Genomic DNA, 57671 nt, shown 5'->3' on the forward strand with positions numbered 1-57671 from the left:
TCTTTGTCGCCGGTTCCATCACCATCACCAACCTGTCCACCGAACAATTGGTGGGCATGAATGGCAATCAGATGGCCTTGCTGGCCTGGTGGGAACTGGCCGCCGTTGTTGGTCTGGCTATCCTGGCTCTTGTGTTCCTACCGATTTATTATCGGTATAACTGCACGACCACGACCGAACTTCTGGAGAAGAAGTATGGTGCAAAGTCGATCCGCAGCCTGATCGGCGGCCTGTTTACGGTCGCCAATGTTCTTATTGCGATGCCTATCATGCTCTACAGCAGTGCGCTGTTCCTGAAGAGTATGTTCGGGCTGCAGGTGCCGCTGCTGCTGATTGCCATTATCCTGGCCCTGGCGGGTTCCTTGTTCGCCATTCTCGGCGGGCTTCGCGCCGTGGCGGTGGCGGACACCTATTCAGGCGTATTGTTGCTGACCATGGGCACGGCCATCGTTTTCCTGTCGATGGCCGCCATCAACTGGGATTTCAGTGGCATTCCGCCCGAACGCCTGACCATGATCGGCGATAATGACAGCCCCATACCGTGGCACACGCTGTTGACGGGCATGATCTTCATCCAGATCTTCTACTGGTCGACCAACCAGACCATTACCCAGCGCGCCATGGCAGCCCCGACCCTGCGCGAGGCCCAAAAGGGCGTGCTGGCGGCCGCCACTGTCCGACTGCTGATCATCCCGCCCATGGTGGTGGTGCCCGGCATCGTGTCGTACAAGCTTTATGGCGACCTCAATGACGCCGCCTATGGCACCATTGCCGGTGCCGTGCTGCCGGAGTTCCTGACCGGTATCTTTGCGGCCGCCCTGGTCACGGCGGTGTTGGCGCATTTCGCCAGTGTACTGAACAGCACTGCCACGCTGTATGTGTGCGACATCCACGAGAAATACATCAACCCCAACCCGAATGTGCCATTGCTGGGTGGTATTTCCAGCGCCATTTTTGTGCTGATCGCCATCCTTCTCGTGCCGGTCTATTCCGATGCCGAGAGCATTATCAACCTGGTACAGCAGTTGAACGGCTTGACGTCCATGCCGATCCTGTCGGCCTTTATCGTCGGCCTCCTGTTCCGGAATGTCGATGCGCGGGCCGCCATTCTGGGCGTGCTGTTCGGGGTGGGGCTCTATGCCATCTTCACCTTCGTCTGGACGCCGCTGCATTACATCCACCTGATGTTCATCACCCTGTGGCTGACGGTCGGTTTCGCGCTGACGGTCAACCGTGTGGTCTTCGGCCGCAAGGCGAAGTTCATCCTGTCGCGTTGAGGCGGTGCGGTATCGGTGTAAAGGGGGGGCCGAAAGGCCCCCCCTTTGTCGTTCTGGCGCGATGGCTGGAATACCGGGTAAGGCGAGGGCGTCGGCGCCCAACCTGCCCTCACCCCACCCTCACACCCTCACCACCGGCAAGGCTCGACCTGGCACCTCTACCCGGAAGCTGAACAAACCGCCGGCCAGGGGTTGGGCCAGCAGTTCTGCCGCACTTAACCCGGCGCGCGCGGTAGTGACATAGGCGGTGCGCAGGTCAGGGCCGCCGAATGCCAGTTTGGTAACATTGGCACAGGGCAGGCGCACTTCCGTCACCAAGGAGCCGTCCGGAGCGAAGCGGCGGGCGCAGCCGCCGGCCCAGAAGCCAACCCAAAGATGGTCCTGGGCGTCCACCACCACCCCGTCGGGCAAGCCTTCATCTCCGCTGAATGTGCGGAACGGGACGCCGCCAAACAGAGAGACCGCCCCGCCCCTGAGGTCGTATCGCCAGATGGTCCTGCCCAGACTGTCGACATGATAAAGGACAGTGCCATCACCGCTGATGGCGGGACCGTTTGTGACGATGGCAGCCCCGCCGGCTTCATGGATGGATGTCCCATCGAACACCCGTACCCGACCGGTGGCCGTCTGTTCCAGATCATCCATGGTGCCGAACCACAGCCGCCCGTCGGCATCGACAGTGGCGTCGTTGGTGCGATCCGTGGTGACCATGCCGGGAATGTGGGCAAGCTCGGTGACCTGCCCGCGCCGCCAGTGCAGCAGGCGATCACGATTGCCAATGACCAACCCACCCTGATCCGACGGCAGGGCGAAGCTGGGATTGCCGCCAATCTCAAAACTCTCCCGTGCGCCGGTCTCCGGTGTCAGGGCATGGAGCCGTCCACCCTTGATATCCACGAACCAAAGCCGCCGTTCGCGCGCGTCCCAGACGGGACCTTCGCCAAGCGTGGCCGCAATGGGCCAGATACAATCAATCATGCAAAGCCTCCCAGGATGAGGACAAAAAAAGAGGGAGGCGGAATATCCGCCTCCCAGAGAGGGCTTGAGGAATGAGGGAGAAAAATCCTCAGAACTCGCTACGCACACCAATCGCGTAACGAGCGCCCGAATCGATATAGTTGAGGATCTGATTATCGAAGCGACCGGTGGTGATGTTCTCGTTGCCCAGGATGTTGGTGCCTTCGGCGAACACCTGGACATTTTCCAGAACATCATAAGACACGCGGGCATCGACCTGGTCATAGGTCCGACGATAAACCGGATCGGAACCCGCATTGGGATTGACCAGCGATTCCAGGAACCGTTCGCGGCGGTTATAGGCCACGCGCGCTGACAGACCATCCATTTCGTAGAACACGGTCAGGTTCTGGCTGTCGCCCAACCCTTCCAGGGCAAACGAGGTATTGGTGGAGGCCAGATCGAAGGTCGCATTGCTGTCCACGAAGGTGGCATTGGCCTGGAGACCAAAACCAGCCAGCAGACCCGGCAGATAGTCCATGGTGTGGTTCACGTTCAACTCGAACCCATGGACATTGGCGCTCTCGGCGTTACGCGGACGACGCACATTGAACGTCGCCTCGTTCGGACCGGTGATACCGCCGGAACCGGAACGCAGACCACCGGCATTGGCGATACGGAACGCTTCGGCCGACCGGGTCTGAACCACGAAATTGTTGACACGCTTGTAGAAAGCCGCTGCCGACAGGCTGGTGGTCCGGGTCGGATACCATTCAAACGACAGGTCGAAATTGTCCGAGGTATAAGGCTTCAGAGCGGGGTTGCCGCCGCTGGCGTCCAAACCCGCCGGACGGATCGTGTCGAAATTGGTGCGCGGTGCAAGATCGCTGATCTGCGGACGGGTCAGCGTACGCGAGGCACTGAACCGGGCGATGACATCTTCCGAAACATCGACGCGAACATTCAGGCTGGGCAGCAGATAATCGTAGCTGGCGTTCTGCTTGGTTTCTACCGGCACGCCATTATTGGCGAAAACAGCGGTGTAGATGGTGGGATCACCCGCCACCGGCAGCAGGTCGGTCAGGGCAAGCTGACGGCCAAAGGCCTTGACCTCTGTATGGACATAACGGACGCCGACATTGACGAACCAGGGCATTTCGCCCAGGTCACCCCGGAAGTCCGCATCGAAATAGCCCGCATACACATTCTCTTCGATGGAGAAGGAGTTGGGCTGTTCGGTGGCCGCGAAACCATTGGTGCCACGCAGACGTGCCGCCGTGGTGCCGGCGGGCAGGTTCTGCGCACGATCAAGGGCGGCAGCCGAATTGGCGCTTTCCAGGAAGCGGAAATAGGCTTCGGCGTCATAGGTCATGAAATTGACCGGCACCGTTCCCTTGTTGCCCAGGAAACTGCCCAGGCTGAACGGCTTCAGCAGGGAGGGATCGACCAGGGTCGGATAACCGCAATAGAGGCAGAGCGTGTTCGGATCGGTCCGAACCTGCGTGCTGTTCTTTTCGCGGTTGGTGTTGACCAGACCGAAACGCACGGCGTCCAGCGCACCGCCATCAGACTTCCATTCCGTGTCCAGCTTATATTCGAAGACTTCTTCTTCTTCGTCATTGCCTTCGCGGATGGCGATATGGGTGCGACCCAGCGCCGGATTGACCAGCGAGGACGTGTAGTTGACGATTGACGGGAAACCACCGCCTTCGGCCTGACGGAAGCCGTAGGAGGACGGAATACCGATCACCGTGAAGACGTTCTTGCCGCCGGCATCGTTCTTGGCGTTGGACCAGGAGGCATCGGCCTTGATGGTCAAGGCGTCATTGGCGTTCCATTCGGCATTCAGGCCAGCAGCCTGTGTCGTCACGAAACGGTTCGTGGAACTGACGATCAGGTCGCCATTGCCATTGGTCGTCAGCGAAGTGACGGTGCGGTTGGAGTCAATCTGTGCAGCGGTGTAGCTGGACGGCTCGAACCAGCTACCCAACGACGTGGTGTGGCTGTTGACGTCGAACTTGTTGTACAGGCCGTCGAAGGTGAACAGCAGGTCATCATTGGCCTGCAACTGCGTCGTCAGATTGACGCCGATACGTTCACGATCCTGCGCTTCCTGGCCCACATCCTGGTTACGCGGGGCATAGACATTGGTGAACAGCGGGCGGTCAACAGGGCCGACGGTGGAACCGGGGATATAGCCGCGGTTGGCCGTGAACGGGGTCAGGGTGTCGCGCTTCTGATAGGACACGGCCAGCAGGGCGCCGATCTTGTCCTCATTGAAGGTGCCCGACAGCAACGCGAAGCCCTGGGGAGAGACCTTCTCGTTATTGTCCTCATACATGCCCTTCACGGACGCAATGGCCTTGAAGCCCTTGATGTCGAACGGACGGGCCGTCTTGACATTGATGGTGGCACCGATGCCGCCATCCTGAACCTTGGCCTGGCTGGACTTGTAGATGTCCGCGCCGTTGATCAGTTCTGCGGCCAGCAGATCGAAGGAGAATTCACGGCCCTGGTTGTCCGACGCAAAGGAACGGCCATTGACCAGAACGGTGTTGAATTCCGGGCCGAAGCCGCGGACGGTCACAAACTGACCTTCACCGCCGTTACGATCAATCGACACGCCGGGGATGCGCTGCAGGCTTTCCGCGACATTGCTGTCCGGGAACTTGCCCAGATCTTCGCTGGCGATGCTGTCCAGAATGACGCTGGAATTGCGCTTGATTTCGGCAGAGGCCAGCAGCGATTGGCGGATGCCCGTCACCACAATTTCTTCCAGCGCGTCGGCACCGGCCGCCGGGGCCTGCTGCGCCGTGGCTGGCATGGCCGACAGGGCGGCACACAAAACCGCTAGGCTGACGCCGGTCTTGCCCGTGAACACACGCCGGGCCTTGTTGTCGTGAAACATTTTTTTTAGTCCTCCCGCTTTCTTTTCATGCTTCCCTGAAACCCCGGTCGGGAAAGGGATGCGACCAGGGTTTCTGATTTTTGAAACCCACCACCGGCGGCACAGAATCTTATGGTCGATTCATGTTGCCGCAGGGTCGACCTCATTAATATATGAATTATCAGACAAATATAAGGTTTGTTTCCGAACGATCGGCCTTTTCGGTCGGGAAGCCAGCCAGTGTGATATTCCCGCATCAGATTTTCCCGAAATTTTGGAATGTGCGCCAACCATCGAACGCCAATTATGCATTCTATATCAATATCATAGCGAATGTTTTCTGAAGAGTTGTCATACAAGTGCTTGAAAATATTTTATCATATAAATATGGAAAACACTCGACAAGCCGGCTACCTCTCCCTTAACGTGGTTCGTTGGCCGTCCCTGGGAACAAGCTGCAAAAGCAGCAACCGGGACCGGTGCGGGCCCTGAGGGAACCCCGTGACCACGGCCGCCGAAAATGCCTAAGGGAGGATATTTTGGACAAGCCGGTCAAAACCGTCGTCATCGCCGGGGGCGGCAGTGCAGGTTGGATCACCGCTGGACGTATTGCAGCGCGTAACGCGCAAGGGCCGGATGCGGTCCGCGTCATTCTGATCGAATCATCGGCTATCGGCACCATTGGCGTGGGGGAAGGTACCTGGCCGACCATGCGCAACACCCTGCGCAAGATCGGGATCAAGGAAACCGACTTCATCCGCCACTGTGACGCCGCCTTCAAGCAGGGGGCGAAGTTTGTACGCTGGACCGACGGCACCGATGCCGATGGCTATTATCACCCCCTGAACCCACCACAGGCCGCGACTCACATCAATTTGTCGGGCCATTGGCAGCGTCGGTCACGCACCGGTGGGCCCGATTTCGCCACCGCCGTGGATTTCCAGGCCAGCCTGTGCGAGGCAGGGCTGGCGCCCAAATCCATTACCAGCCCCGAATATGCGGGCATCGCCAATTACGCCTATCATCTGGATGCCGGAAAGTTTGCTGACCTGCTGCGCGACCATGCTGTGGGCCGGCTGGGCGTCATTCATATGGTGGATGACATTACCCAGGTGCATCAGGATGAAGATGGCGACATTACTGGGCTGACGCTGCGCGCCGCAGGTCTGGTCCAGGGCGATTTTTTCATTGATTGCACTGGCTTTGCCTCCCTGCTGCTGGGCCGCACCTATGGTGTGGGGTTCAAGGATTGCACCGACATATTGTTTTGTGACCGCGCCCTGGCCTTGCAGGTGCCCTATGAGCGTGACGACGCGCCCGTGGCCACGCACACCATCTCCACGGCCCAGGACGCGGGCTGGATCTGGGACATCGGCCTGCCCACGCGGCGCGGTGTCGGCCATGTCTATTCCAGCCGGCACACCACCGATGATCAGGCCGAAGCGGCGCTGCGCCGCTATGCCGGACCGATGGCCAGTGGTTTGACCGCCCGCATGATCAAAATCCGCGCCGGACACCGGGAAACCTTCTGGACCCATAATTGCGTGGCCGTGGGCCTGTCGGCGGGGTTCCTGGAGCCGCTGGAGGCTTCGGCCCTGATGCTGATCGAAACGGCGGTGGATTTTATTGCCGACCGCCTGCCGGCCAACCGGTCGGTGATGGATGTGCTGTCGCGGCAGTTCAACCGTGCCTTTTTGCACCATTGGGAGCGGATTATTGAGTTCCTGAAGCTGCATTACATCCTGACCAAACGCACCGATACCGCCTTCTGGCGGGACAATTGCGATCCAGCCAGCATTCCTGAGGGTCTGCGCGAACGCCTTGAACTCTGGCGGCATCATCCGCCCGGCCCCGGCGATTTCCCGCACCAGCCGGAGGTGTTTTCCTGGCCCTCTTATCAGTACATCCTGCACGGGATGGGGTTTGAAACCGCCTATGATGGCTTGCCGCCGCTGGCCGCAGAGGCGGCAGGAGCACAACGTGCCTTTGCCATGGCCGAGCGCGCCCGCGAACAGGCCTTGCGCGACCTGCCCCGCCATCGCCAGTTGCTCGACGCCATCCGCGAGCACGGTTTGCAGGCGGTTTGACAAACCCGCCTTCCCTCCCGTCTGCGAAGGACCATACCCATGCCCGTGTTCACGTTGAACGCCATCCGCCATGCCAAGGTCCGGCTGCGGCCACAGGCCGACATGGCCCATGCCGAACGGCAGAACCATGCCCGCCTGGGCTTGTCGGAAGTGGACTTGGCCGCCACCGATTATCCGCTGTTCCTGATGAAACATGCCCAGTCGGGCCGGTTCACGCTCTGCGCCCTGTTCGCGCTGGAGGGGGAGCGGAGCTGGTATATGCTGGGCGGCGGCTGGCAGGCGACCTACCTGCCAGAGGCTTTGCTGCGCTATCCCTTCTTCCTCGCCCCGGCAGAGGATAGGGACGCTGTGCTGGGTCTGGCGGTGGAGGAGAGCTCCCCCCGCCTGCATGACCGTGAGGGTGCCGCCCTGTTCGGGCCCGATGGCACCCCCAGCACCGCCGCGACCCGCGTTGCGGACCAGTTAGCGCGCCACCGCCTCGATCTCGATGCCGCCGCCGGATTTGCGGCAGCCCTGGCAGCAGAAGGCATCGTGCGTCCGCTGTCCCTTCGCCTGCGCTTTGCCGATGGGCGGGAAAATCAGGTCGAGGGGCTTTATGGCATTGGGGCCGAGGCGCTGGCCGGCCTGTCGGATACCGCCATCCTGCGCCTGCACCACGCCGGCCACTTGCGCGCGGCCCATGTCATGATGGCGTCGGCCAATCAACTTTACCGCTTGCAACAGCTACACAATGCCGGCGCCACCACGGCACTGACAGAGCTGGCGTTCACTGTGCGCGATTAAGCGCCACCGATCCTCCCTCCCCCCCAACCGGGAAGCCCCCCCATGCATCGCTCCCTGCTGGCGGCTTGTGCCGTCATCGCCCTGCTCTCCGCCCCGGCCCTGGCCGCTGCCCCGGTCCCGATGCGGGCGGAATGGGAAAGGCCAGAGGTGCTGGCCATTGGGCGGGAACCGGCCCGCGCCACCTTTGACGGGTTTGACAGCATCCCCGCGGCGCTGGCCCGCGATCCCGCCGGCCAACGCTGGCACTTGTCGCTCGATGGGCAATGGTCGTTGCGCCTGTCGCCCAACCCCAACGTGAGACCCGTGGATTTCTACCGGCCCGAGTATGACGTATCCGGCTGGGACCGGATGGTGGTCCCCGGCACCTTGCAGGCCCATGGCTTCGGTAAGCCCCTGTTCAACAATATCCTCTACCCTTTCCCCGCCAATCAGCCCTTCATCCCGCATGAGATGAATGAGGTTGCCTCCTATCGCCGGGACATCGACATTCCGGCGGATTGGCAGGGGCGACGGGTCTTCCTGAAATTCGGGGCGGCGGGTGCTGCCTATTATGTCTGGGTGAACGGACAGCGCGTCGGCTATGCCGAAGATAGCAAACTGCCGTCGGAATTCGACATCAGCGCCCATCTGCGCCCCGGTCAGCGCAATGTGGTGGCGGTGGAACTGTACCGGTTTGCCGATGCCTCCTACTTGGAGGATCAGGATTTCTGGCGCGTGAACGGGATGCACCGGTCCGTCACGCTCTATGCCGCCCCGCCCACGCATCTGCGTGATTTTGAAGTGAAGGCTGGCCTGACGCCCGATGCCAAGACCGGTACCTTCGCCCTGGATGTCGATGTTGCCGGGCCGGACCGGGGCGTGCGGGTGCGCGCCACTGTTCTGGATGGCACGCGTGAGGTGCTGAAACGCGAGGCGGGCGTCAAGAAGGCGGGCGCGCCCGTCACCCTGTCGGGCCGCATCGCCGATATCCGCCCCTGGTCGGCGGAAGCGCCCAACCTTTACACGCTGCTGATCGAGCTGCTGGACAAGGATGGCAAGCTGGTGGAGGCGACCAGCCGGCGCATCGGTTTCCGCACCGTCACCCTTGTCGATGGCGAGGTCAGGGTCAATGGCCGCCGCGTCACCATCCGCGGCGTCAACCGGCATGAACATGACCCGGTGGAATTCCAGACCATCAGCCGTGAGAGCATGCGTCGCGATGTGGAACTGATGAAGCAGGCCAATGTCAACGCACTGCGGCTGTCACACTATCCCAATGACCCGTATCTCTATGATCTGGCAGATGAATATGGCCTGTACCTGATGGACGAGGCCAATCTGGAAAGCCATGAATATATGGAAATGGGCAACAAGACCGGTGACCGCGCCGCCCATCAGCTTGGCTATAAGCCGGAATGGAAGGAAGCGCATGTCGACCGCGTGCGCCGCATGGTGGAGCGGGACAAGAACCACCCCTCCATCATCTTCTGGTCGTTGGGCAATGAGGCCGGGATCGGCCCGAATTTTGAGGCGATGGCGCAATGGGTGCGCCAGCGTGACCCGTCTCGCCTGATCTCCTATCTGGGCTGGGGCACGCTGATGCAGGAGCATCGGCCCAATGACTATGTCGATATCTATGCGCCCATGTATGACGATATTGACAAGATCGTGGACTATGCCACCGACCCGCAATGGAAACAGCCCCTGATCCAGACGGAATACGCCCATGCCATGGGCAATTCCCTGGGCAATCTGGAGGATTATTGGCGGGCCATCCGCGCACACCGCAAGCTGCAGGGCGGGTTCGTCTGGGATTGGGTCGATCAGGCCGTCCTGAAAAACGATGAAAAGGGGCGGCCCTTCTGGGCGTCCGGCTTTGATTTCGGGCCCAATCCGCGCGGCGACAAAAGTATCGTCACTGACGGTCTGATCCAGGCCGACCGCACGCCCAACCCGCACTTCTATGAGCTGGCGAAAGTTTATGCCCCCATCGCCTTTGACGAATTCAATGCGTCGGCGGGTACCGTCCGGCTGTTGAACCGCCATGACATGATCGACCTGTCCGGCTTTGACCTGGATTGGTCGGTCATGGCCGACGGTGAGAGGCTGGCGTCCGGGCGGTTAGACATGCCGGCTGTACCCGCCGGCGGCACGGCCACCCTGACCCTGCCGTCCCTGCCCCGCCCGATGGCGGATGATGGACGCCACCATGTCCTGACCCTGCGCGCGACGGCGAAGGATGGGACCATCAAGGCTGTGCCGGCGGGCCATGTCGTGGCCTGGGAACAGTTTGCCCTGAACGAACCGCTTGCCCTGCCCCCGCTGAAACCAGCGGCCAGAGTGATGGATCGCGGTGGCACCATCACCCTGTCGGCGGGCGGGGCAGAACTGATCCTGGACCGGGCTTCGGGTCTGCTGCGCCGCTATGCCCGCAATGGTCAGGAACTGCTGGCGGGCGGTGCGCCCCACTTCTTCCGCGCGCTGACCGATAATGATATCGGGGCTGACGTGGATAGAACCCATGATGTCTGGCGCGAACTGTCGGAATGGCGGCATGTACGGGCCATCAATGTTGATCCGTCAGGCAGTGTCAGCGTGAGCCATGCCCTGGGGGCCGGCGGTGGCTGGTTTGAAACCACCTATGTCATGGACGCCACAGGCACGGTGGAGGTCACAGGCCGCTTCACACCTGTCAAGGATGACCTGCCCGATCCGCTGCGCGTCGGTCTGGCCTTCAGCATGCCGACCAAACTGACGGATCTGTCCTGGTACGGGCGGGGGCCGCATGAAAATTATGTGGACCGCAAGACAGGGGCCGGCTTCGGTCTGTGGCAGGGGCGGCTGGATCAGCAGCATCATGATTATGCCCGCCCGCAGGAGACAGGCAATAAAACCGATGTCCGTTTCCTCACCCTGTCAGGCAAGGGCATGCCCAGTCTGCGCATTACTGGCGCCACGCCGCTGTCGGTGAACGCACTTGCCTTCCCCTATGCCGATTTGCACGTCCGCCCGTTGGGCACCTGGCATAGCAGCGATATTCAGCCGGGCCCGGTGGGCAGCCTGCTGATCGACGCCGCCCAGGTGGGGGTTGGCGGCGATACGGGGTGGAGCATCGATGCCCGCGCCCTGCCCCGCTACCGCATTCCGGTGGGGCCGGTGACATTGCGGTTCCGGGTGGGATAGGACGGGAGGTCAGGTCGGGGCTTTCGCCCCGACCTACGCCTGATACACGCCCGCCAGGGCCGTGAACTCCGCAACCTGCTTGTCGATCCATGCGGCGTCGCGGCCCAGTTCGGCGGCCAGGACCTGGGCGACGGCAGGGGCGGCGGCGACGGCGGCTTGAGCGTTCAGCAGCAGGGCGCGGGTGCGCCGCGACAAGACATCTTCCACCGTGCGGGCCATGAGATGGCGGGCGGCATAGGCGGCTTCACCCAGCGCATAGGGCAGGTCGGGATGCATCGGGGCATCCCAGCCCGGCTGTTCGGCCAGCACGGCCCGCACCTTGGGCGTATCAGCGCCATAGGCGGCCAGCGGGTCGGCGCTGTCGATGCGCTCACGCGGGGTCCAGCCATGCAGGCGCAACTCTTTGGTCGGGCTGGGCGTCGGCGTAAAGCCGCCCACACGCAGGGCCGCATCGACCGTCTGTTCGGCCATCTCCCGATACGTGGTCCATTTGCCGCCCGTGATGGTGACAAGGCCACTGTCCGATACCAGCAGCACATGGTCGCGCGGTACGGCCGACGTGCCCGACGCACCCTTGACCTTCACCAGCGGCCGGATGCCGGTAAAGACCGACAGCACATCCGATCGGGCTGGCGCGCGGGTCAGGTAATGGGCGGCATGGTCCAGCAAAAACTGGATTTCGGCTTCCAGGGCGTGCGGCTCCATACTGGCCGTCGGGATCGGCGTGTCGGTGGTGCCGATCACGGTACGGCCCAGCCAAGGCAGCACGAACAGCACGCGGCCATCATCGGTCTTGGGGATCAGGATGGCGTCGTCACTGGCCAGGAAACCGGGGTCCAACACCAGATGGATACCCTGGCTCAGCGACAGACCCTCGGCCAGATCGGGCCGGTCCATATGCCGGATCTCATCCATGAAAATCCCGGCAGCATTGACAACCGCTTTCGCCGGGATGCGGTAATCGGTGCCTGTCTCCATGTCACGGGCCGTGACACCCGCGATACGACCATCTTCTTTCAACAGACCCGTGACGCGGACATAGTTCAACAGGGTCGCGCCATGGTCGGCGGCACTGGCCGCGATGGTGATGGCCAGACGGCTGTCATCGAACTGCCCGTCATAATAATGGATGCCGCCCACCAGACCATCTGTCTTGACCGTCGGCAACCGCTGCATCACCTCTGCCCGCGACAACAGCCGCGACCGGCCCAGCCCCAGCTTGCCCGCCAAGAGGTCATAGGCGAACAGACCTGCGCCATAGAACAGGACGTCCCACCAGCGGTAGCAAGGCACAACAAAGCCCTGGCGGCGCGTTACCTGCGGCGCATTGGCCAGCAGCCGGCCGCGTTCATGCAGGGCGTGGTGGACCAGGGGGATGTTGCCCTGCGCCAGATAGCGCACCCCGCCATGCACCAGCTTTGTGGCGCGCGAGGATGTACCCTTGGCGAAATCATGCCCTTCCAGCAAAAGTGTGCGATATCCACGGGCGGCGGCGTCCAGCGCGGTGCCCAGGCCCGTGGCCCCGCCACCGATGATCACCAGATCCCAGGGCGTATCACCTGCCAGGGCCGCGATGCCGCCTGCACGGTCCAATCCGTTTGTCATGCCGCCCATCCGCGGGATTTCTCCACGGCCTTTGTCCAGTGTGTGTAAAGCCGCTCACGTTCGGCAATGCTCATCCCCGGTTCAAACCGGCTGGCCAGTTTCCAGGTGGCGCGGATTTCCTCCCGGTCCTGCCACATGCCGGTGGCCAGACCCGCCAGATAGGCCGCCCCCAGTGCCGTTGTCTCCGACACACGCGGCACCTCGACCGGTACGCCCAGAAGATCGGCCTGGAACTGCATCAGGAAACTGTTGCCCACGGCACCGCCATCGGCGCGCAGTTCGGTCAGCGCGATGCCCGTCTGCGCCTCAATGGCGCGGGTGACGTCGCGGGTCTGATAGGCCATGGCCTCCAAGGCGGCGCGCGCCAGATGCGCCCGGCCCGTTCCCCGCGTGAGGCCGGCAATCAAACCGCGTGCGTACGGGTCCCAGTGCGGGGCGCCCAAGCCCGTCAATGCGGGCACAAAATAAACCCCATCATTGGATGGGATAGAGCGGGCCAGGGCTTCGGTCTCTGCCGCTGCCGCAATCAGGCCCAATCCGTCGCGCAGCCATTGCACCGCGGCCCCGGTAACGAAAATCGCCCCTTCCAGCGCATATTCCAGCGGCTGATCCCCAATGCGCCACGCCACCGTGGACAGCAGCGGACCCGGATCGCGCAGCGTGCTGGACCCCGTATGCATCAACAGGAAGGACCCGGTGCCATAGGTATTCTTGGCCAGCCCCGGCCCATGGCAGGCCTGCCCGAACAGGGCCGCCTGCTGATCCCCCGCCACACCGGCGATGGCAATGCCACCGGCCCCCAGAAACCCGTCCGCCGTCGTATGGCCCAGCACGGCCGACGATGACCGCACCTCCGGCAGGCCCCGCGCCGGCACCTCCATCAAAGACAACAGCTCGCTGTCCCAATCACCCCGATGAATATCGTAAAGCTGCGTGCGCGCCGCGTTGGAAGGGTCGGTAACATGGGCGGCCCCACCCGTCAGGTTCCAGATCAGCCAGCTATCGATGGTCCCGAACAGGATGTCGCCCGCCTCCGCCCCTGCCCGCAGGCCTGGCACATTCTCCAGCAACCAGCGCAGCTTAGTGCCGGAGAAATACGGATCAATGACCAAACCCGTCTTGGCGCGGATCATTTCGGTGACACCGGTGCGCGACCGCAGATCATCACAGAAAGCGGCGGTGCGCCGGTCCTGCCAGACAATGGCCCGATGTGCCGGTTCGCCTGTATGCCGGTTCCAGGCCAGCACCGTCTCGCGCTGGTTGGTAATGCCGATGGCGCGCAAATCCCGCGCCGACAGGCCGGCAGAGGCCAGCGCCCGGCCCGCTGTCTCCAGCGTCACACGCCAGATCTCCGCCGCGTCATGCTCAACCCAACCCGCTCGCGGATAGAACTGCGTAAACTCCGCATAGGCTCGCCCGACAATCTGTGTGTCGCGGTCAAAAATCAGGACGGTCGTGCCCGTCGTGCCCTGGTCAATGGCCAGGATATGATTGGTCATGTGGCTTCCCTCCACCGGCGGCTTCTTCTGCCTGTCCGCCATTATACGATGCCGTCGGGGTCCTGTCCGAAAGGTCAGACAATATCGCTATCCAAAGCCCCCGCTAACTGGCATATTTATCAGATAAATTAGCCAATCACGACCGTCAAGCTGGGATCGCGCTATTTAACATATTTATATGAAGAAATTTGACGCCACCGCCCCCGCACGCTATGATGCTGACCATTGCAGGTCGCTTTTGCCCCGATCTGGGGCCATCCCCACGAGACAAAGATGAAAATCGCCAGGATTGAACTGTTCCAGGTGCCGCCCCGCTGGGTGTTTGTGCGCGTCGAAACCGATGGCGGTCTTGTCGGCTGGGGCGAATGCAGCCTTGAAGGCCATGCAGAAGCGGTCATTGGCGCTTTTGAAAGCCTGAAGGACCGGTTCCTGGGGACCGATCCCGCGCGGATCGAAGATATATGGCAGATATCTTACCGGCTGGGTTTCTACCGGGGCGGGCCTGTCCTGATGTCGGCCCTGTCGGGGTTGGATCAGGCATTGTGGGATATCAAGGGCAAGGCATTGGGCGTGCCTGTTTGGCAGTTGCTGGGTGGCGCTGTGCGCGACCGTATCGAATGCTATGCCTGGATCGGCGGCGACCGCCCGGATGAGGTGGCAGAAGCTGCCCGCCTGCGCCGGGAGCAGGGATTCCGCGCCGTTAAGATGAATGCAACCGCCGAAATGGCCTGGGTTGGCACGGGCAAGGATATTGATGGCGTTGTCGAACGTGCCCAGGCGGTGAAGGATCAGGGGCTGGAAGTCGGGTTGGACTTCCACGGCCGTATCCATAAACCGTTGGCCAAACAGGTGGCCGTCGCCCTGGAACCCTTGCGCCCGCTGTTCATCGAAGAACCGCTGCTGTCGGAGAATATTGAGGGTATCGCTCAGTTATCGCACTTGACCACCCTGCCCATCGCGCTGGGTGAGCGGCTTTACACCCGTTGGGACTTTAAGCCCTTCCTGAACCAGGGCATTGTCGACATCATCCAGCCTGACTTGTCGCATGCTGGCGGCATTTCCGAGGTCAAACGTATTGCCGCCATGGCTGAAGCCTATGATGTGGCGTTGGCCCCGCACTGCCCGCTGGGCCCGATCGCTTTTGCAGCCTGTCTGGCCGTCGGATTCAGCACACCGAATTTCTTCATCGAGGAAATGTCGCTGGGTATCCACTATAACACCGACGGCTATGACCTGCTGACCTACCTGACCGACCCGTCGGTCTTCGCTCTGACCAATGGCCATGTCAGCATCCCCACGGCCCCGGGTCTGGGGATTGAGGTCAACGAGGCGTTGGTGCGCGACCTGTCGGCGTCACCGCATCGCTGGCGCAATCCTGCTTGGCGCATCGCAGATGGCAGCGTGGCGGAATGGTGATGTCGCATCGCGGGCGGCCATGCCGCCGCGTGTCTGCACGGTAGCGCTGCGAAAATCGGCCCCGGACCTATGGTGTGACCGGGGCCGATGATCTTTACAGGCTCAACGCTTGCGCCATGGTCTGTGCGAACGGTTTTGTGGGACGGCCGAGCAGCCTCGATAATGCCTGGCCCGTGTCAAACAGCGCATCCTGGGCGGCAGCCACATCTGAATCCGCGATGAATGCGGCCAACTGGGGCGGCAGGCCGGCTCCGACCAGGGCACTGCAATAGTCGGCTTCCGGCAGGTTGACATAGGGCACCTGTCGCCCCGTCTGCCGGGACAGTTCGGCGGCAAACTCAGGCAGCGTGTAGGCCGTATCGCCCGCTAGTTCATGCACGACACGGTCGCCCGCGCCATCATCCATCAAGGCGATAGCCGCCGCTGCGGCGTAATCGGCACGGGCAGCACTGCTGATCCGCCCCTGGCCAGCGCTGCCGATCAGAGCGCCATGGTGCAAGGCTGCCGGAATGGAGGCGGTGTAATTCTCATGGTACCAGCCATTGCGCAGCAGCGTGTAGGGCACGCCACTGGCGGCAATCAGGGCTTCGGTCTGGCGATGGTCTTCGGCCAGGCGCATTGGCGAGGTGTCGGCATGCAGCACACTGGTATAGGCCAGGCGTGAGACCTTGGCCTGCGTCGCGGCCTCGATGACATGGCGATGCTGCTCCACCCGGTTGCCGATGGCGTTGGAAGAGATCAACAGCAACCGCTCCGCCCCGTGCAAGGCGGTGGCCAGTGTTTCCGGTTGGTCATAATCCCCGGTGCGCAGGGTCACGCCGGCCGGAAACAGATTGGCGGCACGGACGGGGTCACGCACGATGGCGGTGACCTGTTCCGGCCCCGCAAGGCGGGCCAGTTCAGCCACCACCAACTGGCCGAGTTGACCGGCGGCACCGGTGATGAAGAATCGGGAAGGGGTGGACATGGACATGCTCCGGTCTCTATGGGATAGTAGGTATACACTAGAGACCATTGGATCGGTCCGGAAGACGGCACTTTGCCGTCACCAGGTTACAGCGAGGATACCAGGATGGAGGATGCCTGCACGGCGATGGGTGCCAAAGTGGCGGAATGGAAGGCTTTGAGTCCGGACCCGCTGCAATGTCCGGTACGGGACCTGCTGGACCGGATCGGCGACCGTTGGTCGATTCTGCTGCTGTCCATGTTGGCGGCCGGGCCCATGCGCTTCAACGCCCTGGCCCGTGCCGTCCCCGACATTTCAAAGCGGATGTTGTCGCAGACCCTGCGCACGCTGGAAACCGACGGGCTGATCGACCGCATGGTTGAACCCACGGTGCCGCCCAGGGTCACCTATTCTCTGACCGGGTTGGGCAGAAGTCTGATGGCACCCATGCTGGCCTTGATCATCTGGGCGGAAACCAATCATGCCGCGGTCGCGGCGGCGCGGCGGCGCATGGCGGAACGGTTGGCCACCGCCGGTGAGCACGGGTAAGACATTGCTGCCTTGCACGCCAGGGCCAGGCGCTGTCAGGCGCAGTCCTGGCCTTCCGGATCTGCGCAATAAACCTGGTACAGGGTCAGGATCACCCTCTCGGCCTCGGCGCTGGCCAGGGAATACCAGATGGTCTGGCCTTCGCGGCGGGCACGGACCAGACCATCCTTGCGCAGCAGGGCCAGTTGCTGTGACACGGCAGTATCGCGCATGCCGATGCGCTGGGCCAGATCGCCTACCGACCGTTCCCCCTGCAACAACTGGCACAGGATCATCAGTCGGCTGCGGTTGCCCAGCGACTTCAGCAATTCAACCGCCCTGTCGGCGTTGGCCTGCATGTCTTCTATTCTCATCCCCTCCGGATAAAAGGGATTGTGGGCGACGTCAATCATGCAACACCATCTGCATCCCGCAGCACGACATAGATCGCCGGGATGACCAGCACCGTCAGCAGCGTGGATGATGCCAGCCCGAACAGCAGCGACACGGCCAACCCCTGAAAGATCGGATCGGTCAGGATGGTGGCCGCCCCGATCATGGCCGACAGGGCCGTCAGCAGGATGGGCTTGAACCGGACGGCACCGGCCTCCAGCAGCACATCGCGCAGGCTCATGCCACGGCCCCGGCCATGGCGGATAAAATCAACCAGCAGAATGGAATTGCGCACGATGATGCCCGCCAGCGCGATGAAGCCAATCATGGAGGTGGCCGTAAAGGCCGCACCCATCACCCAATGGCCCAGCATGATGCCTAACAGGGTCAATGGGATGGGCGTCAGGATGACCAGCGGCAGTTTGAAGCTGCGGAACTGCGCCACCACCAACACATAGATGCCCAGGATCGCTACGCCGAACGCCGCTCCCATGTCGCGGAACGTGACATAGGTGACTTCCCATTCCCCGTCCCACAGCAGGGTGGGGCGGCTTTCATCGGCCGGTTGGCCAGCCAGCCGCACCACCGGCTTGGGCAGGTTACCCCAGTCATGCGCCTCGATGGCATCGGCGACGGCTCCCATGCCGTAGATCGGAGCCTCAAACCGGCCGGCCAATTCGGCCGTCACCATGTCGGCGAAATACCCGTCACGGCGGAACAGGACTGGCGATCCTTCCTCCCGTGTCACTTTGACCAGTTCGCCCAGTTCCACCACCCGGTTCGATCCGGGCAGGGCGTTGGCCGGCACAGGCGTGGCCGACAGCCGGGCAGTCCAGGCCCGATCCTCGTGGGGAAGGGCAATGGAGATATCCACCGGATAGCGCTCTTCTCCGCGATGGGAGTAACCGACCGGGTTTGTGCCCAGGATCGACCGCAGCGCGTCATAAACCGCTGCCTGTTCTACCCCGTGAAATTCCAGTCGCTCCTGGTCAATGGCGATGCGCAGCCGTGGCTGGCTTGTGCCGATACTGTCATCAATATCAGTGATGAAGGGCACGGTGGCAAACAGCTTGCGCACCTCTGCCGCGACCGCCCGCCGCGTGGCGGCATCGGGGCCGTAAATCTCTGCCAGCAGGGTGGCCATCACCGGAGGACCGGGCGGCACCTCCACCACCTTCAGGCTGGTCCCTTCTGGCAGGCTTAACCCCGCCAGAAGCCTTGCCCGCAGGTCCAGGGCAATATCATGGCTGGCGCGGTCACGGTCACTCTTGGGCGCCAGATTGATCTGCAGCTCGCCCAGGTCGGGGCTGTTCCGCAGGAAACTGTGCCGCACCAGTCCGTTGAAATTGAACGGCGCCGCCGTCCCTGCATAGATCTGCACCGACCGCAGTTCCGGCAGCGTTGCGGCAATCTCCGCCGCCTGGAACAACAGACGCTCGGTATCCTGCAAGGCCGTACCGCGCGGCAGGTTTACCTGCACTGACAGTTCCGACTTATTGTCAAAGGGCAGCAACTTGACCGTCACGCTTTTACTGGCAAACAGACCCAGCGATGCGACGGTCGCCACCCCGACCAGGGCCAGGAACCGGCCCGCATTGCGCCGGCTGGCCAGCAACGGTGCTGCCACCCGCCGGTAAAGCTGACCCAGAATCCCGCCATCATGGGCCGCCTCATGCCCCTGCCCGGCATCACCACCCATGCCGGACAATTTCAGCATCAACCACGGCGCCAGCACCATGGCTGCAAAAAAGCTGAACAGCATGGCCGCCGATGCGTTGACCGGTATCGGCGCCATGTAGGGGCCCATCATGCCTGATACGAACAGCATGGGCAGCAGGGCTGCGATCACGGTCAGGGTGGCGACGATGGTGGGATTACCCACCTCTGCCACGGCCTCAATAGCGGCATTCAACCGGTCACGCCCATCCTTCATGGCCCAGTGGCGGGCAATATTCTCCACCACAACAATGGCATCATCGACCAGGATACCGATGGCAAAGATCAGGGCGAACAGGCTGACACGGTTGATCGTGTAACCCATCAGGTGGGCGGCAAACAGGGTCATGAGGATGGTGACCGGGATGACCACCAGCGTGACCAGCGCCTCCCGGCGGCCGATGGCCCACCAGATCAGCGCCACGATGGACAGGGTTGCCAGACCCAGATGGAACAGCAGCTCATCGGCCTTTTCCGATGCGCTCTCCCCATAATTGCGGGTCACCTCTACCCGCACACCGTCGGGGATCAGCCGCCCGCGCAGGCCCTCGACCCGTTCTAGGATAGCATCGGCCACGACCACGGCATTGGCGCCAGCGCGCTTGGCCAGTGCCACCGTCACCGCCGGGCTGCGCACCCAGGCTCCTTTCTCATCCTTGACCATTGTCCAGGCCGCCTGATCCAGCGGTGCGCTGTCCAGCACCACGGTGGCGACATCACGGACATAGACGGGTCGGTTGTCGCGGCTGGTCAGCAGCAGCAGGCCGATATCGGGCACACCCGACAGGGTCTGCCCCGCCGCAACCGTCAGGCTTTTACCCCCGTCCAGCAGCCGGCCGGCCACAAAGGACCGGTTGGCGCCGGCAATCTTGGCTGTCAACTGCTCCAGCGTGATCCCGTACAGCGCCAGCTTTTCCGGATCGGGCTCAACCCGCACCTGCTCTGTCACCCGGCCTGACAGGTAGCTGCCACCAATATCCGGCACCTTGATCAGTTCGGTGCGCAGCTTTTCAGCCAGTGTACCAAGATCGCGGTCAGGCCAGCGATCCGCCACGGCGGGTTCCGCCGACAGGGTCAGGGTAACGATGGCGACATCATTGATACCGCGGCCGATGATAGCGGGCTCGGGAATGCCGAGGGGAATTTCCGAGAGATGCGCGCGGATCTTGGCGTGGACACGGACGATCGCGTCATCCTCATTGGTGCCCACCTTGAACCGCGCCGTCACCATGACCCGGTCATCTTCCGTCTGGCTGTAAACATGATCGACGCCGTTGATGCCCTTGACGATGGCTTCCAACGGCTTGGTGACCAGTTCCGCCGCATCCGGGGCCTTCAACCCGTCGGCCGATACCATGATATCGACCATGGGTACGCTGATTTGGGGCTCTTCCTCACGCGGGATCACCGACAGCGCGATCAGGCCGGCGATCAGACTGGCCAGCAGGAAAAGCGGCGTCAGGGGAGAACGGATGGTTGCCTGGGTCAATAGGCCTGAAATACCGAGTTTCATGGCCGCACCATGATATCGCCTTGGGCAAGACCAGACAGGATTTCCACCCCATCCGGCACCTCAGGCAGCGGGTGTTCCTGCCCTCGCTGAACCGGAACCAGCATGATTTTGCCATCACCGGTGCGCAGATGCGCATAATCAAGACCAAATCGGCGGGTCAGGTAGCTGGACGGGACCACGATGGTGGGGCGCACCCCGGCCGGAACCAGCACGCGCACACGCTGACCGACATAATAGTCGCCCAGACCGGTGACCTTGGCATCGGCCTGCACACGCCCGTCGCGGATCTGGGGATAGACCAGGGTGACGGCGCCAGTGCCCTCCATGGCTGCTGGCCCCGCCTCTTCACCCTCCAGACGGACCGGATCACCATTTTTCAGGCTGGCGGCGTGGCGTTCGGGAATGGACAGGCGCAGAACATAATCACGCTCCGCGATCATGGCCACCGCCTCCCCCGCCATCACCACTGTTCCCGGTGTCACCGGCACGCTCAGCACACGGCCGCTGGTGGGAGCCAGGACCTGACCTTCATTCATCTGCTGACCGATGACCGCACGTTCGGCGCTGCGCGCCTTCAGATTATTGGCCGCGACATTGGCGGCGGTACGCAGTTCGTCCAGGCGCTGCTTGGTGACAAATCCATTCTTCGATAATTCTTCCGCGCGTTGCAGATCTGTCTTTGCCTGCTCAAGCTGTGCGCGTGCAGCCGCGATCTGTGCGTCCGATGCCCCTTGTTGCAGCGCCAGCTTCTGGTCACCAATGGTGGCGATCACCTGGCCCGCGACGACCGCATCCCCTTCCCTGACCGACAGGCCGGTGATGGTACCGCCGGTGCGCACCCGTGCTGGCACAGTGTTTACGCTTTCGACCGTCGCGAACACAGATTTCTGGTCGGGCAGGTTCAGCCGCACAACCGTGAACTCCCCCCCGGCAGCCCACGCCGGGCCCGCCAGAAGCGTGGAAAGCAGCAAAGACGACATCAGGCCGGCACGCATGGTTCCCTCCCCTTCATTGCATCAACGGCGATCGATCACGCCGCCGCTGGTCGGGTCCAGCGTCACGGTAGGCAGCCGCTCGGCCGTCCAGGCCTGAATGCCGCCAGCCATATGTTCACAATGACTTAATCCCGCCTGCTGGCAGCGCATCACTGCCACAGACGACCTTTTGCCCGACCCGCAATGGAAGACAATCCGCACCTTGTCCGCCGCGGGCAGAGCCAGCGGATCGAAACTGGACAGCGGAAACAGCATCGCGCCATGGATACGCGCGGTGGCGAACTCCTGCGGCTCACGCACATCAACCAGCAGAATTTCATGGTCATTCAACAGGCGATGGATGTCGGCGGGCGACAGTTCGTTGATCATGGCGGTATCCTTGGGAGCTTTTATATTCAGAGGTACGAAGATACGTATCTTGTTGGGTACGGTCAAGCGAGCAAGCCATGTGCGGACGTCATACTTGAGGCGGCATTTTCCGCGTTTCTCTATACCTATGAAGATATTACTCTTTAACCATCCACAGATCACCAGGTACGGAGCATCGTTATGAATGTCGACAAGGCCGTCCTTTCCTTCGCCGGTATCATGGTCCTGATTTCTGTCGGCCTCGCTTGGTTCGTGAGCCAGGCTTGGCTGCTGCTGACCGTGTTTGTCGGGCTGAACATGCTGCAGGCCGGCATCACCGGTTTCTGCCCCGCCGCGATCATCTTTCGCAAACTGGGCCTGCAACGCGGTTGTGCCTTCAACTGATACCTGTATCCTGCGCTGCCGCCAGGATGGCGAACGGCCTCCTGTCTGCACGCCATGCTATGACCCGGCACCACACTGTGGGCATAGGCGGAGCGGGCGGGTAACTGATGGCGGATGATCGGACGGCAGCAATGGATACGGTGACGCTGGGCTTGGAAACAGCACGGCACTTAGCGGTGACGGCGCTGAACCGTGCCGGCGTGACGCTGGCCAATGCCAATCCCACCGCAGATGCTCTTCTGGCCGCCGAGATGGATGGACAGGCTGGACATGGGCTGTCCCGGGTCCCTTCCTATTGCCTGCATGCGCGGGTGGGAAAGGTCGATGGCGCCGCGATGCCCACGGCCAGCCCGGCGGGAAAGGCTGGCATTCATATCGATGCCGGTCATGGGTTTGCCTACCCGGCCATTGACCTTGCCATCAATCATCTGCTGCCCCTGGCAGCGGAAATGGGGGTCGCCGCAGCGGCCATCCGGCGATCCCACCATTTTGGACAGGCGGGGCGTCATGTCGAACGGTTGGCCGATCAGGGGCTGGTAGCACTGGCATTCGCCAATACGCCCGCTGCCCTGCCGCTGCCGGGCGGACGACGGTCCTTGATGGGCACCAACCCCATTGCCTTTGCCGCCCCGCTGTCTGGCCGTCCGCCCTTGGTCGTCGACATGGCCTTGTCGGTGGCGGCGCGGGGCAAAATCATGGCCGCCTCCAAGGCCGGACGGCCCATCCCGGAAGGTTGGGCCGTGGACGCCGCCGGCCATCCGACCACCGATGCCGACGCAGCCCTGGGCGGTTCCCTGCTGCCCATGGGCGGCGCCAAGGGGGCTGCCCTGGCCTTAATGGTGGAGGTCATCTGCGCCGCCCTTGCCGGCGGCAGCTTTGGATGGCATGCCAGTGGTCTGTTTGATGGCCAGGGCGGCCCGCCTGACCTGGGCCAATTGCTGATTGTGCTGAACCCGGCTTGTTTTGGCGGAGATCATTTTGCCGACCGGATGGCAGCGCTGCTGCTGGCCGTCGCGCAGGACGCGCCAGCCCGCTTGCCGGGTGACCGGCGGCTGGCCATGCGGCAGACGGCGGCACGCGAAGGGGTGACCATACCCATGGCCTTGCACCGGGAAATTCTCGATCTCACCCGTCCCTAAATTGCTAACCGCAGGGGGCCCCTGTTCAGGTCGCAGAATGCCGTCGCCATGCGGTCCCAATGGTGGGGCAGATCGCGCCATTGCCGGCTATGGCTGACCGTTGGAACCCGGACCGGTACGCCCTTAAAACGTCCCCAAGGCCGCGCCGTCAGACGGCCTTGGGGTGAAACCGCAGGACTGGATCAGCCTCTCGGTTGCCCGTACTAAGGGGCTGCACGAAGGCGGCGTGGCACCTCGGCCTCGCCACATACGTATTCACGGATGATGCGCCCCGCCGTGCCCTTTATGACAAACACGGGGATAGCGGCATGATTGCCTTCAACGGTGCCCCGATTGCCTTGCCGCCGCCCCTTTTGGCAGGATAAAGCGACGCTCTTGTAATCGGTAAGGTAGAAACAAAGGACATCATTGCTGCCCATAAGAACAAATTATCACCATTAATAACAACTCAAGGGGGTAATTGCCGGGGCGCCTTTTGTGGGGCATGAAGGAAGGGCCGGATAACGGCCCATAAGCCCAGAAGGCTCAACAGGAGGAAACATGCCCCGCTCCCCTCGTGCGCTGCTGACCTTTGCAGCCTTGTCGCTTCTGGGCGCTGGTGCCGGCCACACGGCGGAGAGCCAGACCTATGCCCCCTATGCGGCCGAACCAGGCGGCACGCCGGCCACGGTCAGCGTGTCGGCCTCCGGCACACCGGGCACCCGTGTTTTTCACCTGCACAGTACGGCACCGCAGCGGGATAACACCCCCTCCACCCGTATCATCACCGAAAATGGCCCGTTCACCCGCACCGGCGATTTGATGTTTGATGCGTTGTTCGCGCAGGCGGTTGATGATGCCCGGTTGGCCAGCGTCACGTCGATCAAGGATGAATGGTACAATAACCGACAACCCATTCCCTGCCCCTGTTTTGAAACCGGGGAGAAATGGAACTATGTCTGGACACGGGATCTGTCTTACGCGCTGGATTTGGGTCTGGCCGGGCTGGACCCACAGCGCGCGGTCAACAGTCTGCTGTTCAAGACCGGTACCCTGCGCCCCGGCGTGCCTGTGCCGCCGGAACTGCCGCCCGGATCAACACAGATTGTGCAGGATACCGGTTCTGGCGGGTCCTGGCCGGTCAGCACCGACCGCACCACCTGGGCGCTGGGCGCCGAAGCGGCCCTGGCCAACCTGCACGGGGCCAACCGCACCGATTTTGCCCGCAAGGCCTTCGACGCGCTGCGCGGCACGCTGGAGGCGGACCGTGTCGCCGTCTATGACGCCCGCAGCGGCCTGTACAAGGGCGAGCATAGTTTCCTGGACTGGCGCGAACAAAGCTATGCCCCCTGGGTACGGCAGAACCTGTCGGCCCTGGCCGACAGCAAGGCCCTGTCCACCAATGTTACACAATATCGGGCCCAGCGACTGGCTGCCCGTCTGGCCCGCGAATTCGGGGAAATGGACCTGGCCACCCGTTATGATGGCTGGGCCGATGCCTTGGCACGTGCCATTGATGGGGGTTTCTGGGACGCACGGGCGGGCATGTATGCCACCTACACCAGCGCTGACCTGACCCCCGCCCTTATCGGCAAGTATGATTTGCTGGGCAATGCCCTGGCCGTACTTTCGGGCATCGCCCCCGCCGACCGTGCCCGGTCAATTTTCGACCGTTATCCGTTTGCACCCTTCGGCCCGTCGGTTGTCTGGCCACAGGCGCCGGGTGAATATGTCTATCATAACCGCGCCCAATGGCCCTTTGTCACGGCCTATGCGGTCCGGGCGGCGGCCAAGGTGGGGCATGTCGCCGCCGTTGAACGGGGCTTGGCCGCTCTGGAACGGGCTGCCGCGCTGAATTTGTCTAACATGGAAAATTTGGAATGGCTGACGGGCAAGGCACAGTTTGATGATGGACCTGAAATCAATTCCCGGCGTCAACTCTGGTCGGTCGCGGCCTATTACGGCATGGTCGTGGAAACCATCTTCGGCTGGCATGCCGGGCCCGACGGCATCCGCATCGCTCCCACCTTGACCGGCGCTCTGCGCGACCGGTTCACGGGCACGGATGCCGTCCTGTCCAACCTGGAATATGCCGGCCGCAAACTTGACCTTGCCCTGATCCTGCCGCCTCAATCCGGCCCTGGCGCCTTGTACCCCGTGGCCTCGGTACATCTGAATGGCACCCAAGTCACCGGACTGATCACGGCCGATCAACTGAGTGAGGGCGTGAACCGGATTGATATCCGGTTTGCCCCCAGTCAGACATCGGCCAGCATGGTCACCAATATTCCCCTGATCGACGCGGTCAGCCACGCCGAACCCCGCGCCTTCATGCCCTGGACCCCATCCATCACGGCGGCACAGCGTAACGACGCCGGCATTCGCCTCGATATCGCGCCGGCGCGTGACAAAACACCCGTGCGTTACAATATCCTGCGCGATGGCGTGCCGCTGGCGCAGGATGTGACCGGGCAAAGCTGGACAGACCCTGCCCCACCAGTGCCGTCACACACCGCCTGCTATTCGGTGGTTGCGGTGCATGTTTCCACCCGCATCAGCTCGCAACCGTCTGCGCCCGCCTGCCTTCGCGGCGACATGGCGCAGACCATTGCGGTGGACCGCAAGGCCGCGCTGGGCCAAACCCTGGACCTGGGTGCGGTCACCTTGTCCGCTGCCGGGCGCTATGTCCTTGGTACGCTCTATGATAATCACACTTTCGCACTGAATACCGGTGTCACCAACGCCGTGAAACGACTGGTCCTGCGTGCCGCCGACGGCACAAGGCACAGCGCGATCATCCAGATGCCGCATATTGAACCAGAGGGCGACAAACACCCGATCCGCCCGTCGACCCGCGCTGTCTTTGACCTGCCTGCCGGGACCTATCAGGTCGTCCTGGAAGACTTTTTTAACATGAGCGGCCTATCCACCAACATGACCTACAGCGCGCCCGGTGGCAGCGGTGGACCGGTGAACGAAGCGTTGATCGCAGCGCTGACCATTGACAAGGTCGCTGGTCCATAGCAGTCCGAAGGATAATCATCCACCCGGCACGACGATCCGCGTCCCCGCCATGTGCGGGCCCGCCATGTGTTGGCAAGCCATGCCGACAAACCCGCCCGTGACGTCGCGGGCGCCGGGAACCATGCGACCGCAGCCTTCATGCCTGCGCGGTTTTCCGTCCCCTCGGCCAGACCCAGCAGACCATGCAATCCCATCCGCATGGACCAGTCTGTGGCCAGCCCCTGCGCGATGGTCAGCCGCAGGGAGAGCGCGGCAAAGATGGCAAATCCCATCTTCTGCCCCATCATCCACCAGCGCAGGGTCCGGATTGCCCCGCGCGCCCATGTCCCGGTTCCCTGCGGCTGTTTCAGCGTTGGCGGATGGTCAGGCTTGCCAGCACGGCATTGTCATCCATGCGCCAGACCTTAACGGTGCGCTTCCCGGCCTTGACCCCCTCGAACCGGGCGGTAACCGTATGGCCATTATTCTTGACCGCCTCCATCCACGCCGCCTGCTCCGGCGACGTCACCTCCCCTGGTGTGGGGATCAGATGCGACACCACGGTCTGGACAGGGCCATCATCAATCGACACCCCGATACGGATACCGGCACCGCCGGTTGTGTCCAATGTCGGCGACAGGTTCAGGTCCACCTCGGCGACGCCATCCTTGGCCAGCGTCACCGTGTATTCCAGGCGCATGCCATCTGACGGCGCGGTGGCGCTGCGCCCCTGTGGCAGGGCCAGCACGGCGTCATTGCGCCCCAGATAGGGCACCACCCGCCAGGACAGGCCCTTGGCCCCCACTGCCTTGTCAAAGCTGGAGGCCGGGCGGGTCATCGCCGCAGGGTCCGTCTTGCCCGCGCTGGTGAACTTGATCTGGGCGGCCAGGCGGTCCGGGGGGATGTCGGCGTAAACCCGGCTGATGCTGGGCATGGATTGTTGGGTGGGCGTCTGCCAGATCACATAGCTCATATGGATTTGATTCATCATGCCGGCCCATTTGCCGCCATTGATGCTGTGATACTGGTCTGTCAGGTCGGCATCGCGCTTGAAGGTGCGCTCCACCTCATTTGCGAAATAATCGGCGCGCGGGTCGTTGCGCATCATCAACCGCTTGTTCCAGGCCGCCGCGTAATACATCTCGTACAGGTTGGACAGGGCCAGAACCGGATGTTCGACCAGTTGGAAATAGGCGTCCAACTGATCGGGGCGCAGTCGGGCCTTGATCCCCTCCATCCTTGCCACCAGCGCCCGCCATTCCGCCACCATCTGCCCGAACGGGCCGCCATCCAGCACCGGCCCGATACCGTCGCCCAGGGGGAATGTGTCCTGATCGATCAGTTCCGGCTTGCGACGAGACGCATAGGTCGCATAGGTCTCCATGACCTGCGCAATTTCCGTCCCCAGCGCCTCACCGAACGTCTGCGCCGCCCATTGCGCTGGCCACGCGGCCAGCGCATCGGCCGTCATCCCCGACGGATTCCAGGCCATGTCCAGGAAGAAATCCAACGGATATTCCATCGGCTTGATATCACCGACATTGACAATCCAGATGGTCCGCGCGCCGCTTTCATAAGCCAGATCCATTTGCTGCCAGACCTTGGCGATCTGGTTGGTATTCAGCCATTTATAGTTCCGGGGTGCCCCGACATAATCGAAATGGTAATAAACGCCATAGCCGCCGGCCCGGTCGATCGGGTCCCGCCCTGCCACTGGCAGGCGGCGGATCTGCCCCCAATTATCATCCGCGAACAGCAGGGTGACATCCTCGGGCACCCGCATGCCATGGTCATAATAATCCTGCACCTCCTTATAAAGGGCCCAAAGCTGCGGTGTCTGCTGGGGTGGTTTGCCTGTCACGTCGGCGATAATCTGGCGCTGGTCGGCGACAATGGTTTCCAGCAGGCGGGTGGCTGTCTCCTCCGACATGGGTTCGTCCCCGTCGCCACGCATGCCGACCGTGATCAGGCTTTCATAGCCCTGACCGTCGCCCTTGGACATCATGCGTTCGATGCCGCCGCGCCAGAAAGCGCGCAGATTGTCGGCATTGGCGGTGTAATCCCACCGACCACCGGTGATCCCCTTGTCCTTGTTGCGGTGCCATTCATGTTGGGCGCGGGTCATCGGCTCATGGTGGGAGGTGCCCATGACGATGCCCATTTCATCGGCCAGCACCATGTTGCGCGGATCATCATCATTAAAGGCCTTGGGCGCCCACATGGCGGGCCACAGGTAATTGCCCTTTAACCGCAGCAGCAGTTCAAACACATGGCCATAGAGCTTGGCATTGATGCCGCCAAACTTGGCCTTGGCCCAGCCGCTGAAGGCCGGGTCTTCGTCATTGATGAACATGCCGCGGTAACGCACGCCCGGCCGGTCCGCGCGCAGGCCGGCCGTCAGATACAGGTCATCCCGCCGGGTCACCGGCACATCCGCCCACCAGACCCAGGGCGACACCCCGATCCGCTCCGAGAGATCATAGGTGCCATAGACCGCTCCGCGCCGGTCCGATCCGACAATGACCAAGGCACGGGGGATGCCGGGCGCTGGCCGGTCGACCACCACCTGTCGGAAACCTTCCCACTCTCCGGCCAACCCGTCGACATTCAGCTTACCGTCGCGGACCAGCCTGTCGATGGTCGGGCTGGCACCCAGCACCCCGATCATGACCACCGGTCCCTTCACATCGGCCAGGGACAGCGGGGCCGCTGCTGCGGTACCGCCCACACGGCCCAGATCGGCGCGCAGGCTGTTAGCAGCATGCTTGAGAGCCGGGTCAGCGCCGCTATCGACATAGACGGGCACCGCCTGCCCCGCCCGAATCAAGGCCAGGCTGTCGGGCTTGCCCTTGGCACAGACACTGACCGGCCGATCACAGGCCCACACCGCCGGCACCGCCAGCATGGTCAACAGGGCAACAGCCGCTACGCGCAGGGTGCTGCGCATCCGGCGACAGACCGCAGGAAGGGGGCCTGGACCGACCAGGCCAGTGTGATGATCCATCTGCAAGACGTTTCCTCGTTCGTTGGTGCCGATGTTGTTCATCGGTCACGGGCCATCGGCCGGATCACACCAAAGAAGCGATGGGAGCGCTAACATTCGGCCATGACACCGCCCTGTCAACTGGTATGGTAGTATGCTTGCCGCCTGGCGACAAGGTTCAATAACCCCGAAACCGCATGAAAAAAACCCCCGCCCATGGGGTGGGCGGGGGTGTGCAAGGTGCAGCGGTGGGACCACTGCTGGGAGTTAAAGCGTGATCGGTTGAAACCGGGTCTGCGATCATCTGCGTGATCCTCGGCGGCGCCCAGGGGCGTGGACACCGAACCCGATGGCCCGGTGATCGAACGGGATCACCGGACCTCTGAGAGGCTTACCGTGCCAGCCAGCCGCCATCCACGGGCAGGGTAATCCCATGGACATAGTCAGCCGCTGCCGACGCCAGGAACACCGCGGCCCCGCCCAGATCCGACGGCGATCCCCACCGCGCGGCCGGGATACGGGCCAGAATATCGCGGTTACGGTTTTCGTCGGCGCGCAGCGCCTCAGTATTGTTGGTGGCGAAATAGCCGGGTGCGATGGCATTCACATTAATGCCCTTGGCCGCCCATTCATTGGCCAGCAGCTTGGTGACGCCGGCAATGCCGCTTTTCGACGCGGTGTAGGACACAACGCGGATGCCACCTTGGAAGGACAGCATACTGGCGATATTGATGATCTTGCCACCGCCCCCTTGGGCGATGAATGTCTTGGCAACCGCCTGGGCCAGGAAAAACGGCGTCTTCAGGTTGACGTCCAGAACATCGTCCCAGTCTGTCTCCGAGAACTCCAAAGCATCCGCACGCCGGATGGTGCCGGCATTATTGACCAGAATATCGAGACGGCCAAAGGCAGCGGCAGCCTGCTCCACAATCGCCGCCACCGGCGCCCCGGTGCCCAGATCGGCGGACACAAAGGCGAATTTCGCACCCGTGGCCTCCACGGCGGCCTGGGTGTCGGTGGGTGTGGACCGTCCGACCGCCACAATATGGGCGCCCGCCCGGGCCAGCGCCACCGCGATGCCCTGCCCGATGCCGGTATTGGCACCGGTTACCAACGCCACCTTGCCGGTAAGGTCGAAGGGATTGCTCATGCTGGGTTTTCCTCTTGGCCGTTCGCCATTGTCTGGGATCAAGATGCTTAGCGTGTCCTGGCCGTCATCCCGGCTGGTGCCAAGGATGACGGGATCAGATGACACCAGACCTTAACGTAGCTGGCAGATATCAATGACCTTCATGTCGGTGTAATCGAGATTCTCGCCGCCCATTGCCCAGATAAAGGAATAATTGGCGGTGCCGCTGCCCATATGGATGGACCAGGGCGGGGACATGACGGCCTCGCCATCGGCCACGACGATGTGACGGGCCGCTTCCGGCTCACCCATGAAGTGGAAGACGCGGTTGTCACCAGGAATATCGCAGTAAAGATAGACTTCAGAGCGGCGGTCATGCAGGTGCGGAGGCATGGTGTTCCACACCGATCCGGGCTTCAGCATGGTCAGGCCCAGCAGCAACTGCGCCGACTGACAGGTGGCGGGTACGATATACTGATAGATCGTGCGCTCATTGCTGGTTTCCAGCGCACCGCGCTCCAGGGCCACCGCATCAGTCAGGCCGATCTTCTTGTTAGGGAAGCTGGCATGGGCCGGGGTGGAGACCAGATAGAACTTGGCCGGGCTCGCAGCATCGACCGATGCAAAGGAGACATCCTTTGCCCCCATGCCAACATAAAGCCCATCCTTATTGCCCAGCGCATAGACCGTGCCGTCCACCGTCACAGAGCCTGCACCGCCAATATTGACAATGCCCAGCTCACGGCGCTCCAGAAACGGATGACCCGCGGCGGATGCCGGCTCGGTCTGGTGCGGCAGCACCACAATACCGGCCACCGGCGTGGCGCCACCCACCACAAACCGCTCATTATGGCTGTAATTCAACACCACCTGATCGGCCACAAACAGACCGGTCATCAGATAACGATCCCGCAGGTCATCATTGCTGGCACCCTGCATCATGGCAGGGTGAGTGGCATGGTAGGTCTTCGCAAACATATTGTTACTCCCGGCTTTTTTGGTATCCGGCCCTGGGGCCGATGGTCATGGCGTCAACAGCGCTGATCAGAGTTTATAGGCTTTTTTCGGCAAGTTGTATGACAAATCAACAATCACCTCGGCCGCCTCGTCCTCATCCAGCCGGTGTTCTGCCACCATGCGGGCCAGGAAGGCGCTGTCCACGCGGCGCGCCACGTCATGGCGGGCCGGAATGGACAGGAAGGCGCGGGTATCGTCATTGAACCCGACTGTGTTGTAGAAACCGGCAGTTTCCGTAACCTGCTCGCGGAAACGCATCATGCCTTCCGGGCTGTCATGGAACCACCAGGCAGGCCCCAGTTTCAGTGTGGGATAATGCCCGGCCAGCGGCGCCAGTTCGCGGGCATAGGTTGTTTCGTCCAGGGTGAACAGGATGATCGACAGGCGCTTGTCATTGCCATACCGGTCCAGCAAAGGCTTCAGTGCCCGGATGAAATCGGTGCGCGACGGCACATCAGCACCCTTATCGCGGCCAAAGCGGGCGAAAACCTGACCATTATGGTTGCGGAAGGCACCGGGATGGATCTGCATGACCAGACCATCCTCAATGCTCATGCCCGCCATTTCGGTCAGCATCTGCCCCCGGAATGTCTCGGCGTCGGCTGCGGTGAAGTCACCTTTCAGCACCCGGTGGAACAGCTTCTCCGCATCGGCGGGCGACAGGTCGGCGGTATTGGCGGTGATATGGCCATGATCGCTGCTGGTCGTGCCAACTTTCATAAAATCCTGTCGGCGCTTGCGGTGTGCGTTTAAATAACCTTGCCAGCTATAGACATCTTCGCCCGTCGCTTCCGCAAAGGCACGCATGGCGGTGGGGAACTGTTCATGTTCGGGATCAATCACCGCATCGGGACGATAGGCGGAAATGACCCGCCCCCCCTTCCAGCCACTGTTCAGCACCTTATGATGATGATCCAGCGTATCGGTCGGCCCCTCGGTCGTCGCGATCAACTCGATATTGAACCGCTCAAAAAGGGCGCGCGGGCGGAATGCCTCGGTCTGCAACGCCGCATCAATCGTGTCGTAGTAATGGTCAGCGGTGTCAGCCGACAGGGCGACATCAAGACCAAACACCTTGCTGAACACAAAATTCATCCACAGCCAGCTTGGCGTGGCACGGAACAGGTGAAAATTCGACGCAAACAGATGCCAAGCCGCACGTGGATCCGCCTTGGACGGGCCGGAACGGTCGCCGACACCGACATCCTCCATGGCGATGCCCTGGCTATAGAGCATGCGATAGACATAATGATCCGGCGACAGCAGCAATTGCGTCGGGTTGCCGAAATTCTGGTTATCGGCAAACCAGGACGGGTCCGTATGCCCGTGCGGGCTGATGATCGGGAGGCCCTGGACCAACTGATACAGCCGCCGCGCAATGGCGCGGGTACCGGGTTCGGCGGGGAACAGACGGTCATCGTGCAGGGCCAGGGGCTTGGACATCGACAATACCTTGCGGGCGCAAAACGAAACGGGTGACAGCACTTTCACTAGGTAACCGGTGTCATGCCAGAAGACAATAGGATTGTTGCGACAGGCGGTGGTTTTTTCACCCCCCTGCCGCAAACCCGCCGCCGAACCCGTATCAACCCCAACGGGGCGTGCTTCCTGTCATCAGAACGCTGGCAACGGCGCCGGGCGTCTTGCCCCGGCCCGGCTATGGCTGATGGGCAGGGTGGTCATGTGACCCTGTTCAGCCCCATTCAATGGGCGAGCTTTAGCGTCGCCACGCCCGCGATGATCAACCCAACGCCAATAAAGCGCATCAACGACGCGGGATCACCATAAACATACACCCCAACAAGAAAAGTGCCGGCGGCACCGATCCCGGTCCAGATCGCATAGGCTGTGCCAATCGGAATGGTTTTCTGGGCTAACCAGAGCAGCACACCGCTGATCCCCATGAAGGTAACCGCAACCAGGATGCCACTGATCCGCGTCGACGGATTCTGGGCCATTTTAAGGCCGACAGGCCAACCGATTTCAAACAGCCCGGCAAGGAAGAGATAAAGCCAACTCATGCCATGATCTCCTTAGATCGCGGGATTAACCCATATTCACTTTGGTTCGGTCCGCAGTTGTTCCTCACAACCCGACCCTCCCAGGTTCAGGGGCCAGACCCGGACCGCACCTGCCTGCGTAATGACCTTCATACCAGAGGGATGTTGGGCGAAGACAGCACCATGAATCTTGGTTTTTCATCCTATTGTGATATAGGATGATGAACCTATTTGATGGAGCATCCCATGACCCCCAACCTCGCCGGATTGACCTTAAAACAGCGGCAGGCCGCCCTCAATGCCGCCATGCTTGACCCCGATCTCGATCATCCCCCCTCAACCAGCAACAACACCTTTCACGACGCAACGGCCAGCCCGCGCCTGATGGAAGGATATAATTCCCGTGCGGCAGATGAGATCACTTGGGCCAAGATCGCCTTTCATCTGGCTGCCGGCGTGCCCATCATCAAAATCGCCGAACATTATAAGCTGTCCCGCACCACCATCTGGCGTGCGATCAGCCAATCACCCAACCTGCGGCGACGCATCGCCGAGGAACGCGCTCTGATGCGGCGGGAAGCGGACAGCCGCTTTGTGGCCATGCGGGAACTGGTGGTGGATACGCTCTACCGTGCGGTCGCCGACGGCAACATGCGCGCCACGATCTGGGCCGCCGAACGGTTGGGCATCGGTGACAGCCTGCTGCAACGGGCAGAAAAACCGCCGCGGGCCGGTAACGCCCATCTGCCCGATATCCAGCGGCCGCCAGCAGCGCGGCACACGACCCCGCCGCCCGAAACCACCTCTGCGCTGTCCCCGGCAACCGTCCCGGACCCCGACGCGACATGCGCGACGGACCCTGTCGCCCCGCCGCCTGATCCCGTTCCCGCAGCGGCCCCGGCTTCCAGCCCGCCCACGCGCAGCAGGCCGTCTACCGCCACGCAACGACAAACGGCTCGCACCATCACCCGCCCGGTGCCTCGCCATCCACAACGCTCGCGGTTGACAGCCCTCCCCCGCCGGGCCCGGCCATCCGTGCGGGTGCTGGCCTGGCTGCTGCATAATGCTCAACCGACCGCCGATGGTGCCGATGGTGTGCCTGGACTGGCCATGGCCCGCTTGGTCGCCCAGGCCCGCTGGCTGGCATTGACCGGCAAACACAAGGTTCAATGACGCGCACCGGCACCGTTTCTCGTTCCACACTGTTTCACAGGGTTAACGCCATCCTGCCCACCCGATCCCGATGCACCGCCATCGACGGCCGCCGCTGCGGCCCACCTGTTCCCCATTCTGCGCCACGGTCAGGATGCTATGCCCGACCGCATGCAGACTGCTGGCCCGATCCGTCCTGAATGTTCATCCAGGGGGAAAGGCAGGGTCCGGGATGTCCTACAGGCCGGCCAGGGCGATGAAGCCCAGGGTAAACACCGCCAACAGCACCGTCTGCCCGACCAGGGCCGCCACGGGACGCGGCCCCAGGGCCGCCATGTCGCGCAAGCTGGTTTTCATACCCAGGGCCGCCACTGCGATAACCAGACAGGCACGGGACAGGTCTCCCATCGCCGCCAATACTGGCGCCGGCAACAGACCGGCACTGTTGACCGCCACCAGAACCATGAAGCCCAGCAGGAAGACCGGGATGGATGGCAGGCTGGTGTTGTGGGCATTACCGGCATGCCGATCGCGAAAAATCCAGGCCACGGCCATGACCACCGGCACCAGACAGGCCACCCGCATCAGCTTGACAATGGCCGCGACCTCGGCCGCATGGTCGGAAATCAGATATCCGGCCCCGACCACCTGGGCCACATCATGAATGCTGGCACCAAAGAACAGGCCCGCCTGCGCCTCCGTCAGGCCCAGCAGCCGCGCCAGCAGCGGATAGGCCAGCATGGCGACGGTCGACAGGGCGGTAACCCCGATCACCACGAGCAAGGTCGGCTTTTCTGCCTGATGGCGGGCCGGCAGGGCCGCCGAAATGGCCAGGGCGGCGGACGCGCCGCAAATGGCGACCGACCCTGCCGACAGCAGGGCATGGGCAGGCTGCAAGCGCAGCCATCGGCCGATGAGATATCCACCGGTCAGGGTGAACAGCAGCCCGGAAAGGGCCAACAACACCGCCCCCCAGCCCAGGCCCAACATATCGGCCAGCGTGACCTTGGCCCCCAGCATCGCCACACCCAGGCGCAGGATCGGTTTTGTCGCCAGACTGATGCCGGGGGTGCAGCGGGGATCGGCAGCAAGAAAATTCAGCCCCATGCCAAAGAACAGGGCGTACAGCATGACCGGTCCACCCTGCCAAGCCGCCATCTGGACCGCCGCCAACGCCACAATGCCAGCCAGAATCAAACCCGGCAGACCATCGCGCCCGCGCTGGACCAGCGGATATCGCGCTGTCTGACTGGTCCAGGGGGCAAACGTCATCGGGCCAGCGTCCCAGACGCCATGACAGGACGCCGATCACGGTGGGTCACCATCCGCTCATGCAGCCGGCGGATCGTGTTGCTGCCCGTCTTCACGAACAGGAAAGGAAACAAACCATGAAGGATGCAGGCCATCGCCGCGAACAGCATCGTGAAGCCGAAGGAAAAAGCCTGGCCCATATGGGCCCAATAGCCTTCCCCAACAGAGGCCGGATGTTCGGTGAACAGGCGGGTCAGCATGGTTTTTTCCTCTGTGCTGGAAACCCGGGAAGCCTATCACCCACTGAGGGTGATTTTTGTCTAAAATTGGCGACAAAAAGGCGAGATATGTGCAAAAATGTTCTATGTCATGGCCGCAATGGAGAATATTTTGGATCAGATCGACCGCAAGATACTGGCCACTCTGCAACAGGATGCCAGCGGCACCGTCGCAGAGATCGCGGAGCGCGCCGGTGTATCGCAGACCCCCTGCTGGCGCCGGATCAAACGGCTGGAAGACGAAGGGGTGATCCGCAAACGGGTGGCCCTGCTGGACCCGAACCGTCTCAACCTGGGACTGACGGGTTTCATCCTGATCCGGACGGCGACACATTCCGAAGAATGGCTGCGCAAATTTGCCGACGGTGTCTGCCGTATTCCCGAGGTGATCGAACTTCACCGCATGTCGGGCGATATCGACTATCTGATAAAATTTATGGTCGACAGCATCGCCGGGTACGATGCGCTCTACAAACGGCTGATCAAGGTGGCCGAACTGTCGGACGTCTCGGCGGGCTTTTCCATGGAATGTCTGAAATATACAACGGAACTGCCCCTGGATTATGTTCGGAGCTAGGCTTTATGGAAATGAGTTCGGGCCAAGCCCACTCATTTCCCTGGCTATCGGCCCCGCGCGGACAGGCGGGAACAAACCTGACATCGTTATCCGACACTTGCAAACGACACGCTTTGAGTGAATTTTGGGGGTGGGTCAGCCGACCCCTGGCCGCCTTCACGAACGGGTATTCCATCGTGGCAGATCGCAAACCGACGATCATCGATGTGGCGCGTGCCGCCGGTGCGTCGATCAAGACCGTTTCCCGGGTCATGAATAATGAACGCTATGTCAGCGCGGAAACGCGTGAACGCGTTTTAAAGGTCATGGCGGAATTACAGTTCCAGCCCAACAAATCGGCACAAAGCCTGAAGGGCGACAAATCTTATCTGATCGCCCATGTTTATGGCGATCCCGGCGGTTACTATACCGGCCAGATCCAGATGGGTCTGCTGACGCGGTTCCGTGACCAGGGTTACCATTTGCTGATTGAAGAAATCGACTATCGCGGCGACGACGTCGAAGACCGGGTCAGCAAACTGGTCAATCAGTTGAACCTGGATGGCGTCGTGGTAACCGCCCCTGTCACGGATAATGACACGGTGATGAGTGTTATTGAACGGGCCAAGGTCCCCTATGTGCGCGTTACGCCGCAACGGGAACGGGAGGGCGGTTCCTCCGTACGGATTGATGAACGCGCGGCCAGCAACGATCTGACCATGCACCTGCTGGCCTTTGGCCATCGGCGTATCGGCTTCATTAAGGGGCCGGAACATCATGCTGGTACCCGTTTACGCTATTCGGGCTATTGTGATGCCTTGCGCGAATATGGGCTGGAACCGGACCCGGAGATTATCGAGCAGGGGGGGTTCACCTACCGTTCTGCCCTGCCCTGCGCCCGCCGCCTGCTGTCACTGACCGAACCACCGACGGCCATTGTGGCATCAAATGACGAAATGGCCGCCGCAGTCCTGTCAGTGGCCCATGATCGGGGCCTGTCGCTGCCGGGCGACCTGTCGGTGGTCGGCTTCGACGACATTGAACTGGCCGAAATGGTGTGGCCGCCACTGACCACGGTCAAGCAGCCGATCCAGGAACTGGCTGATGCGGCTGCGGAAATCCTGGTCAATATTCTGACCCGGAAAAAACAACCGGGGGAGACAACACCGGTGATCCACCGCGTGCTGCCCCACCATGTCGTCATTCGCCGGTCCACCGCTCCGCCGGCCCGGCGTTGATCAGAAGTCGCGCTCTGCCCGGCAATGATCACGCAGGAACTGCGCATGGTGCGGCAGGCCGGCAACCTGGGCTTTCAGCAGCGGAGCTGACCGGTCCAGCGTCTCCGTGATGACACTCATGGGCAGCTTATCCACGAACGGCTGGTACCGCGCCGGGCGCACACCCATCCCTTCATAGACCGACTGCCAACTGGCCGCGCCGAACAGTTCTTCCAATCCCTGCCGCAGAATGCCAGTCGCCTTGAAAAGCTCCATGCGGGCGCGCAAGGACGCCGGAATCGGGGTCCGTTGGGCCGCACGCCAGAAGGGCGTGTCGTCGCGCTGCGTGGTGCAATAGTGAAGAACAATGAAGTCCCTCACTTCTTCATACTCCGCCGCCACCCGCCGATTGAATTCAGCCTGCAAGGATGGGTCACAGTCGGCATCGGGGAAAAACCGGAAAAGGTAATCGACGGCGCGATAGACCAGATGGATGGCCGTGGACTCCAGCGGTTCGATAAAGCCGGCGGCCAGCCCCAGGGCCACGCAGTTCTTCTCCCACATCTTCGCCCGCATGCCGGTTTTGAAGGGGATGATGTTCGGCTCGATCAGGGGGCGGCCCTTTACCTGTCGCATCAGGGTTGCCACCGCCTCGTCATCCGACAGAAAACGGCTCGAATAGACATAGCCGTTGCCGGCCCGATGCTGCAGCGGGATGCGCCAGCGCCAGCCGCAATCCTGTGCTTGACTGAGCGTATAGGGATGCACATCGGCATCATCATCGGTATTCTCTGTCTGAACCGCCACGGCCCGATCACACAGCAGCTCATCGGCCCAACTGACATAGCCCACGCCCAGCGTCTGGCCGATCAGCAGGGCGCGGAATCCTGTGCAGTCAATGAAGAAATCACCATCCACCACCTTGCCATTGGACAGGTCCAGCCCGGCAATGGACCCATCGGGATGGGTGCGCACCCGGTTGATCCGCCCCTCCGTCCGGGTCACGCCGCGTTCTTCAGCGTAGCGGCGCAGATACTGCGCCACGCGCTTGGCATCGACATGCAGGGCATAGGACGCCGACGCGATCATGGTGCGCGGCGCCTTGAAGGGCAGCAGGAACTTCATCTGATCGGCCATCACCGTGGCCGCCGCGAAATCCTGCAATTCGGACGGATGGCCCGCCGCCTTTGCCCGCAGCCAGCATTGATAGAATTCGTGATTATCGATCAAACCGCCCAGCGTGCCGAACGGGTGATAATAATGCTGGTTCTTCTTGAACCAATCCTCGAACCGGATAGCCAGTTTAAAGCTGGCATTGGTCGACTTGATGAAATCCTGCTCGTCGATGCCCAGGCTGCGCAGCAGAACGACGAAGGGCGGGATGGTGCTCTCTCCTACCCCGATGGTGCCGATCTCATCGGATTCCACCAGTTCCACCGCGGTACTGGTGCCCTTCGTCATGAAGGACAGCATGGCGGCGGTGATCCAGCCGGCCGTGCCACCCCCGGCAATGACGATCCTGTTCAACGGCTTCATGGCGTTCCCTCTTGTCCGATTTCTTGCTTAGACAACGACCTTGGCATACCGGTCGATAAACTCCTGGTGTGTGGGGCAATCGGCCACTGTATCGGCGATGGCCTTGCGCATGCCGGCCAGTCCACGCGACAGGCTGGGCACATCAAAGCCATCCAGCGCCGGGTCATAGCCCTCGGGCAGGAAATCAAAACCGGCATAGATGGCAAGCCAACTAGCCGGCTGGAACATCTCCCAGCGGTAGCGGACCATGTGACCCCGACGCTTCCACATTTCCACCTTGCGGATCAGCGTGTCGGGCAAGTCGATGGCCCGGCAATCGCGCCAGAAGGCGGTGTCCTGGCGCCGGTTCAGCCAGTAATGCAGGATGATGAAGTCGCGCACCCGCTCCATCTCTCGCTGGCTCCAGTCATTATATTCTTCAACCAGCACAGGGTCGATGTCCCGCTGCGGGAAAAGCTGTTTCAGCTTGTCGATCCCCGTCTCGATCAGGGCGATGGAGGTGCTTTCCAGGGGTTCCAGGAAACCAGAAGACAGGCCGATGGCAACACAATTGCCCTTCCAGGCCTGTTTACGGCGACCTGGCGTAAAGGAGATGCGGCGCGGCGCCATTTTCAGGTCACCGCCCACAGCGGCCAGCAATTCCGCTTCTGCGTCGCTATCGCTGATATGACGACTGGAATAGACATAGCCATGACCAGTCCGGTGTTGAAGCGGGATGGTCCAGCGCCAGCCTGCTTTATGCGCTGTTACGCGGGTAAAGGGTGGCGGCGGGGTGATGGCATGCCCCTGTGCCGCCAGCGCGCGGTCACAGAGCAGCCACTGGCCCCAATCCTCATACCCAGCACTCATCGCCCCTTCGATCAGCAGCCCCTGGAAGCCGGAGCAATCAATGAACAGGTCACCCGTGACGGTGCTGCCGCTATCCAGCAGCACGCCCGCGATATGGCCATTCTGCGGGTTGAGTTCCACCTTCTCGATCTTGGCGTCGATACGCTGAACACCCAGTTTTTCTGCCGTCTGGCGCATCAGTTGCGCAAACAGGCCGGCATCGAAATGCAGGGCCCAATCAAAGACCGACAGGGTGGAAGGCGGGTTGGGCGACGGGGTCGTGAACCGTCCGCCGCGGGCCAGGGCGACCGCCAGCGAATAATCGCCCAGGTCCACCTTCTCACCAGCGGCGCGCAGGCGCAGCCAATATTGATGGAAGGGAATGTCGCGGAGATCCTGGCCATAGACGCCGAACGGATGAATAAAGCTGCTATCCTTGTTCAGCCAGCCATCAAACCGAATGCCCAGCTTCACCGTGCCATGCGTGGCCCTCAGCACATCCAGATCGCGCAGACCCAACGACTGATAAAAGCGGCGGATGGTGGGGATCGTCGCCTCGCCCACCCCGACGGCGCCGATGGCGGAGCTTTCGATCAGGGTGATCTTCAACCCCGATCCCTGGAAATGGTTGGCCAGCGACGCCGCCGTCATCCAGCCGGCGGTCCCACCACCGACAATGACCAACTCACGGATACGGCTCTCGCTCAGCATCGGCATTCTTCCAGGAAAGTCTGGGGGGATTGTACAGGTGAATGACAAAGAAAAAAGGGCGCCGCCTTGACGTGGGTCACGTCCCGGCAGCGCCCCGTACTCAGCCTACAGCGTGATTACCACTTGAAGCGGACACCGACGGTGTAGCGGCTTTCATACTCGTTCTGCCAGGCGTACTGAGTGGTTCCCGGTGCAAACTCCACGAAGTAATCCTCAATCTCGCCGGTGATGTTTGAACCGTTGGCGTAAACTGTGATTTTTTCGTTGACGTTGTAGCTCAGGTTCACATCAACGAACTGCGTGGTGTCCTGATAGACGGGGAAGTCCTTGAAGGTGTTTTCCAGACGCTTGCTGCGGAAATTGTACGCAACACGAGCCTGGAAGTTATCGTCCTGGTACCAGCCGATCAGGTTGTACTGATGCTTGGAATTGTCCGCGAACGGCAACTTCTTGCCCGACGACAGGGTCTGTTCGGAGGGCGAGTAGGTGTAGTTCGTGTCGACACCGAAGTTGGAGATGAAGCTGTCATTGTCCAGGAAGTCCTTAAAGGACAGCTTGGCGCCGACCTCAACACCTTCCACGCGGCCACCTTCACCCTGCTGCGGACGGGTCACGTTGACCGTGCGACGGATGACGCCATCCTGGTCGGGGTAACGGCCGTCGGCGGTGGTGCGAGTGACGACGTAGCTTTCGATATTCATCCGGAACACGGCCAGATTCAGCATGCTGGCATCGCCGATATAATATTCGATGGCCGCGTCCCAGTTATCTGCACGCCACGGATCCAGTTCAGGATTACCGTTGGCCTCAGCGCTGGTTACAACACGAATGCCCAGACCCGGATCATCCGCCGTATTGATCTTGAGAGCACCGCCATACTTCAAAAGGTCCAGCGGCTGCATGGTCTTGCTGTAGCTGAAGCGCAGCCGCAGATCGTCAGTGACGTCATATGATGCGTTCACAGCCGGCAGATAGTCGTAGTAGCTGCGCTTGGAAACGACGTCACCGGCATCGATGTTCGTGTCACCATAATTCAAGGTGTCGCCGGTGATGTTCTGGCGGACCTGCAATTCGGTACGGATGATCTTCAGACCAGCAGTACCGGATAGAGGACCATATTCGAACGTGGTGTTCAGATAGCCACTGTCTTCCGTCAGATCAACGGCATAGGACTGGCCGGGAATGATGGCGCGGTCGGCACCACCGAACACCTTCTTGTGGAAGGCCTCCGGATCATCGAAGTCGCGCGGATCAATGGCCCAGAAGCCCGGGATACCCTTGGTGATGGAGCCCATATTGTCCACCCAGATCACGTTATTATACGTGTCGAGGCGGGTCGGGGCATTAACGGTATAGCCTTGGAACACTTGCTGGCCCGTGACCGGATCGCGAACAAATTCACCGGCCTGGCACTGGTTCTGGTTCATGACAACGTCGATGGCCTTCCACTGGGCCGAACAGCCCGTTGTGTTAGGCCGGCCGGCGGCGTTCACGCCCTTGCCCTGGTAGAAGTTAGAGAACAGATGGAACTGTTCGATCGAAACGGAACGGTCGCTGCGGCGGATACCCACATCGATCTTGTTGAGGAAACCACCCATCGGCTCCTCAAAATCATAATGCGTATCGATACGATAGACGCTCAGGTCCGACTTTGCTTCATTGTTACCTTCTGACGAGAAGGCACCGATGGCGTAGCTGTCCTTGTTGGCCATGTAGTCGGTTAGCGTTTTGCCAGCACCCAAACCACCGGAAATGACGCGATCAAAGCCGGACCAGACGGGGCTGCTGCCTGAGATGTCGTAATGCAGCTGCGGGTTCTGACCATAACCCAGCGGGTTCGGGTCGACATAACGCCCACCCAAGCTGCCAACGATATTGTTGGTATAGCGCGAGGCAGGGAAGGTCGAGGCGATGGAAGCGGGATAGAAGGTGCCCCGAGTGCGATCATTGGCGTCACGGAACAGCGTGAAACGGCCGGGTGCATAACGCCAGTTCGACAGATCGCCCTGGGCCTGGCCATTCATCGACAGACGGTCAGCGTCCGAGCGCATCGCCCGGGCTTCCATCTTGAAAGGCCCCCCATTATCGTACCGCAGCTCGGCATTATAGTTCTTCGACTCAGACTTGTTGACCCGATTGACCGAGAACGAATTCACCCACCAAGCGTCGATGTCATACTCATCCACGGCCAGCCAGTTGCTGCCGCTGACCGGTGTGCTATCGGTCGGCTTGGCCCAGATACCAAAAGCATCACCCGACCAGCGGTTGGAGATGTTCAAACCGGCAGCGCGGTTATACTCGTCCATCTTGGTGTAAAAGCCTTCGGCCAGGAAGGTGAAGCCTTCCCCCAGATCGGCTTCGAACGCGCCGGAAATGGAGAGACGGTCGCGCTCCGTTTCTTTCTTGAAGCTTTCAAAACCATGCGGCGAGATAAACTGATTGGCCGCCGTGCCGCCCCAGTCATTATTGCCCGAAAGACCACCGGTGCCCGGTCCGGGCGCCACGCCCGAATAATTGTTGCCAAGGTTCGCCTGGCTGCCGGCCGCAGAAACGAGAACACCGATGCGGTCGCCGCGATAAGCAACGAGGCCGTTGGCCAGATAGTCCTTTTCCTTCGTATCTTTGCCCGTTTGGCCTTCCAAAGCACCCGAGGCAGAAAAGCCGTAGGGCATGTCCGAAGGACGGCGAGTACGCAGATCGATCGTGCCGGAAATCCCGGAAAGGGCGTTCTTGGTCTCGGTGCTTTTGTAGACAACCACCGCGTTCATCAACTGAGCCGGTACATCGGTCAGGTTCGGCTTGGCTTCGCCCTGATTACCGGCGGACAGGTACTGTTCGCCGTTCAGCATCGTGATGACCTGCGGCAGACCGCGGACATTCACGGTAGAACCTTCGCCGGCGTCACGACGGATCTGGATACCAGGGACGCGCTGCAGGCTGTCAGCGATTGTCACGTCAGGCAGCTTGCCGATATCTTCAGACGAGATGGCATCAACGATGGCCGTCTGGTTGCGCTTGACATCAACCGAGCGTTGCTGAGAAGCGCGTACGCCAGTGACAATGATTTCATCAAGCGTATCAGTTGCTGCCGGTGCGGCCTGTGCCACGGCGTTGGAAACCAGCGCAAACGGCGAAGCACCAGCGAGCAAGGCCACGGCCATGCCGCGTCCAAACATAGAATGCATCCCTTTCAAGAGACCCTCCCTCAGAGCAAAGTTTTACGTGCGATTTCTGGCGCCAGACTAAGCGGGATCGTTCGCAAAACACCGTGTCAGGGTGCTTTACGTCCGATATTATCCTTGGGGCTACACAGTGAGCCGCTCGGTTTATTCCCCACCTATCAGGCGTGTTTCGTCACACGCTCCCATCCTTAGTAGTTCCGAATTTACGAAAGGTCGGCTTGATGTCAAGCGCAATATGTCATCGTTGTCATACCGGTTGACAGCGCAGACATGGCCTGTCCGGGATACAAACAGAAAGTCCTTAAACAGAATGCTTCGTAAAGTCTTCCGCAACTGCGAGACGCTATCGCCGAAACCCAAATATTTCAGGCATTTCCTGGCCTGCAAGTCTGACCACAGCCAGATCTAGCGGTCCGCTGTTGCCAGGATGTCACGCTGGTTGATCGATTTAACGGTCACCCATCAGACAGAAAACGGACAACGTTGTCTGTTTCCGCTGGTATCGTTGTTTTCCGCTGCTACTATGACTGATGAAGCCGCCGGCAACAGGCGCAGGATAGGTCGGGGGATTATCGAGCCCGCCGATGTTCGTAAACGAAAAGGTCGGTTCCGCGCGGGCAATGGCAGCGTTCACCTAAGAAACAGTGTCTTAAACCAAAAACTGGGGGACGGGAATGAACAACAGAAAGATGCGAGGCTTTATGTCCACCCTGCTGCTGGCCACGGCTTTGTCCGCTGGCATCGCGCGGGCCGCTGAAAGCGCGGCACCAGCCATCGCCACCACGGCCCCGGTTGCACGTCCCTGGATGAACACTTCACTATCCGCTGGTGCACGGGCTGATCTGCTGCTGCGTGCGATGACGGTCGAAGAGAAAAAGCTACTGGTTTTTGGATATTTCGGATCGCCGTTTAAAGAACGCAATTATCTGCCGCCCGCTGGCATTCGTATGGGATCGGCCGGGTACATTCCTGGCATCGACCGCCTGGGAATTCCAGCACAGTGGCAGACCGATGCGGGCCTTGGGGTCGCAACGCAGCGGGACTCGACAGAACCGATGCGCGAACGCACCTCCCTACCCGCTGGCATCGCGACGGTCGCCACCTGGAACCCTGCCCTGGCCCGCCAGGGCGGTGCCATGATCGGCAAGGAGGCCCGGCTGTCGGGCTTTAATGTCATGCTGGCTGGCGGCATCAATCTGGTGCGTGAACCGCGTAATGGCCGTAATTTCGAATATGGAACAGAAGACCCTCTGCTGGCTGGCATCATGGTCGGTGCTCAGATCAGCGGCATTCAGTCAAACAATATTGTCTCCACCATTAAGCATTACGCCCTAAATGCGCAGGAGACAGGCCGGTTTGTCTTGTCGGCCAATATTGATGAGGCCGATGCGCGCATGTCGGACCTGCTGGCTTTTGAGATCGCGATAGAGCGTTCGAACCCAGGCTCCGTGATGTGCGCCTATAATCGCTATAACAGCGACTATGCCTGCGAAAACGACTTCCTCCTGAACAAGGTGCTAAAGGGCGACTGGGGTTTTAAGGGCTATGTCATGTCCGATTGGGGCGCCGTCCACAGCACCGCCAAATCCGCCAATAACGGGTTGGACCAGGAGTCTGGCTATATCTTCGATAAGGAGATGTTCTTCGGCGCCGACCTGCTGGGCAAGGCGCTGGCCGATGGCTCCGTGCCCATGGCCCGTCTGGACGACATGAACCGCCGCATCCTGCGTGCGCTGTTCGACCATGGAGTCATGGACAATCCCGTGGCTGTCGAAGACCACAAGATCGATTATGCCGCCCATGCCGAGATTACGCGCGCCGACGCAGAGCAAGGCATCGTCCTGCTGAAGAATCAGGGCGGCATACTGCCACTCGCGGCGGGGGCGTCGAAGATTGCGGTCATTGGCGGCTATGCCGACAAGGGCGTGATGTCGGGCGGCGGCTCCTCCACCGTCTTCGGGCGCGGCGGCAATCCCGTGCCGGGCCTGGGTCCGAAGCATTTCCCCGGCCCCGTCGTCTTTCACGGTAATCCGCCCCTGGCTGCCATCCAGGCCCGTGCCCGCGGCGATGTCACATTCGATGCCGGTATCGACCCGGCGGCCGCTGCAAAGCTGGCTGCGGACAGCGATCTGGCCATCGTCTTCGTGAACCAATGGACGGGGGAGGCGATGGATTTCGCCCTGACCCTGCCGGACAACCAAGATGCGCTGGTCGCCGCCGTGGCCAAGGCCAACAAGCGTACCATCGTGGTGGTGCAGTCGGGCGGCCCCGTCTTTATGCCCTGGCTGAAGGATGTGGGTGCGGTTTTGGCCGCCTGGTATCCTGGCACCGCCGGCGGAGAGGCGATTGCCCGCGTATTGTACGGGGACGTGGACGCCAGCGGCCGCCTGCCTGTCACCTTCCCCGCCAGCCTGGAACAACTGCCACGCCCCAAACTGGATGGCGAGGGCCTACCCGAAGGCACCAAGTTCGAGGTTTCCTATATTGAGGGTGCAGCCGTCGGCTATAAATGGTTCGACAAGAAAGGCCACACGCCCCTGTTCCCCTTCGGTTACGGTCTGTCCTACACCGATTTCAGATACAACGACCTGAAGGCGGAGGTCGGTTCCGATGGTATCCTGACCTTGTCCGGTACGCTCACCAACACGGGCAATCGCACCGGCATGGCCGTACCGCAGTTCTATGTCGGGCCTGTTGATGGTGGTTGGGAGGCGCCAAAACGGTTGGCAGGTTGGCAAAAGCTTGAACTGACACCCGGCGCCAGCGCCCGGTTCAGAATTCCGGTCGATATGCGCATCTTGGCAATGTTTGATGTCGCAAAAAAAGAATGGGTTGTGAAGCAAGGTCGCTACACAGTTTGGATGGGTAAATCCGCTACCGACTTGGTTCTGGACACAGAAGTAACACTAAAGGGCACCCGGTTCACCGCCGTAAAGGAACGGTGATAGTAAAAAGGGGTGCGGTGTGACCCGCACCCCACGATCACTGCAAGTCGGGAGTGGATGTTCCAGATTTTTTTCACTGTTGACGCAGCCGATCCGCAACATAATTTCAGTCAACCGCAGGGCCAGCCGTTGTTGCCATCCAGCTAAGCCTTAGCCTGGTTAGCTGCGACGACCAGTCCAGGCATGATCAGGCCTGCAAGTACATTACGCCCAATATCGTGTCCCAATGATCTGGACTGGTGATGGAACCTCGTTCGCATCTGCTGTCCCTTTGACGGCACGATTTTGTGGTGGTCAAATCAATTGCAATCAATGGTAACTGGTTGCAAGGACAGGTTTAGTTCTGCGATGAACAAGAACACTAAGTCTCGGTTGATACATACCAAATGCACATTTAGCAAGATCATGCCGGTTACAGAAAGAATTCATAGACCAAAGAAACGTCACCAGCCCGGTGGCCGCCGAGTGAAGCAGCGGTTTCGAACAATTCTACAAAGCCCCATCAGCGATTGATACCGATTCAGAACGCCTCAAGCACCGTGGTGCTCTCGCATATTTGAGTTCTGGGCGATAACCATTGCACCGAGGACCCCCGCCCGGTTTTCAAGCGCCGGAGGTACGATAAACCCGGCCCCCAATGCCGGGTGTTGAACATAACCCGCCAGATACGCGTGCATTGCTTGTGCTGCCGCTAACCGGACACCATGACGTTGCCCAACTCCTCCCCCCAGGATGATACGGCGGGGTGACGTGACCAAAAGCAGGCTGACACAGAGCTGGCCGATATAATCACCCACCAAAGACCAGACTGGGTGGTCATCGGATAACTCCTCAGCTGAACGCCCTAAACGGTCAGCGATGGCGGGACCACAGGCCAACCCCTCAAGACAGTCTGAGTGGAATGGGCAATGACCTGGATACGGGTCCTTCACCGGATCGCGGCGAACCAGAAGGTGGCCAGCCTCCGGATGCATTAACCCATGAACAGGCATACCATTGACGACCAGCCCGACACCAATGCCGGTTCCAACGGTGATGTAAGCGAAATCACGCAAGCCCTGCGCAGCGCCCCAACGCCCCTCACCGAGGGCGGCACCGTTCACATCAGTATCCAGATAGACAGGAACGCCAAACTGGCGCGCTAGCGGAGCCAACAGCTTTGTCTGCGACCAGCCGGGCTTTGGCGTATCGGTTATGCGCAAACCATCCGGGTCTGCCGTGTCCAGACACAGCGGCCCAAAACTGGCAATGCCAATGGCATCGAACGGTTTAACCCGCTCCAACGCTGCGATAATGGCAGACATCGTGCTAGCAGGATCCGTTGTGGGGATACGGACCAGATCGGTAAGGTCTTCTGGCCCGCTGCCGGCTGCCAGGACAACCTTGGTTCCGCCGAGTTCGATACAGGCGACGCGCATTTTCTAACCGCCCTTCTTCACCAACCAACGAACAGACCACGGTAACAGCGCCACAGAGTGCTCTGTGATGTCCGTTTCTTCCAAGAGGTCATACCAGGGACCGTCGCCCAGCACAGCGGACAGATCGAGCACCGTACCGTGCTCCTTGAACCAGCCCAAACAAACGAGCCGGTCGCCAACACCGCCAACCCGCTCAAAAATCAGAAGACTGCGGTCAGGGCTGTTCAATGGACGGGCCGGGTTAGCCGCATGCAGACAATCGCGGTTTTGGCGCAAGAAGGCAAAACGGGCTATGGACCTATGGATGTCCCCTTCCGGCCGGGTCCAGTCCATCTGTGGGCGATGCAGCCAGCGGCCGTCCCCATGATCTGGTTCAGAGGCATAGTCCGGGTCGTTGGTCAGGGCCCGTTCATCCCCCATATAGATGGTGGGTATACCATCCAACGCAAAAGTGACACCGTAGAGCAACCGCAACCGTGCCAACGCGGCTGCGTTATCCTGCCCGTCCCGGAAACCCGCCAATGAGGCAGCCATTCCGTTCGTAGAGCGGACGGCACCAGGTTCAGCCTGAAATGCCTGACCGTCGGCAAATGAACCGGAAACCTCCCCGGCATAAAAGTCCGAGATCCAACCAAGCGTCTCATCCGGGATCACATCTTTAAGCGCGCCCCAGATGATGTCGTCGTGGCACCGAACATAGGTGAGCCACCCCGCCGCGGCGGGCTTGGCCAGCGCCTGGCTGAGACAGGTAGCCAGCGGTCTCGTATCTGCCGTTGCAAGTGCCGCCCACAAGGCCGTCATTGCAGTATTGTTATAGGCTAGATGGCACTCCGGATGATCGGGGTCGCCGAGAAAAGGCAGAACCTCTCCCAGACCGACAATTGCCTCAGCCTTTAACGCCACGGCGGGGGCAGCAATGGCCAGAGCGGCGCGCCACGCTCTGACCACCTGATGCGTTTCCGGCAGGCCACGGCAATCGGTCCCGTGGCGTTTCCATAGGAATGGGGCGCTGTCCAGGCGGAACACTTCCGCACCCTGGTTGGCCAGATACAGCAGCACATCCATCATCTCGATAAAAACGGCCGGGTTGGCGTAGTTCAGATCCCACTGGAATGGATAGAAAGTGGTCCAGACATGGCCCCCCATCTCGGGGACAAAGGTGAAATTGCCGGGCGCGGTCTGCGGAAACACCTGGCCAAGATGGGCTTCAATCGCCGTCACCCGCTCTGCGTCTTCCACTACATGGTAGAAGTCCCGGAAACGCTTGTCGCCCGCCTTAGCGGCGACGGCCCATTCGTGGCTGTCCGCTGTGTGATTACAAACAATGTCCAGACAAAGACTGATCCCACGTGCTCGAAGGTGGGTCGCCAATCTCCGAAGATCCTCAATTGTGCCGAGTTTCGGGTCAACCTGTCGAAAATCGGCAACAGCGAAACCGCCGTCACTATCGCCGGTGCGTGGTTTCAGCAGCGGCAAAGGATGGAAATAAGTCACACCAAGGCGCGATAACTCGTCAAGCCGCGCATTGGTGCCTGATAAAGTACCACCGAACCGGTCGATATAGGTGCAGTAGCCAATCATACCCGACTGCTGAAACCAATCGGGCGTCGCCTCTCGTACTAAATCAAGGTCACGCAGGTCGGCAGGCCGATCTAAAGCGGAAGAAAGAAGCCGGGATGCAAGTTCGCGTTCCCAGTCACCTTCGCCGTAAAGCGGACGCAGCGCCTCCAGCAAACGCGGCCAATGCTGCCCTATCCGATCGACAAGCCGATCGCGCAGATAGGGATCGTCCGGAATGGCCAAAGGAAAGGCAGACATGGGTGAACTCGTTCTGTAGGGCGATCAATTGCGATCGAGAAACCCCGGCCGGGGTTCCGGGAGGAAGGAGGGGGAGGAGGTTCCCCGGCCGGGTGCGCCACGTCAGAAGCTGTATTTCAGCGTGGCAGTGCTGGACCGCCCGTTGATGGAGCGGGCGCGGATAATGTTGTCGATGCCATTGGTGATGGAGCCTTCTTCGGATTCCGTCAGGCCCTTGGCATTGAACAGGTTGTTGACATTGATGGAGAGCGACAGGCCATCAGTGATGGCGGCATCAGCGAACAGATTCACCTGGGCATAGCCGGGCATCACCAGTTCGTTATTGTCCTGGGCATAGGATTTGGTGGTACCAATGATATTGGCGCCCAGGGTGTAACCCTCATAGCTATAAGAAGGCGTCAGCTGATAGACCAGCTTGGCCTGACGCCGCGGCGTGTTGCCCTTGACCGCCGGGGTCAAGGCGTCCTTGGAAATCTCGGCATCAGTCCAGGTTGCACCACCGCTCAGGAGAAAGCCCTCATAGCGATAGGTGGCCTCCAGCTCGATGCCCTTGGCCGTGTAAGTGCGGTCAAAGAAGCGCTGGCTGGTCGCCTCGAAGTTCTGTTCCTGCGTCTTAGCATAGAAGGCAGTGGCAAAGACGCTGACATCCTCGCCGCGCCATTTCAGGCCCGCCTCATATTGGTCGACCATATCGACCGCATCCTGCTTAGCGACCGACCCGTCAGCCCGCAGACGACCGAACAGCAGACGGTCGGCATTGGCGCGGCCCCCCTGGCTGACGCGGGCAAAGGCGGCCAGATCAGGATCGATCATATAGTTGGCACCCACCGACCAGGACCAGTAACCCCAGTCGTAATTGATCTTCTGCGGGTTGGCGCTGTCGATCACCGACACGGACCGTTCGGGCACATTGATGGTGCCGTCACGGTTCACATCGACCTGGGCCTGACGGCTGGCGATGTAATGGCCGCGCGCTTGCCCCTCATCCCGACGCAGCGAAGCGTCAAGGTTCCACTGCCCCATTTCCCACGCCGCCGAGACATAGGGCGCGTCGATCGTGTATTGCGCATCATAGCGGCGGGTACAGCAATTGCCCCACAGCGGCACACCATAGGCCAGCAGACCATTGCTGGTCAGCTTCTGACCCGCCGCGTTATACACGTCAAGCAGGCGGCCATCGCGGCCATTGACGTCCATGACATAGGTGTTCCACAGCCAGTCCATCTCAATATTCTGGCGCGCCTTGTAGTAACCGGCTGCCAAATCGATGGTGCTGTCGCCACTGATGATGGACTTGGTGAGCTTGAAGTCATTGGCCAGATTGGAGAAGTCATTAATCTCCACATCGAACAGCGCCACCCGCGTGGCCAGGCCATTACCATTAAGGGCCGACAGAGCCCCGACCGACGACCCATCGGTGTTACGCAGTGTGGCGCCCGTGCCGCCGATGGCGGTGGCCAGCGCCTGCGCGCCCATCACTTCCTGCGGGAACGGGCTGACAAAACGGCCTGAGGTATCGGCCACGCGCAGCTTGTTGGCCACGGCCCAGCCATCGGCCAGATCGAACTTGAACTCGCCGCCCACCGCCGTGGATACCGGGTGCATCCCGTCCTTCAGGCTGCTGGTGCGAACATTATTGTTGCCGTCCAGCCCGACATTGGTCAGGAAATTTGGCGTGTGCAGGCTGTCGGTCAGCAGGCTGAAATTAGCGATGGATCGGATCTTGGGATCGCTGTTGGTGCCACTGACCAGAACCGGCTGCGGCAGATAGCCGATGGCGCGGTCGTTCAGATACTTGAAATAGACACGCGCATAGCCGTTTTCGAATTTGCGGGTCAGGTTGGCCTTGATCTGGCCGCCGCTCTCCGCGTTGTAATCCGCGTTGCGTACGCCCTCGCCCTCGCGGTAGAAGCCGCCGATATGGGCATTCCAGTTATCGCCGATCGCACCACCAAACTCAAAATCGCCGCGCGTCGTGTCGTAATCCAGGCCGCGCGTGACCGCAAAGCTGCCGCCTTCCGTTTCACCGGTCTTGGAGATGAAGTTGATGACGCCGCCCGGTGAGTTGCTGGCCAGCGTGCTGGCCGAGCCACCCCGGATGGCCTCAACCCGCGCCACATTGCTGTCGGCGCGCAGGAAGATGTCGGCATTACCAAAGGCAATATCGCCAAATTCCATGACGGGCAGGCCGTCTTCATGCAGTTGCAGGAACTTGGCACCACCAGCCGCCACCGGCAGGCCGCGCACCGCGATGTTGGCATTACCCTCGCCACCCGTGGATTCCGACCGCACACCGGGGATATTGCGGAAAATCTCCGCCGTGCTGCGCGGAGCGGACTGCATCAGGTCGTCCGCCGACAGGGCGGAAACAGAGACGGAGCTGCGCATCTTGGAAGTTTGGCTGACCACGGCGGTCACGACAATCTCTTCCAACTGCAAATCGTCGCTGGCCGCGGGCGCGTCGGCCTGGGCGGCGGCTTGTGCGACCTGGGTTTCCTGGGCGTGGGCCATGGACAGGCTGAACGCCGCCAGCGCCGCGCCCATGGCGGACGCACGCATCAGAGTGCACTTCATTTTGGTTCTCTCCCTCTGGGACCAGTTTGGCCAGATATCGGGCGCCATTATGCGGCCCTTCTTGCTTCGAGGATGAGAATAAGTGATCTGCAATCGTTTGCAAGTTAGATTTTGCAGGATCGGCCAGATATTGGCATGGCCGACCGCACGCTGTTGTAAGAATCCTCTGATCTCAAGGCCTTGACTGTCGAAACGCTGTCACGACCTGTAGCGATAAAGATACAATCGTTTGCGGTGCAGCAAACTTAGCGTCCCGCTGTTTCCCGCCGCAGGTCGAAAATCCGCTCGTAAATGGCTTGGCGCATACGGTTCACGGCACCCAGCGGCTTATGGTCAGGCAGCGCGTGCCAGGGATTGTAGGAACTGGCCTCGCAGGCCGCGTTCTGGGCGTCGGTATTGAAATCCTGCTGCGGGATATTGATCCGCGCCACTTCCTGGAACGGCGCTTCGGTTTCAGACCATTCATAGCGGGAATCCTCCACACTCATATCACTGGTCCGTACCTGCACCATAAAGCGCATGCAGGCGGCGCCATTTTTTAGAGTCTCCACCATGGCAGCGCGTAGATAGTTGGGGTCTTTGGTCTTTGGGATGATCACAGGCTGCGGCTCGCATGGCATGGCGGAATATTTCACAGCCACCGCCTCCGCACCACTACCCAGCTGATACGGCACCATGGACCAGTAGCGGGTATTCAGCGGGTTATCGATCAACGAGCTAGTGGCCTCCACAGCATTGATCGTACCCTTCACACCGATGGACAGGGGGACAAGCACCGGCAACAGCCACTGCGTCAGCTTGCTGGGGCTGTCATTATACCCGACAAGCTTTTCATAATCCTTTGGCTCCGCCACCAGAAAGGTGGGGAAGTTGATCATGATGAAATCCTGGGTCGGGGCCGACCCAGGCGCCACCACCAGGGGTGCGCCAGGCAGCGGCTGTTCGCTGTTGCCTAGCACTTTCACCGCCATGCCACGTCCATCCTTCTCATAGTCGGGACGGTTGGGATTTTCGTTGGAATTGGAATAGCGGATGATGGCGGGATAGGCACCAGGGTTCGCAAACAGCCCATGGCGCAGCGCCGACGGCACCGTATCGCCCACCGTAAAGGTAGCGGCGACGCACCCATGCGGTTTGGGGTGCGCGTCGCGGCGCACCGGCACATTGGCATACTTCCGCTCCAGATGGGCATAGATGATGGCCGCAACACGGGCGGCTGCATCTACCTCCCCCGGCGCCAGCTTCTCCCCCGGCCCATTGGCGGCGGGATATGTGGCTGGATCGATTGGCCTGTAATAAGCATCGCCGCGTTCGGCACAGCCCGACAGCAGGGCAACCCCTGCCCCGGCCAGGCAAAGCCCAGCCTTCAACCGCTTGTTCATCATGTCCCCCGGCCTTAAAGCGTCTTCAGGTATTCGATCAGTGCCTGTTTGTCCTGGTCATTCAGCTCTGTGCCATAAAGCTTGCCGGAATGGCCGGAATTCAGGTTGCCGGGGAAGCCCGTATCAAACTCATAGGTCGGGCGGTTCGCGTCCGGCCCCGTTTGATAGCCGACATTGACGGGGTCGAACTCTCGGCTGCCGACATGGAACCGGGTGGGCCGCTTCGTCTCGTCCGTCAACAGGGCCGTCAGGTTCGGCACCGACCCATTATGCAGATAAGGTGCGGTGGCCCAGATGCCCGTCAGGGGACGGGCTTTATAGGAACGGGGATCGGCACCTTCATCGAAGGACCCGGTATAGGTTTTCGACATGCGGCCGGCGGAGATTGTGTCGCTGAGGTCAGATAGCAAAACACCGGCCACCTGCGTGGTAAGCGCATCACTCCGATTGGGCAAAGTTGCCCCGTAGCGTGTGGCCCAGAATTCGACGAGGTTGGGCCGCTTTCCTTCCAACTTACCGCTCTCCCAGGCTTGGCCTGTCGCTTTATTTAAGTTTAAAAGGAAATTGTCGGCCATAGCTGGATCGGTACCAATCACAGAAGTTTGAATCAGCTTTGCTTTATATGGCTCTCCTTCATCTTCACGGGCGATTACCTGATGACACAAGCTGCAATTTACGCCCAGGTCGGTCGCCCCATTATAGATCGCGGCTCCCCGCGCCGCTTTCTGCTTATCGATGGCGGGCAGAAATCCTTCCGGCCATCGCGGGGACCGAAGGGTCGATAGCCATTTTTCGATATGGCCAAGGTTGGTGGTCAGAACAGTCGACGCAAAACCAAAGCGCGGATTTTTGCCGGGCACAGTTTCGAAGCTGCTGTCGGGCGTGGTCCATTGCGCCGGATCATGGGGAACAACCCGGATCCGACCATAAACCCCCAAAACCTCGCCGACATTCCGGGCAAGCGGACCGAAACCAATGCCAACAACGGACGCATTTTTTGCAAAACCGTTCCATTGCACCACGTCGGACTGCGGAGCTCCCCACAGGAAAGGGTAACTGACTGGTGCGTTTGACGGGGAATAGTTCGCTTCGGGGACCGCGATATTAAATCCGGAGACTTGGTTAAAAATAGCACCAATCGCATCAATGCGACCGTTTCCCGGCAATGGCACGAAGCTGGCGCGTATCATGGCATCCTGTTCTACCCGCGCCTCCAACGGACGAACAGCCAGATTAGCCTTCAGCGTAACGTTCTTCGCCGCATAAGTGTCATAGGTACTTACACCCGGCTTCGCATCGACAGGACAGTCCTTGCTGTTATCGCTTCCGCATAGGTTACGGCGCAGATACTCCGCCAACCACATCTGATGTTCCGCCATCTGGCCCCGCAGCTCATTACGGGCGGCGGGCGTATCGGCGGTCAGGAACCCTTTGGACACAAGTTGCGTAACAAACCGGTCGAACTTTTCCTGCTGTTCCGAAGTCGCGAGAAGTGCGTCCAGTAGCTCCGCGTTGAATCTATAAAAATCACCCAGGGATGGCGCACCATCAATAATCAGGGACTTACCGTCATAATCAAGTTTGTTGGTATGGCACGCCGCACAGGTGGGACCCGCCCACGCCATTCCCGGCTTGCCATCCGTGCTGGTACCACCCGGCGTCACTGTAAAACCAATCGGGAGTGCTTCCGGATTCCAGATGTCTTTTTGTGCAGGGATGTAGCCTAGCCGGTCTATATTGGATGGCGCGATAAACCGCTCCTTGTTAGTGGCCTGCTCGACCACCACCAACCAGCCATACGGCACCATCCACGACCCTTGGGGGGTGAACCAGAATGCACGACGTTGTTCGGCAGACCAGCCTTGGTCCACGCCCCACCAACCGCCCCAACCACCATGCCCAGGCGCCAATTCAGCCACACCACCCGTCGCACTGCTAGCCGGCCATTTGGGTACCGGCAGTTTGCCTGCGGGAACGCTGCCGATCTCCACATACCCGGTATCTGCACCGCATGCACCCAGCGCCAGGAAGACAACTGCCATCGGCAGCATTTTCCTGTTACGAAACCACCCCTTGCCCCCCATACTGCTCCCCTTCCCCAACAGAAAAACCGGAACACTTTTCTCGCCGCAGAATTGCATGATTTAGTATTTTTTACAATATAGAATGGATTAAGCATTATGGCCGATCCGGCTTTTTGCGCCATTTCGCAACCTTCTCTTGGAGTCGGGGACTCAACTCCTGGCAGATGTGACGGAAGGCGGCTTTCGGAAACCCGCCAGAGAAGGCGACTAACACCGCCACAGCCAAAAAATGACGATCAATTCACAAACCTGCCTAGCATCGGCTACTAAATAGTATTATTATACGCCTATTAATGCCGAGAGGGTCCGTCCGGTGAAGAAGCTTACTCCGAGGCTGGCGATGACGTTGGCGCCCATTATCTTTCTGTTAGGATCGCTCGTTGGCGCCCAGGCCGATCCAGCACCAGGGTCCAACCCGATCATCCGGGACAAGTTTACGGCGGACCCGGCCCCCTTGGTTGTGGGAGATACGCTTTATCTTTTCACTGGCCATGACGAGGCTCAGCGCGACGAGATGTTCAACATGCGGGAATGGCTGGTCTACTCCACCAGGGACATGCGTACCTGGACTGACCACGGCCCCATCCTGCAAGTGGCCGACTTCAAATGGGCAAAGAAAGACGCGTGGGCCTCCCAAACCATTTATAAGAATGGGAAATATTGGTTTTACGCTGCGGTGGAGCATGATGACACCCAACCCGGCAAAGCCATTGGCGTCGCCGTGTCCGACAGGCCCACCGGACCGTTCGTCGATGCAAAAGGCTCTGCACTGATCACCAACCAAATGACACCCAAGGGCACCCACAGTTGGGAAGATATCGACCCTACGGTCTTTACCGATCTGGATGGGACAACTTGGATCGCTTGGGGAAACCGTCAATGTTACATCGCCCGATTGAAAGAAAATATGATTGAAATTGACGGACCAATCACTGAAATCACGCCACCCCATTTTGAGGAGGGCCCTTGGTT

The 57671-nt window shown here is 60.9% G+C and carries 38 protein-coding genes (2 of these 38 only partly in view); 14 read left to right on the forward strand and 24 right to left on the reverse strand.

The genetic code is table 11. From position 1 onward, the window contains the following. Window positions 1-1277, forward strand: the 3' portion of a protein-coding gene (locus tag CHU95_RS11025) for an SLC5 family protein (RefSeq protein ID WP_094456393.1). Its footprint begins 148 nt before the window's first position; 1277 of the gene's 1425 nt are visible here — the last part of the coding sequence; the start codon falls outside the window, past its left edge; it ends in the stop codon at window positions 1275-1277. 120 nt (window positions 1278-1397) lie between these two features. On the opposite strand, the gene CHU95_RS11030 is transcribed toward CHU95_RS11025, so the two are convergent. Both CHU95_RS11030 and CHU95_RS11035 read right to left on the reverse strand, forming a co-directional pair. Next, entirely contained in the window at window positions 1398-2255 is an 858-nt protein-coding gene (locus CHU95_RS11030) for an SMP-30/gluconolactonase/LRE family protein (RefSeq protein WP_094456394.1), read from the reverse strand. 88 nt (window positions 2256-2343) lie between these two features. After that, window positions 2344-5142 carry a TonB-dependent receptor gene (locus CHU95_RS11035; protein WP_094456395.1) on the reverse strand — a complete coding sequence of 933 codons (2799 nt, stop codon included), beginning with the start codon at window positions 5140-5142 and terminating at the stop codon, window positions 2344-2346. A gap of 518 nt (window positions 5143-5660) precedes the next feature. Between CHU95_RS11035 and CHU95_RS11040 the strand changes: the two genes are divergently transcribed. From CHU95_RS11040 to CHU95_RS11050, 3 genes are read left to right on the forward strand one after another with little or no spacing between them, the layout of a single operon-like run. Beyond that, window positions 5661-7208, forward strand: coding sequence for a tryptophan halogenase family protein (locus tag CHU95_RS11040; protein ID WP_094456396.1), 1548 nt, complete (start codon window positions 5661-5663; stop codon window positions 7206-7208). Between the two features lie 39 nt (window positions 7209-7247). Beyond that, on the forward strand, window positions 7248-7991 hold the full coding sequence (locus tag CHU95_RS11045; protein WP_094456397.1) for a SapC family protein: 744 nt from the start codon (window positions 7248-7250) through the stop codon (window positions 7989-7991). 42 nt (window positions 7992-8033) lie between these two features. Beyond that, complete coding sequence (locus CHU95_RS11050; protein ID WP_094456398.1) at window positions 8034-11153, forward strand: glycoside hydrolase family 2 TIM barrel-domain containing protein; 3120 nt, start codon at window positions 8034-8036, stop codon at window positions 11151-11153. A gap of 33 nt (window positions 11154-11186) precedes the next feature. Here CHU95_RS11050 and CHU95_RS11055 read toward each other — a convergent pair whose 3' ends face one another. Both CHU95_RS11055 and glpK read right to left on the reverse strand, forming a co-directional pair. Further along, entirely contained in the window at window positions 11187-12758 is a 1572-nt protein-coding gene (locus CHU95_RS11055; protein WP_094456489.1) for a glycerol-3-phosphate dehydrogenase/oxidase, read from the reverse strand. Next, entirely contained in the window at window positions 12755-14257 is a 1503-nt protein-coding gene (glpK, locus tag CHU95_RS11060) for a glycerol kinase GlpK (protein WP_094456490.1), read from the reverse strand. The genes CHU95_RS11055 and glpK overlap by 4 nt, the downstream gene beginning before the upstream one ends. Before the next feature lie 273 nt (window positions 14258-14530). Here glpK and dgoD point away from each other — a divergent pair, with 273 nt between their 5' ends. Continuing rightward, window positions 14531-15673 carry a galactonate dehydratase gene (gene dgoD / locus CHU95_RS11065; protein WP_094456491.1) on the forward strand — a complete coding sequence of 381 codons (1143 nt, stop codon included), beginning with the start codon at window positions 14531-14533 and terminating at the stop codon, window positions 15671-15673. A 94-nt stretch (window positions 15674-15767) separates the two neighbouring features. On the opposite strand, the gene CHU95_RS11070 is transcribed toward dgoD, so the two are convergent. After that, window positions 15768-16640 carry an SDR family oxidoreductase gene (locus tag CHU95_RS11070; RefSeq protein WP_094456399.1) on the reverse strand — a complete coding sequence of 291 codons (873 nt, stop codon included), beginning with the start codon at window positions 16638-16640 and terminating at the stop codon, window positions 15768-15770. A 105-nt stretch (window positions 16641-16745) separates the two neighbouring features. Between CHU95_RS11070 and CHU95_RS11075 the strand changes: the two genes are divergently transcribed. After that, on the forward strand, window positions 16746-17168 hold the full coding sequence (locus CHU95_RS11075) for a winged helix-turn-helix transcriptional regulator (RefSeq protein ID WP_094456400.1): 423 nt from the start codon (window positions 16746-16748) through the stop codon (window positions 17166-17168). A gap of 35 nt (window positions 17169-17203) precedes the next feature. Here the strand turns inward: CHU95_RS11075 and CHU95_RS11080 are convergent, their stop codons facing one another. The 4 genes from CHU95_RS11080 to CHU95_RS11095 are packed head-to-tail and all read right to left on the reverse strand — an operon-like array spanning window position 17204 to window position 22133. Next, window positions 17204-17521: an ArsR/SmtB family transcription factor gene (locus tag CHU95_RS11080; protein WP_207762451.1), complete on the reverse strand. Its 318-nt coding sequence runs from the start codon at window positions 17519-17521 to the stop codon at window positions 17204-17206. Between the two features lie 35 nt (window positions 17522-17556). Continuing rightward, a complete protein-coding gene (locus tag CHU95_RS11085; protein WP_094456402.1) occupies window positions 17557-20769 on the reverse strand; it encodes an efflux RND transporter permease subunit in 3213 nt (1070 codons plus the stop codon). Further along, window positions 20766-21764 (reverse strand): efflux RND transporter periplasmic adaptor subunit, encoded by a 999-nt coding sequence (locus CHU95_RS11090; RefSeq protein WP_094456403.1) that lies wholly within the window; start codon window positions 21762-21764, stop codon window positions 20766-20768. The genes CHU95_RS11085 and CHU95_RS11090 overlap by 4 nt, the downstream gene beginning before the upstream one ends. 21 nt (window positions 21765-21785) lie before the next feature. After that, entirely contained in the window at window positions 21786-22133 is a 348-nt protein-coding gene (locus tag CHU95_RS11095; protein ID WP_094456404.1) for a rhodanese-like domain-containing protein, read from the reverse strand. A gap of 180 nt (window positions 22134-22313) precedes the next feature. Between CHU95_RS11095 and CHU95_RS11100 the strand changes: the two genes are divergently transcribed. The 3 genes from CHU95_RS11100 to CHU95_RS11115 all read left to right on the forward strand — a co-directional run bounded on the left by CHU95_RS11100 (window position 22314) and on the right by CHU95_RS11115 (window position 26659). Next, window positions 22314-22517 (forward strand): YgaP family membrane protein, encoded by a 204-nt coding sequence (locus tag CHU95_RS11100; protein ID WP_094456405.1) that lies wholly within the window; start codon window positions 22314-22316, stop codon window positions 22515-22517. 107 nt (window positions 22518-22624) lie between these two features. Continuing rightward, complete coding sequence (locus tag CHU95_RS11105) at window positions 22625-23656, forward strand: Ldh family oxidoreductase (protein WP_245838149.1); 1032 nt, start codon at window positions 22625-22627, stop codon at window positions 23654-23656. 540 nt (window positions 23657-24196) lie between these two features. Then, entirely contained in the window at window positions 24197-26659 is a 2463-nt protein-coding gene (locus CHU95_RS11115; RefSeq protein ID WP_094456408.1) for an MGH1-like glycoside hydrolase domain-containing protein, read from the forward strand. A gap of 346 nt (window positions 26660-27005) precedes the next feature. Here CHU95_RS11115 and CHU95_RS11120 read toward each other — a convergent pair whose 3' ends face one another. The 5 genes from CHU95_RS11120 to CHU95_RS11140 all read right to left on the reverse strand — a co-directional run bounded on the left by CHU95_RS11120 (window position 27006) and on the right by CHU95_RS11140 (window position 33788). Beyond that, window positions 27006-29585, reverse strand: coding sequence for a glycosyl hydrolase 115 family protein (locus CHU95_RS11120; RefSeq protein WP_094456492.1), 2580 nt, complete (start codon window positions 29583-29585; stop codon window positions 27006-27008). Window positions 29586-30012: 427 nt separating this feature from the next. Further along, complete coding sequence (gene kduD, locus CHU95_RS11125) at window positions 30013-30771, reverse strand: 2-dehydro-3-deoxy-D-gluconate 5-dehydrogenase KduD (protein ID WP_094456409.1); 759 nt, start codon at window positions 30769-30771, stop codon at window positions 30013-30015. Window positions 30772-30882: 111 nt separating this feature from the next. After that, window positions 30883-31728, reverse strand: a complete 846-nt coding sequence (kduI, locus tag CHU95_RS11130; RefSeq protein ID WP_094456410.1) for a 5-dehydro-4-deoxy-D-glucuronate isomerase — start codon at window positions 31726-31728, stop codon at window positions 30883-30885. A 66-nt stretch (window positions 31729-31794) separates the two neighbouring features. Further along, complete coding sequence (gene uxaC, locus CHU95_RS11135) at window positions 31795-33210, reverse strand: glucuronate isomerase (protein ID WP_094456493.1); 1416 nt, start codon at window positions 33208-33210, stop codon at window positions 31795-31797. A 260-nt stretch (window positions 33211-33470) separates the two neighbouring features. Then, on the reverse strand, window positions 33471-33788 hold the full coding sequence (locus CHU95_RS11140) for a DMT family transporter (protein WP_094456411.1): 318 nt from the start codon (window positions 33786-33788) through the stop codon (window positions 33471-33473). Between the two features lie 225 nt (window positions 33789-34013). On the opposite strand from CHU95_RS11140, the gene CHU95_RS11145 reads away from it, so the two are divergent. Further along, the gene (locus CHU95_RS11145; protein ID WP_133065507.1) at window positions 34014-34940 is read left to right on the forward strand and encodes a hypothetical protein; all 927 of its coding nucleotides are present in this window, start codon (window positions 34014-34016) and stop codon (window positions 34938-34940) included. 216 nt (window positions 34941-35156) lie between these two features. Here the strand turns inward: CHU95_RS11145 and CHU95_RS11150 are convergent, their stop codons facing one another. Then, window positions 35157-36191: a YeiH family protein gene (locus CHU95_RS11150; protein WP_094456413.1), complete on the reverse strand. Its 1035-nt coding sequence runs from the start codon at window positions 36189-36191 to the stop codon at window positions 35157-35159. Further along, entirely contained in the window at window positions 36188-36430 is a 243-nt protein-coding gene (locus tag CHU95_RS11155) for a DUF6356 family protein (RefSeq protein WP_094456414.1), read from the reverse strand. The genes CHU95_RS11150 and CHU95_RS11155 overlap by 4 nt, the downstream gene beginning before the upstream one ends. Before the next feature lie 130 nt (window positions 36431-36560). Here CHU95_RS11155 and CHU95_RS11160 point away from each other — a divergent pair, with 130 nt between their 5' ends. Both CHU95_RS11160 and CHU95_RS11165 read left to right on the forward strand, forming a co-directional pair. Further along, entirely contained in the window at window positions 36561-37025 is a 465-nt protein-coding gene (locus tag CHU95_RS11160; RefSeq protein WP_094456494.1) for an Lrp/AsnC family transcriptional regulator, read from the forward strand. A 176-nt stretch (window positions 37026-37201) separates the two neighbouring features. Next, on the forward strand, window positions 37202-38242 hold the full coding sequence (locus tag CHU95_RS11165) for a LacI family DNA-binding transcriptional regulator (RefSeq protein WP_245838151.1): 1041 nt from the start codon (window positions 37202-37204) through the stop codon (window positions 38240-38242). On the opposite strand, the gene CHU95_RS11170 is transcribed toward CHU95_RS11165, so the two are convergent. From CHU95_RS11170 to CHU95_RS11180, 3 genes are all read right to left on the reverse strand, one after another. Further along, the gene (locus CHU95_RS11170; protein WP_094456415.1) at window positions 38243-39757 is read right to left on the reverse strand and encodes a tryptophan halogenase family protein; all 1515 of its coding nucleotides are present in this window, start codon (window positions 39755-39757) and stop codon (window positions 38243-38245) included. A 27-nt stretch (window positions 39758-39784) separates the two neighbouring features. Beyond that, window positions 39785-41296, reverse strand: a complete 1512-nt coding sequence (locus CHU95_RS11175) for a tryptophan halogenase family protein (protein WP_207762452.1) — start codon at window positions 41294-41296, stop codon at window positions 39785-39787. A gap of 116 nt (window positions 41297-41412) precedes the next feature. Next, entirely contained in the window at window positions 41413-44472 is a 3060-nt protein-coding gene (locus CHU95_RS11180) for a TonB-dependent receptor (protein ID WP_094456416.1), read from the reverse strand. A gap of 680 nt (window positions 44473-45152) precedes the next feature. Here CHU95_RS11180 and CHU95_RS11185 point away from each other — a divergent pair. Continuing rightward, window positions 45153-47423, forward strand: a complete 2271-nt coding sequence (locus CHU95_RS11185) for a beta-glucosidase family protein (RefSeq protein ID WP_094456417.1) — start codon at window positions 45153-45155, stop codon at window positions 47421-47423. Between the two features lie 530 nt (window positions 47424-47953). Here CHU95_RS11185 and CHU95_RS11190 read toward each other — a convergent pair. The 5 genes from CHU95_RS11190 to CHU95_RS11210 all read right to left on the reverse strand — a co-directional run bounded on the left by CHU95_RS11190 (window position 47954) and on the right by CHU95_RS11210 (window position 56657). Continuing rightward, window positions 47954-48841 carry an ROK family protein gene (locus CHU95_RS11190; protein WP_094456418.1) on the reverse strand — a complete coding sequence of 296 codons (888 nt, stop codon included), beginning with the start codon at window positions 48839-48841 and terminating at the stop codon, window positions 47954-47956. Between the two features lie 3 nt (window positions 48842-48844). Beyond that, complete coding sequence (locus tag CHU95_RS11195) at window positions 48845-50659, reverse strand: alpha-amylase family glycosyl hydrolase (RefSeq protein ID WP_094456419.1); 1815 nt, start codon at window positions 50657-50659, stop codon at window positions 48845-48847. Window positions 50660-50761: 102 nt separating this feature from the next. Continuing rightward, window positions 50762-53233, reverse strand: a complete 2472-nt coding sequence (locus tag CHU95_RS11200) for a TonB-dependent receptor domain-containing protein (protein ID WP_094456420.1) — start codon at window positions 53231-53233, stop codon at window positions 50762-50764. A 245-nt stretch (window positions 53234-53478) separates the two neighbouring features. Then, a complete protein-coding gene (locus CHU95_RS11205; RefSeq protein ID WP_094456421.1) occupies window positions 53479-54618 on the reverse strand; it encodes a catalase family protein in 1140 nt (379 codons plus the stop codon). 11 nt (window positions 54619-54629) lie between these two features. After that, window positions 54630-56657 carry a di-heme-cytochrome C peroxidase gene (locus CHU95_RS11210; RefSeq protein WP_094456422.1) on the reverse strand — a complete coding sequence of 676 codons (2028 nt, stop codon included), beginning with the start codon at window positions 56655-56657 and terminating at the stop codon, window positions 54630-54632. Between the two features lie 355 nt (window positions 56658-57012). On the opposite strand from CHU95_RS11210, the gene CHU95_RS11215 reads away from it, so the two are divergent. Then, window positions 57013-57671: the 5' portion of a glycoside hydrolase family 43 protein gene (locus tag CHU95_RS11215; protein WP_207762453.1), read on the forward strand. The gene runs 349 nt beyond the window's last position; only the first 659 of its 1008 coding nucleotides appear in the window; its start codon is at window positions 57013-57015; its stop codon lies off the right edge, out of view.

The sequence above is a fragment of the Niveispirillum lacus genome, assembly GCF_002251795.1.
In the GTDB taxonomy this organism is placed as follows: Bacteria; Pseudomonadota; Alphaproteobacteria; order Azospirillales; family Azospirillaceae; genus Niveispirillum; species Niveispirillum lacus.

Coding starts and splice junctions, on each gene's coding strand:
- CHU95_RS11030 (WP_094456394.1), bottom strand. CDS start 2,255: ATGATTGATTGTATCTGGCCCATTGCGGCCACGCTTGGCGAAGGTCCC.
- CHU95_RS11035 (WP_094456395.1), bottom strand. CDS start 5,142: ATGTTTCACGACAACAAGGCCCGGCGTGTGTTCACGGGCAAGACCGGC.
- CHU95_RS11045 (WP_094456397.1), top strand. CDS start 7,248: ATGCCCGTGTTCACGTTGAACGCCATCCGCCATGCCAAGGTCCGGCTG.
- CHU95_RS11050 (WP_094456398.1), top strand. CDS start 8,034: ATGCATCGCTCCCTGCTGGCGGCTTGTGCCGTCATCGCCCTGCTCTCC.
- CHU95_RS11055 (WP_094456489.1), bottom strand. CDS start 12,758: ATGACAAACGGATTGGACCGTGCAGGCGGCATCGCGGCCCTGGCAGGT.
- glpK (WP_094456490.1), bottom strand. CDS start 14,257: ATGACCAATCATATCCTGGCCATTGACCAGGGCACGACGGGCACGACC.
- dgoD (WP_094456491.1), top strand. CDS start 14,531: ATGAAAATCGCCAGGATTGAACTGTTCCAGGTGCCGCCCCGCTGGGTG.
- CHU95_RS11070 (WP_094456399.1), bottom strand. CDS start 16,640: ATGTCCACCCCTTCCCGATTCTTCATCACCGGTGCCGCCGGTCAACTC.
- CHU95_RS11075 (WP_094456400.1), top strand. CDS start 16,746: ATGGAGGATGCCTGCACGGCGATGGGTGCCAAAGTGGCGGAATGGAAG.
- CHU95_RS11080 (WP_207762451.1), bottom strand. CDS start 17,521: ATGAGAATAGAAGACATGCAGGCCAACGCCGACAGGGCGGTTGAATTG.
- CHU95_RS11085 (WP_094456402.1), bottom strand. CDS start 20,769: ATGAAACTCGGTATTTCAGGCCTATTGACCCAGGCAACCATCCGTTCT.
- CHU95_RS11090 (WP_094456403.1), bottom strand. CDS start 21,764: ATGCGTGCCGGCCTGATGTCGTCTTTGCTGCTTTCCACGCTTCTGGCG.
- CHU95_RS11095 (WP_094456404.1), bottom strand. CDS start 22,133: ATGATCAACGAACTGTCGCCCGCCGACATCCATCGCCTGTTGAATGAC.
- CHU95_RS11100 (WP_094456405.1), top strand. CDS start 22,314: ATGAATGTCGACAAGGCCGTCCTTTCCTTCGCCGGTATCATGGTCCTG.
- CHU95_RS11105 (WP_245838149.1), top strand. CDS start 22,625: ATGGCGGATGATCGGACGGCAGCAATGGATACGGTGACGCTGGGCTTG.
- CHU95_RS11115 (WP_094456408.1), top strand. CDS start 24,197: ATGCCCCGCTCCCCTCGTGCGCTGCTGACCTTTGCAGCCTTGTCGCTT.
- CHU95_RS11120 (WP_094456492.1), bottom strand. CDS start 29,585: ATGCGCAGCACCCTGCGCGTAGCGGCTGTTGCCCTGTTGACCATGCTG.
- kduD (WP_094456409.1), bottom strand. CDS start 30,771: ATGAGCAATCCCTTCGACCTTACCGGCAAGGTGGCGTTGGTAACCGGT.
- kduI (WP_094456410.1), bottom strand. CDS start 31,728: ATGTTTGCGAAGACCTACCATGCCACTCACCCTGCCATGATGCAGGGT.
- uxaC (WP_094456493.1), bottom strand. CDS start 33,210: ATGTCCAAGCCCCTGGCCCTGCACGATGACCGTCTGTTCCCCGCCGAA.
- CHU95_RS11140 (WP_094456411.1), bottom strand. CDS start 33,788: ATGAGTTGGCTTTATCTCTTCCTTGCCGGGCTGTTTGAAATCGGTTGG.
- CHU95_RS11145 (WP_133065507.1), top strand. CDS start 34,014: ATGACCCCCAACCTCGCCGGATTGACCTTAAAACAGCGGCAGGCCGCC.
- CHU95_RS11150 (WP_094456413.1), bottom strand. CDS start 36,191: ATGACGTTTGCCCCCTGGACCAGTCAGACAGCGCGATATCCGCTGGTC.
- CHU95_RS11155 (WP_094456414.1), bottom strand. CDS start 36,430: ATGCTGACCCGCCTGTTCACCGAACATCCGGCCTCTGTTGGGGAAGGC.
- CHU95_RS11170 (WP_094456415.1), bottom strand. CDS start 39,757: ATGAAGCCGTTGAACAGGATCGTCATTGCCGGGGGTGGCACGGCCGGC.
- CHU95_RS11175 (WP_207762452.1), bottom strand. CDS start 41,296: ATGCTGAGCGAGAGCCGTATCCGTGAGTTGGTCATTGTCGGTGGTGGG.
- CHU95_RS11180 (WP_094456416.1), bottom strand. CDS start 44,472: ATGTTTGGACGCGGCATGGCCGTGGCCTTGCTCGCTGGTGCTTCGCCG.
- CHU95_RS11185 (WP_094456417.1), top strand. CDS start 45,153: ATGAACAACAGAAAGATGCGAGGCTTTATGTCCACCCTGCTGCTGGCC.
- CHU95_RS11190 (WP_094456418.1), bottom strand. CDS start 48,841: ATGCGCGTCGCCTGTATCGAACTCGGCGGAACCAAGGTTGTCCTGGCA.
- CHU95_RS11195 (WP_094456419.1), bottom strand. CDS start 50,659: ATGTCTGCCTTTCCTTTGGCCATTCCGGACGATCCCTATCTGCGCGAT.
- CHU95_RS11200 (WP_094456420.1), bottom strand. CDS start 53,233: ATGAAGTGCACTCTGATGCGTGCGTCCGCCATGGGCGCGGCGCTGGCG.
- CHU95_RS11205 (WP_094456421.1), bottom strand. CDS start 54,618: ATGATGAACAAGCGGTTGAAGGCTGGGCTTTGCCTGGCCGGGGCAGGG.
- CHU95_RS11210 (WP_094456422.1), bottom strand. CDS start 56,657: ATGGCAGTTGTCTTCCTGGCGCTGGGTGCATGCGGTGCAGATACCGGG.